At 64.3% G+C, this 55,539-nt stretch carries 56 protein-coding genes (2 of these 56 only partly in view); 27 read left to right on the top strand and 29 right to left on the bottom strand.

Annotated elements, in window-relative coordinates; translation table 11 throughout:
* Positions 1-519, top strand: partial view of an exodeoxyribonuclease III gene (locus NKH97_RS15580; RefSeq protein ID WP_128304241.1) — the 3' portion only. The gene continues 288 nt to the left of window position 1, outside the view; the window shows 519 of its 807 coding nt (coding positions 289-807); its start codon lies beyond the left edge, outside the window; its stop codon occupies positions 517-519.
* A 29-nt stretch (positions 520-548) separates the two neighbouring features.
* On the opposite strand, the gene NKH97_RS15575 is transcribed toward NKH97_RS15580, so the two are convergent.
* From NKH97_RS15575 to NKH97_RS15560, 4 genes are all read right to left on the bottom strand, one after another.
* Positions 549-1,328 carry a DUF8692 domain-containing protein gene (locus NKH97_RS15575; protein ID WP_164892947.1) on the bottom strand — a complete coding sequence of 260 codons (780 nt, stop codon included), beginning with the start codon at positions 1,326-1,328 and terminating at the stop codon, positions 549-551.
* Between the two features lie 122 nt (positions 1,329-1,450).
* Complete coding sequence (locus tag NKH97_RS15570) at positions 1,451-2,533, bottom strand: glycosyltransferase family 9 protein (protein WP_352797754.1); 1,083 nt, start codon at positions 2,531-2,533, stop codon at positions 1,451-1,453.
* Positions 2,534-2,787: 254 nt separating this feature from the next.
* On the bottom strand, positions 2,788-3,243 hold the full coding sequence (locus tag NKH97_RS15565) for a cyclic nucleotide-binding domain-containing protein (RefSeq protein WP_023811239.1): 456 nt from the start codon (positions 3,241-3,243) through the stop codon (positions 2,788-2,790).
* A gap of 120 nt (positions 3,244-3,363) precedes the next feature.
* On the bottom strand, positions 3,364-4,047 hold the full coding sequence (locus NKH97_RS15560) for a response regulator transcription factor (protein ID WP_013528898.1): 684 nt from the start codon (positions 4,045-4,047) through the stop codon (positions 3,364-3,366).
* A 144-nt stretch (positions 4,048-4,191) separates the two neighbouring features.
* Between NKH97_RS15560 and NKH97_RS15555 the strand changes: the two genes are divergently transcribed.
* Positions 4,192-4,728, top strand: a complete 537-nt coding sequence (locus NKH97_RS15555; RefSeq protein WP_206638052.1) for a L,D-transpeptidase family protein — start codon at positions 4,192-4,194, stop codon at positions 4,726-4,728.
* Between the two features lie 80 nt (positions 4,729-4,808).
* On the opposite strand, the gene NKH97_RS15550 is transcribed toward NKH97_RS15555, so the two are convergent.
* The gene (locus NKH97_RS15550) at positions 4,809-5,075 is read right to left on the bottom strand and encodes a hypothetical protein (RefSeq protein ID WP_023811237.1); all 267 of its coding nucleotides are present in this window, start codon (positions 5,073-5,075) and stop codon (positions 4,809-4,811) included.
* Between the two features lie 131 nt (positions 5,076-5,206).
* Here NKH97_RS15550 and gcvA point away from each other — a divergent pair, with 131 nt between their 5' ends.
* Positions 5,207-6,142 carry a transcriptional regulator GcvA gene (gene gcvA / locus NKH97_RS15545; RefSeq protein ID WP_023811236.1) on the top strand — a complete coding sequence of 312 codons (936 nt, stop codon included), beginning with the start codon at positions 5,207-5,209 and terminating at the stop codon, positions 6,140-6,142.
* Between the two features lie 96 nt (positions 6,143-6,238).
* On the opposite strand, the gene NKH97_RS15540 is transcribed toward gcvA, so the two are convergent.
* From NKH97_RS15540 to tsaD, 6 genes are read right to left on the bottom strand one after another with little or no spacing between them, the layout of a single operon-like run.
* Positions 6,239-6,655 carry a DUF1761 domain-containing protein gene (locus NKH97_RS15540; protein WP_352612990.1) on the bottom strand — a complete coding sequence of 139 codons (417 nt, stop codon included), beginning with the start codon at positions 6,653-6,655 and terminating at the stop codon, positions 6,239-6,241.
* A 50-nt stretch (positions 6,656-6,705) separates the two neighbouring features.
* On the bottom strand, positions 6,706-7,404 hold the full coding sequence (locus NKH97_RS15535) for a class I SAM-dependent methyltransferase (RefSeq protein WP_352797747.1): 699 nt from the start codon (positions 7,402-7,404) through the stop codon (positions 6,706-6,708).
* Entirely contained in the window at positions 7,359-7,784 is a 426-nt protein-coding gene (locus NKH97_RS15530) for an EVE domain-containing protein (RefSeq protein ID WP_352797744.1), read from the bottom strand. Before NKH97_RS15530 ends, NKH97_RS15535 begins: the two co-directional genes overlap by 46 nt.
* A gap of 36 nt (positions 7,785-7,820) precedes the next feature.
* A complete protein-coding gene (locus tag NKH97_RS15525) occupies positions 7,821-8,117 on the bottom strand; it encodes a YciI-like protein (RefSeq protein WP_127296565.1) in 297 nt (98 codons plus the stop codon).
* A gap of 36 nt (positions 8,118-8,153) precedes the next feature.
* Complete coding sequence (locus NKH97_RS15520; RefSeq protein WP_352555151.1) at positions 8,154-9,173, bottom strand: NAD(P)H-dependent glycerol-3-phosphate dehydrogenase; 1,020 nt, start codon at positions 9,171-9,173, stop codon at positions 8,154-8,156.
* Entirely contained in the window at positions 9,170-10,255 is a 1,086-nt protein-coding gene (gene tsaD, locus NKH97_RS15515; protein ID WP_196815327.1) for a tRNA (adenosine(37)-N6)-threonylcarbamoyltransferase complex transferase subunit TsaD, read from the bottom strand. Before tsaD ends, NKH97_RS15520 begins: the two co-directional genes overlap by 4 nt.
* A 101-nt stretch (positions 10,256-10,356) precedes the next feature.
* Here tsaD and hemC point away from each other — a divergent pair, with 101 nt between their 5' ends.
* The 6 genes from hemC (at position 10,357) to NKH97_RS15485 (ending at position 16,449) form a co-directional block, all read left to right on the top strand.
* A complete protein-coding gene (gene hemC, locus NKH97_RS15510; RefSeq protein ID WP_352797740.1) occupies positions 10,357-11,283 on the top strand; it encodes a hydroxymethylbilane synthase in 927 nt (308 codons plus the stop codon).
* 1 nt (position 11,284) lies between these two features.
* Positions 11,285-12,001, top strand: a complete 717-nt coding sequence (locus tag NKH97_RS15505; protein WP_352797737.1) for a uroporphyrinogen-III synthase — start codon at positions 11,285-11,287, stop codon at positions 11,999-12,001.
* Between the two features lie 110 nt (positions 12,002-12,111).
* Positions 12,112-13,587, top strand: a complete 1,476-nt coding sequence (locus NKH97_RS15500; protein WP_352797735.1) for a COG4223 family protein — start codon at positions 12,112-12,114, stop codon at positions 13,585-13,587.
* A gap of 10 nt (positions 13,588-13,597) precedes the next feature.
* Complete coding sequence (locus tag NKH97_RS15495; protein ID WP_352442094.1) at positions 13,598-15,202, top strand: heme biosynthesis protein HemY; 1,605 nt, start codon at positions 13,598-13,600, stop codon at positions 15,200-15,202.
* A gap of 36 nt (positions 15,203-15,238) precedes the next feature.
* Complete coding sequence (locus NKH97_RS15490; RefSeq protein WP_127268697.1) at positions 15,239-15,718, top strand: tellurite resistance TerB family protein; 480 nt, start codon at positions 15,239-15,241, stop codon at positions 15,716-15,718.
* Between the two features lie 14 nt (positions 15,719-15,732).
* Positions 15,733-16,449: a glutamine amidotransferase gene (locus tag NKH97_RS15485; RefSeq protein ID WP_128304138.1), complete on the top strand. Its 717-nt coding sequence runs from the start codon at positions 15,733-15,735 to the stop codon at positions 16,447-16,449.
* Between the two features lie 96 nt (positions 16,450-16,545).
* Here NKH97_RS15485 and NKH97_RS15480 read toward each other — a convergent pair whose 3' ends face one another.
* The 8 genes from NKH97_RS15480 to NKH97_RS15445 form a co-directional block, all read right to left on the bottom strand.
* Positions 16,546-16,854 (bottom strand): NIPSNAP family protein, encoded by a 309-nt coding sequence (locus NKH97_RS15480; protein WP_023811223.1) that lies wholly within the window; start codon positions 16,852-16,854, stop codon positions 16,546-16,548.
* A 49-nt stretch (positions 16,855-16,903) separates the two neighbouring features.
* Positions 16,904-18,142, bottom strand: coding sequence for an MFS transporter (locus tag NKH97_RS15475; protein WP_352442095.1), 1,239 nt, complete (start codon positions 18,140-18,142; stop codon positions 16,904-16,906).
* 163 nt (positions 18,143-18,305) lie between these two features.
* Positions 18,306-19,406: an aminotransferase class I/II-fold pyridoxal phosphate-dependent enzyme gene (locus NKH97_RS15470; RefSeq protein ID WP_352442096.1), complete on the bottom strand. Its 1,101-nt coding sequence runs from the start codon at positions 19,404-19,406 to the stop codon at positions 18,306-18,308.
* Positions 19,407-19,586: 180 nt separating this feature from the next.
* Positions 19,587-20,048 carry a Ros/MucR family transcriptional regulator gene (locus NKH97_RS15465; RefSeq protein WP_023811220.1) on the bottom strand — a complete coding sequence of 154 codons (462 nt, stop codon included), beginning with the start codon at positions 20,046-20,048 and terminating at the stop codon, positions 19,587-19,589.
* A gap of 215 nt (positions 20,049-20,263) precedes the next feature.
* Positions 20,264-20,983, bottom strand: coding sequence for an ROK family protein (locus NKH97_RS15460; RefSeq protein WP_352442097.1), 720 nt, complete (start codon positions 20,981-20,983; stop codon positions 20,264-20,266).
* Between the two features lie 12 nt (positions 20,984-20,995).
* Positions 20,996-22,372 (bottom strand): glucose-6-phosphate dehydrogenase, encoded by a 1,377-nt coding sequence (gene zwf, locus NKH97_RS15455; RefSeq protein ID WP_352797726.1) that lies wholly within the window; start codon positions 22,370-22,372, stop codon positions 20,996-20,998.
* 22 nt (positions 22,373-22,394) lie between these two features.
* Entirely contained in the window at positions 22,395-23,408 is a 1,014-nt protein-coding gene (gnd, locus tag NKH97_RS15450; protein ID WP_352442099.1) for a phosphogluconate dehydrogenase (NAD(+)-dependent, decarboxylating), read from the bottom strand.
* A 64-nt stretch (positions 23,409-23,472) separates the two neighbouring features.
* Positions 23,473-25,890, bottom strand: coding sequence for a glucan 1,4-alpha-glucosidase (locus NKH97_RS15445; protein WP_352797723.1), 2,418 nt, complete (start codon positions 25,888-25,890; stop codon positions 23,473-23,475).
* A gap of 401 nt (positions 25,891-26,291) precedes the next feature.
* On the opposite strand from NKH97_RS15445, the gene NKH97_RS15440 reads away from it, so the two are divergent.
* The 9 genes from NKH97_RS15440 (at position 26,292) to NKH97_RS15400 (ending at position 37,421) form a co-directional block, all read left to right on the top strand.
* A complete protein-coding gene (locus tag NKH97_RS15440) occupies positions 26,292-27,572 on the top strand; it encodes a sensor histidine kinase (RefSeq protein ID WP_352797720.1) in 1,281 nt (426 codons plus the stop codon).
* Positions 27,572-28,294 (top strand): response regulator transcription factor, encoded by a 723-nt coding sequence (locus NKH97_RS15435; protein ID WP_127318792.1) that lies wholly within the window; start codon positions 27,572-27,574, stop codon positions 28,292-28,294. Before NKH97_RS15440 ends, NKH97_RS15435 begins: the two co-directional genes overlap by 1 nt.
* Before the next feature lie 114 nt (positions 28,295-28,408).
* Positions 28,409-29,377: a YihY/virulence factor BrkB family protein gene (locus NKH97_RS15430; RefSeq protein WP_352750674.1), complete on the top strand. Its 969-nt coding sequence runs from the start codon at positions 28,409-28,411 to the stop codon at positions 29,375-29,377.
* 194 nt (positions 29,378-29,571) lie between these two features.
* Positions 29,572-30,462: an SMP-30/gluconolactonase/LRE family protein gene (locus NKH97_RS15425; protein ID WP_352461341.1), complete on the top strand. Its 891-nt coding sequence runs from the start codon at positions 29,572-29,574 to the stop codon at positions 30,460-30,462.
* Between the two features lie 90 nt (positions 30,463-30,552).
* Positions 30,553-31,566: an ABC transporter substrate-binding protein gene (locus NKH97_RS15420; RefSeq protein WP_352442103.1), complete on the top strand. Its 1,014-nt coding sequence runs from the start codon at positions 30,553-30,555 to the stop codon at positions 31,564-31,566.
* A 49-nt stretch (positions 31,567-31,615) separates the two neighbouring features.
* Positions 31,616-33,085 carry a sugar ABC transporter ATP-binding protein gene (locus tag NKH97_RS15415; protein ID WP_023811210.1) on the top strand — a complete coding sequence of 490 codons (1,470 nt, stop codon included), beginning with the start codon at positions 31,616-31,618 and terminating at the stop codon, positions 33,083-33,085.
* Position 33,086: 1 nt separating this feature from the next.
* The gene (locus tag NKH97_RS15410; RefSeq protein ID WP_023811209.1) at positions 33,087-34,067 is read left to right on the top strand and encodes an ABC transporter permease; all 981 of its coding nucleotides are present in this window, start codon (positions 33,087-33,089) and stop codon (positions 34,065-34,067) included.
* Between the two features lie 3 nt (positions 34,068-34,070).
* Positions 34,071-35,018 (top strand): ABC transporter permease, encoded by a 948-nt coding sequence (locus tag NKH97_RS15405; protein ID WP_023811208.1) that lies wholly within the window; start codon positions 34,071-34,073, stop codon positions 35,016-35,018.
* A gap of 336 nt (positions 35,019-35,354) precedes the next feature.
* Positions 35,355-37,421 (top strand): 3-hydroxyacyl-CoA dehydrogenase NAD-binding domain-containing protein, encoded by a 2,067-nt coding sequence (locus NKH97_RS15400; protein WP_352722583.1) that lies wholly within the window; start codon positions 35,355-35,357, stop codon positions 37,419-37,421.
* Here the strand turns inward: NKH97_RS15400 and NKH97_RS15395 are convergent.
* Positions 37,418-38,233: a helix-turn-helix transcriptional regulator gene (locus NKH97_RS15395; protein WP_352722582.1), complete on the bottom strand. Its 816-nt coding sequence runs from the start codon at positions 38,231-38,233 to the stop codon at positions 37,418-37,420. The genes NKH97_RS15400 and NKH97_RS15395 overlap by 4 nt on opposite strands.
* 114 nt (positions 38,234-38,347) lie before the next feature.
* Here NKH97_RS15395 and NKH97_RS15390 point away from each other — a divergent pair, with 114 nt between their 5' ends.
* From NKH97_RS15390 to NKH97_RS15365, 6 genes are all read left to right on the top strand, one after another.
* Positions 38,348-39,484, top strand: a complete 1,137-nt coding sequence (locus NKH97_RS15390) for an ABC transporter ATP-binding protein (protein WP_352797713.1) — start codon at positions 38,348-38,350, stop codon at positions 39,482-39,484.
* Positions 39,465-40,628: an ABC transporter substrate-binding protein gene (locus NKH97_RS15385; protein ID WP_128304130.1), complete on the top strand. Its 1,164-nt coding sequence runs from the start codon at positions 39,465-39,467 to the stop codon at positions 40,626-40,628. The genes NKH97_RS15390 and NKH97_RS15385 overlap by 20 nt, the downstream gene beginning before the upstream one ends.
* Positions 40,629-40,701: 73 nt before the next feature.
* The gene (locus NKH97_RS15380; protein ID WP_352797710.1) at positions 40,702-41,565 is read left to right on the top strand and encodes an ABC transporter permease; all 864 of its coding nucleotides are present in this window, start codon (positions 40,702-40,704) and stop codon (positions 41,563-41,565) included.
* A complete protein-coding gene (locus NKH97_RS15375) occupies positions 41,565-42,377 on the top strand; it encodes an ABC transporter permease (protein WP_352555544.1) in 813 nt (270 codons plus the stop codon). The genes NKH97_RS15380 and NKH97_RS15375 overlap by 1 nt, the downstream gene beginning before the upstream one ends.
* A 10-nt stretch (positions 42,378-42,387) precedes the next feature.
* Complete coding sequence (locus tag NKH97_RS15370) at positions 42,388-43,149, top strand: SDR family NAD(P)-dependent oxidoreductase (protein WP_023811202.1); 762 nt, start codon at positions 42,388-42,390, stop codon at positions 43,147-43,149.
* A 302-nt stretch (positions 43,150-43,451) separates the two neighbouring features.
* The gene (locus NKH97_RS15365; protein ID WP_352613391.1) at positions 43,452-44,216 is read left to right on the top strand and encodes a hypothetical protein; all 765 of its coding nucleotides are present in this window, start codon (positions 43,452-43,454) and stop codon (positions 44,214-44,216) included.
* 119 nt (positions 44,217-44,335) lie between these two features.
* On the opposite strand, the gene NKH97_RS15360 is transcribed toward NKH97_RS15365, so the two are convergent.
* From NKH97_RS15360 to NKH97_RS15320, 9 genes are all read right to left on the bottom strand, one after another.
* The gene (locus NKH97_RS15360; RefSeq protein ID WP_352613389.1) at positions 44,336-45,844 is read right to left on the bottom strand and encodes an aldehyde dehydrogenase family protein; all 1,509 of its coding nucleotides are present in this window, start codon (positions 45,842-45,844) and stop codon (positions 44,336-44,338) included.
* 20 nt (positions 45,845-45,864) lie between these two features.
* Positions 45,865-46,209 carry a cupin domain-containing protein gene (locus tag NKH97_RS15355; RefSeq protein ID WP_136618026.1) on the bottom strand — a complete coding sequence of 115 codons (345 nt, stop codon included), beginning with the start codon at positions 46,207-46,209 and terminating at the stop codon, positions 45,865-45,867.
* Between the two features lie 23 nt (positions 46,210-46,232).
* Positions 46,233-46,574: a cupin domain-containing protein gene (locus NKH97_RS15350; RefSeq protein WP_352442114.1), complete on the bottom strand. Its 342-nt coding sequence runs from the start codon at positions 46,572-46,574 to the stop codon at positions 46,233-46,235.
* A gap of 17 nt (positions 46,575-46,591) precedes the next feature.
* Positions 46,592-46,942, bottom strand: coding sequence for a cupin domain-containing protein (locus NKH97_RS15345; protein ID WP_352442115.1), 351 nt, complete (start codon positions 46,940-46,942; stop codon positions 46,592-46,594).
* A 232-nt stretch (positions 46,943-47,174) separates the two neighbouring features.
* Positions 47,175-48,449 (bottom strand): glycosyltransferase, encoded by a 1,275-nt coding sequence (locus NKH97_RS15340; RefSeq protein ID WP_352613387.1) that lies wholly within the window; start codon positions 48,447-48,449, stop codon positions 47,175-47,177.
* 12 nt (positions 48,450-48,461) lie between these two features.
* Complete coding sequence (locus NKH97_RS15335) at positions 48,462-49,535, bottom strand: ABC transporter ATP-binding protein (RefSeq protein ID WP_352613385.1); 1,074 nt, start codon at positions 49,533-49,535, stop codon at positions 48,462-48,464.
* Positions 49,532-50,326 (bottom strand): ABC transporter permease, encoded by a 795-nt coding sequence (locus NKH97_RS15330; RefSeq protein WP_023811194.1) that lies wholly within the window; start codon positions 50,324-50,326, stop codon positions 49,532-49,534. The genes NKH97_RS15335 and NKH97_RS15330 overlap by 4 nt, the downstream gene beginning before the upstream one ends.
* Entirely contained in the window at positions 50,319-51,161 is an 843-nt protein-coding gene (locus NKH97_RS15325) for an ABC transporter permease (RefSeq protein ID WP_352442154.1), read from the bottom strand. The genes NKH97_RS15330 and NKH97_RS15325 overlap by 8 nt, the downstream gene beginning before the upstream one ends.
* 318 nt (positions 51,162-51,479) lie before the next feature.
* Positions 51,480-52,544 (bottom strand): polyamine ABC transporter substrate-binding protein, encoded by a 1,065-nt coding sequence (locus tag NKH97_RS15320; RefSeq protein WP_023811192.1) that lies wholly within the window; start codon positions 52,542-52,544, stop codon positions 51,480-51,482.
* Between the two features lie 239 nt (positions 52,545-52,783).
* On the opposite strand from NKH97_RS15320, the gene NKH97_RS15315 reads away from it, so the two are divergent.
* The 3 genes in view from NKH97_RS15315 to NKH97_RS15305 are tightly spaced (at most 10 nt apart) and all read left to right on the top strand, a layout consistent with a single transcriptional unit that may run on beyond the window.
* On the top strand, positions 52,784-53,722 hold the full coding sequence (locus tag NKH97_RS15315; protein WP_352722579.1) for a GntR family transcriptional regulator: 939 nt from the start codon (positions 52,784-52,786) through the stop codon (positions 53,720-53,722).
* A 10-nt stretch (positions 53,723-53,732) separates the two neighbouring features.
* Positions 53,733-55,016 (top strand): glycosyltransferase, encoded by a 1,284-nt coding sequence (locus tag NKH97_RS15310; RefSeq protein ID WP_352793104.1) that lies wholly within the window; start codon positions 53,733-53,735, stop codon positions 55,014-55,016.
* Between the two features lie 5 nt (positions 55,017-55,021).
* Positions 55,022-55,539, top strand: partial view of a glutamine synthetase family protein gene (locus NKH97_RS15305; RefSeq protein ID WP_352797699.1) — the beginning only. Its footprint extends 862 nt past the window's final position; the window shows 518 of its 1,380 coding nt (coding positions 1-518); it begins with the start codon at positions 55,022-55,024; its stop codon lies beyond the right edge, outside the window.

Genomic DNA, 55,539 nt, shown 5'->3' with positions numbered 1-55,539 from the left:
GTGCGGGCCGGCGGCAAGGCGATCCTGCTCCACAATTTCTACGTTCCGGCGGGCGGCGACGAACCGGATCCCGTCATCAACAGGAAGTTCAAGCACAAGCTCGACTTCGTTGCCGAGATGAATGCCATCCGGGCAGAACATGACGAGGTGTCCGGCTCGGTGCTGGTCGGCGACCTCAACATCGCCCCGCTCGAGCATGACGTCTGGTCGCACAAGCAATTGCTCAACGTGGTCAGCCACACGCCGGTCGAGACAGAAAATTTCGAGGCGATGCGGCGCGCCGGCGACTGGGTCGACCTGATGCGGCTCAACGTGCCGCATGAGCAGAAGCTCTACACCTGGTGGAGCTATCGCGCGCAGGATTGGGAGCTGTCCAACCGCGGCCGCCGTCTCGACCACGTCTGGTCGTCGCCGAACCTGGTGCCCAGCTTTTCCGGCTACGAAATCCTGCGTCCGGCGCGCGGCTGGGAGCGCCCGTCGGACCATGTGCCTGTGATCGCGCGGTTCGATCTGGACTAGCCTGCTTGAAGATGCGGGGCCTGCGGCAGTCAGTCGGTAGAGGTGGAGTCGGCTGGATCCACCCACGGACGGCCCAATCGTGTCACCATCGCCGCGTACCCAACGGCACCTGCCGCCCAAAGGAAGATGCCAAGCTCTTTGACGACGTCTTCGGCGATGGCGGCCGCAGAACCAGGGGTAGGAAACAGCTCTCCGAGCTGGTCAATCGATGCTGACATCGCGAGCAGGAAGCCTGCGGCCACAAAGACGATCGTGCCGTCGAATGTCTTTCGTCGCAGCCGAAAGAACCAGAACAACCCGGCGGCGGCGTAGACAATCATCGGAACGATCTCCGGTATCCCTACAATGGGCAGCACGTCCTCATGGATCAACAACAGGTCATCGAGGCCCAAGAACAGGGTAAGACCGCCGAGAAACGTGCAATCCCATCGATGCGTGAGCAGGCCAGCAAACAGGGTGGCAGCGCCGGTGCCGATCCATAGCGAAGCACCCAGGGACGAAATCCACCCCGTATAGAAGCCGACTTCGGCGGCTGCAGATGGATCTCGATAAAAGATCCAAGCGTCCAGGCCACGAATTTGCGCGATGAACAGCGCGGCTAAGAGCATCGCAACATTAATCGCCGTCGCCGCCAGTACGACCAAGCGCCAGGCTATTATCCATTCGCCGCCATGCTTTGTGTTCAGCGCGTTGTTCTCTGGCATTGCTATTCTCATTGAGGACTGAGAGGAACTCCACTGGAACCAAAGTACGACAGCCGCCAGATTTGCCGCCGAGAACTTCGCCTGCATTGTGCCGGTGGTCACCATGATTGCAGCGCTTCGCCCCACCGAACCCATTATACCATGGCGTCGATGTTCAGGTGAGGCTGGCCTGCAAATGGCCGACCTGAATCTCAACGCGCTTCGAAGCGCGCCAAATGAATTCAAGTTCAAACCGCGCGCTTCAAGTCTTCATGCATGTCGTTATCGCGAAATTGCTGGACTGACAGGCCTGCGAGATCCGGCAGATGGGGATGGTCGCGGCGGCGCGTCGCCAGCATCCGTTGCGCCGCTTCGACGATTGTCGACGCAGGCACATCGGCGACCAGGCCGGTCGGGCTTGCAAGACGGGATTCGATCACGTCCACGCAGTTCGAAAGCGGCCTCCAACGGGCCATGTTGGCGCCGCCACTGAGGATAACCATCGGCGTCATCACGGTTGCCATGAGATGTGCGGTACCGCCTTCGGCGCCGATGTAAAGATCGGCAAACTCGCCGAGCGCCAGCAAGATGTCACCGATATCGACACCCTCGATCGCGGCGGAATCGACAAGCCGCAGCTTCGGTACGCGCTGAGCCAGTTCAGCCATATCGGGACCATCGCCGGGAGTTTTCACATAGAGAAGGTCCGCCCCGTCGGCGATCAGGCTGTCGGCGATCGCGGCAACCTGATCCGCCGACATGCGCTTGCTGGCGCTGCCGTGCGCCGCGATAATGATCAACGGAGCATGCTTGCCGTCCGCAAGGCCCCTGGCCGCCGCTCGCGCGGCCGGGCCAGGCTCCAGCCGATGATCGAAAGGCAGCCGCTTGCCGGCAAGGCGTTCGATGAGGCGGTGGAAGCGCCAGGCATTGTGCCCGGGTCGTGCTTCAGGCCTTTGGCCCAGGCGCCAGGAAAGGGCGAAAGCCGGAAAGTTTGCCTCATAGGCGATGCCGCGGCCGAGCAGTGATGCCGAGGCTTGAAGCAGCCAACGCGCCGAGATGCGGAAATCGACCACGGCCAATCGCCCCTTGCCGTTGCGGTGACCGGCGATCAGGCGCGCCAGGGGCGTCCGCACATTGATCGCATCGACCAAATGGCCGGCATGGCGATTGAGGCTATGTTCAAGGGACGACGACCGGGTGGTTCCGTAGACGATGAAACTATCGGGGAATGCCGTTCTGGCGGCGCGCAAAGCCGGAATCCGGATTAATCCGTCGCCGAACGCGTCATTGCGGGAATACAAGATAATCGTCTCGTACCGCCCTGATGGCATGGCTCGCTCCCCCCAGGAGCCTGGTGGTGATGGCGCCTGCTGTGCCGGCCGCCTTCGAGGTGCTTTAGGATTTCACCTCATGCCTGTCAACGGACCCTTGCCCCTGGATCCGGGCGTCCGGATGAACGAACCTTGGCGATTCCCGCTCCGGCCGCAGTGCGCCACGATCAGGTCATCGCGGCCAATGTCGTTGAAAAGCGCTGCCGCGCTTCCGCCTTTGGCCGCGACACAACAGCTTCGCAGGCGGGCAGCCTTCAGCCAGAGAAGCGCGGCGCCAGTTCCTCGATGCGGCGGATCATCGCCTGAAATTCCTCCGAGATGCGCTGGTGGAGCTTGACCGCGATCTCGGGATATTCCTCCAGGATGCGGCGGAACATCTTGCGGCTGAGCCGCATCACTTCGGAATCGATCTCGGCCGAGGCGCTGGTCAACCGGTTGGTGTCGGCGATCAACGCCAGTTCGCTCAGGATTGTGCCGGGGCCTGCCGTGCCAATTGGGATGCGTTCACCACCCTGCTCCCGGTAGAGCACGATGCGCCCACTGACGACGATATAGGCGGAATCGGCCTCATCGTCCTCGCGATAAAGCTTGTGGTTGGCAATCAGCCTGGTGTTCTCGGCGCCAAAGGCGAGCAGGCGCAATTGTTCCTGCGTGAAGCCCTCGAAGAGCCTCACGGCGGACAGGACGCGGATGTCGTCATCCAGCGCCATCTAGCTATGTCCCCGAACCGACAGTCCGACTCCTCCTCTGCGAGTTCGATCCAAACCACCCTCAAACTGGATCGTACCCGAAAGCGGCCCCGCCCGACCGCTCATTGGATAATGAAATGTTTAAGGAACCAGCTTGTAGCCGCCGCTTTCTGTCACAAGAATTTCCGCATTGGAAGGATCGCGCTCGATCTTCTGGCGCAGCCGGTAGACATGGGTTTCCAGCGTGTGCGTGGTGACACCGGAATTGTAGCCCCACACCTCCTCGAGCAGCACGTCGCGCGTCACCACCTTCTGGTCGGCGCGATAAAGATATTTGATAATCGAGGCTTCCTTCTCCGTCAGCCGCACCTTGCCGCCGCGCGGGTCAAGCAGCAGTTTCTGGCTGGGCTTGAAAGTATAGGGCCCGACCGAGAAGGTGGCGTCCTCGCTCTGCTCATGCTGGCGCAGCTGCGCCCGAATGCGCGCCAGCAGCACGGCAAAGCGGAACGGCTTCGTCACATAGTCGTTGGCGCCGGCCTCGAGACCAAGAATCGTATCCGAATCGGTGTCGTGACCGGTCAGCATGATGATGGGCGCCTTGTAACCGCCCTTGCGCAGGATCTTCACCGCTTCGCGGCCATCCATGTCGGGCAGCCCGACGTCCATGATGAGCAGATCAATGAGGCCGCCGCGCGCTGCGGCGACACCTTTTGCCGCAGTCGATTCCTGCAGCACGTCGAATTCCTCATAAAGGGACAATTGCTCGACCAGTGTGCCGCGCAGGTCATCATCATCGTCGACGATCAGTATGGTGCGTGAAGTCATGGATCAATCCGTTGTTTTGAAAAGAAAATTCAGTTGACCGCTGCCTGTTTATGCGGAAGCTGACCGGCGCAACAGCCGTTCACAGTGATTTGTTCCGTGGCACGATCATACAAGAAAAAACACGATCGCAATGCAGCCGGCGCAATTTTGCGAAAAGGGCTGCGTGTGCTGACCGTGCGGGCCAGGCCTGGGCATTCAAGCCAGGGCCTGCTGCAGGCCGGGAAAACGGTGTTTGCCTGTGCGTTGGGGCGCGGTGGCATCTCGGCCGGCAAGCGCGAAGGCGATGGCGCCACGCCGCTGGCCGCGATGCGGATACTGTCGGGGTATTTCCGGGGAGATCAGTTCTCCAGCGGCCGCAGGACCCGTCTGGCGATGACGCCGATCGGGCCCGATCTGGGCTGGTGCGAAGTGCCTGACGACCGCAACTACAACAGGCCCGTCAAGATACCCTATGGCGCCAGCCACGAACGCATGCGGCGCGACGACCGGCTCTACGACGCCTGTCTTGTGCTCGACTGGAACCTGTCGCCGCGCCGGCGCGGGCGCGGCAGCGCCATCTTCTTCCATCTGGCGCGCCCCGGCTTCACGCCGACGCAAGGCTGTGTGGCTGTCACGGCTCGTACGATGGCGCGACTGCTGCCACTGCTGTCGGATCGGACGGTGGTGAGGGTGGTAAGATAGTAGGGGAGTAGGGGAGTAGGGGAGTAGGGGAGTAGGGGAGTAGGGACAGTCCCGGCGCAGCCTTAATTTTTCCTATTCCCCTATTCCCCTATTCCCCTACGACCAGGTTTCTGCCAACCGATGTCGAGCAGGCCCAGCCGGCCAAGTTCTCTGTCCATTGCGCGAGCGACGTCACGGCGCTCGCCGCCGATATCGCGCAGTTGGCGATCGGAGAGATCCTCGACGTCCTGGTAGGCAATGTCGCGGCGGGCGAGGCGTATCGCGACCCGGGCGTGGCGCAGCCAGTCGAGGGTTTCGGCCAGCCAGGCCGGGCGGGGTGTCGATGAATTCAAAACAATGATGGACATGGTTATGATCCGTTGTCTCCGGATATCAAATCCGGCTTGATGATGTGTCGATGATGGGATCATGCCAGATTGAAATCCCTGCGAGAAACGAGTAGTTTTCTCTGGATCATCAAGTTTTATTTGAGGATAGGATGGCTCGTCTTCTGCCCGGGACTCGTGCCTTGAGGACGCTGGAAGCAGCGGCCCGGCACCTCAATTTCACCCGCGCCGCCGACGAGCTCGGCCTGACACCGGCCGCCGTCAGCCATCAGATCAAGGAAATCGAGGATCAACTCGGGCTGGTGCTGTTCACACGCACCAGCCGCACCATCCGGCTCACCGAGGCGGGGACGGTGCTGTTCGACGCCTCGGCCGACGCGCTCGACCTGCTTGGCCGGGCCGTTTCGCGGGCGCAGAAGCTGGCGCGCGGCACCGCCCTTTTGAAGGTAACGCTCGACGCGCAGTTCGCGTCAAAATGGCTGATGCGACGCGTCGACGATTTTCGCAAGCATCACCCAGATATCGAATTGCGATTCGACATTGCCTATGAAGTGCGGGATTTCGAACTCGATGACATCGATGTCGGCATCCGTTTTGGCGCCGGGAAATATCCGGGTCTTCGCACCCACCGGCTGTTCGACAACATCCTCATTCCGGTGTGCAGCCCGAGCCTTTTGACGTCCGGTCCGCCGCTGCGTGAGCCGCGCGACCTCTTCAATCACACGCTTGCGCATATCGAATGGTCGCGGCAAGGCGTGACATGGCCCAACTGGCGGATGTGGATGGCGGCGGCCGGCATCAATGATTTCGACGACAGCCGGACCGTCGTCTTCGGAAACTCCACGGATGCCGTCCAGGCAGCGCTCGACGGCAATGCCGTTGCGCTCGCCGATTTCGCCATGGTGGCGAACGACCTTTCCCTGGGCAGGCTGGTGCAGCCTTTCGAACTCGGCCTGCGGGTGGCGCCCGAGTTCGCCTACTTCCTGGTCTATCCCGAAAATACCGGCGACGATCCGCGCATCGTCGCCTTTCGCGAATGGATGCTCGAGGAAGTCGCCAAGACGCGGACCACGGACAAAGGGCAGTAGGGCAGTAGGGCAGTAGGGCAGTAGGGCAGTAGGGATTGCAGTCGGTGCCGTTTGCCCCTATTCCCCTACTGCCTTACTGCCCTACTCCCTTCTTGATCAGGTTGCCGCCGCGCCGAACCAGCCGATCACGGCGCCGATGATCAGCAGCACGCCGAGCCAGTGGCCGCCGTCGATGAGGGTCAGGTCCCAGCCGAAATTCTCGTAGCGATGGTTGACCGAGAGCGTCGTGGCGACGAAACCCAGCCAGAGCACGAAGCCGAAGACCAGGCCGGCAATCCATGTCGGCTCGCCGCCGGTCATCGCGCCGACGACCAGCGCCAATATGTACGCCATGACCAGTTCGGCGATGAAGCTGATGACGAAGGGCAGCGGCGATTTCTTCATCGTCGCCGGATCGAGCTTGGCGGCTTTCAGCCACGGCTTGCTCAGGCCCATGTACCAAGCGGCGCCGAACAGCCACGCGGCGATCGCGGCAGCGACTACCGCCAGCCAGTTCACTGCTGAAAAATCCATGAGCTCCCCCTCTGATTTGTATGTGATGGAACGCCTGTTCGGCGATCGCGTCAAGCGAACCGCCAGACCGTCGTGCGCTTGACCAGCGCATCCTCCAGCGCCCGCGTGACGGCCACCTCATAGACCGCAAGCGGCTCCAGCCCTGCCTTCGGCAGATACGACCGTCCGGGATCGCCGACGAGGATCTCGGCGCCGCGGGCCTTCAGCGTTGCGAACCATGGCATCAGCCGGTCCGCGAAAGATTTGTCGTAGAAAACATCACCGGCCAGGACCACGTCCCAACCTGCATCGGTGCCGATGCAATCCGTGCCGAGGAATTCGGTCCCGACACCGTTGATCTCGCTGTTGAGCCGGATCGCGGTGGCACAGAACGGATCGATGTCGGTTGCGATCACCTTGGCGGCACCTGCCTTGGCGGCAGCGATGGCGACGAGGCCGGAGCCGGAAGCGAAGTCGAGCACGCGCTTGCCCCGCACCGTGCCGGGATTGTCCAGGACATAGCGGGCAAGGCCCTGGCCGCCGGCCCAGGCAAAGGCCCAGAAAGGCGGTGGCAGGCCGATCTCGACCAGCTCATCCTCGGTCCGCTGCCACAAATCATGCGCTTCGTCGGCAAGATGAAGCAGGATCTCCGGCACGTGCGGCGGCGCCATCAGCGCCGTGTTGTCGAGAATGAATTGCCTCGCGCTGTTGGGCGTCAGCGCCGTCACGGAGCCGGCGTCAAGCCGCCCATGCGGCAGACTTCCTTCCATTCGGCCGGCGTCACCGGCTGCACGGAAAGCCGGCCGAGCCGCACCAGCGCCATGTCGGCAAGCTTCGGATTGGCCTTGACCTGTTCCAGCGTCGGCGGGTTCGGCACATCCCTTACGGCGCGGATGTCGACGCATTCCCAGCGCGGATCGTCCGAGGTGGTGTCGGGATGGGCAAGCGCGCAGACTTCAGCGATGCCGACGACGTTCAGCCCTTCGTTGGAATGGTAGAAGAAGCCGAGATCTCCGATCCGCATGGCCTTCATGTTGTTGCGCGCGGCGTAGTTGCGCACGCCGTCCCATTGCGTACCGGCCTTGCCCTTGGCCTTCAGCATCTCGAAGGAGAACTTGAATGGCTCGGATTTGAACAGCCAGTAGTTCATGTCTTTCTCCTCCTAGGAGTCGCGCGGCGACCGGGATTAACTAGCCGCCGGCTTGTTGAACGTCCAGTTCCACGGGCGGATTTCGACGCTTTCGAACAGCCCGGCCTTGGCGTAGGGGTCGGCCGCCGACAGAGCCTGCGCACCTGCCAGGTCGGGCGCTTCGACGACCACGAGGCTGCCATTGGGCTTGCCCTCGGCATCAAGGAACGGACCAGCGAAGGCCAGCTTCTTGTCGCCGTTCAACCCTTCGAGAAAGGCGATATGCTCGGGCCGCGTGTCGAGGCGCACCTGCAGGCTTCCGGGCTTGTCCTTGCAAATCACAGCAAACAGCATGGTTCTCTCTCCTGGTCTCGGGTTCAAGGTTGGGGATCAATCGTTGGTTTCGGTCTTCAGCGGCCGGGTCATCAAGGCCGTCACAGCCTGCCGGACGGTGATGGCACCGTCCAGTATGGCGGCGACAGCGGCAATGATCGGCGCGTCGATGTTGCGCTCGGTGGCGATGCGGGCAGCGATCGCCGCCGTCGGCACGCCTTCGGCGAGCGGCAATCCGGCAAGCGGCTTGCCTTGGCCGAGCGCCAGGCCATAGGCGAAATTGCGCGACTGGGTGGACGAGCAGGTCAGCAGCAGGTCGCCAAGGCCGGAAAGCCCCATCAGCGTTTCGGGCCTGGCGCCGAAGGCAGCGCCGATGCGGCGCAGCTCGACAAAGCCGCGCGTCACCATTGCGGCCTGGGCGCTGGCGCCGAGACCCGCGCCAGCGACAGCACCTGCGGCAATGGCGAAGACGTTCTTCAAGGCGCCGCCGATCTCGACGCCGATCAGGTCGTCGTTCGAATAGCAGCGTAGGTTTTCGGCGGAAAAGCGGGCGGCGAGATCGGCGGCCAATGCCTCGTCGCGGGCAGCGACCACAACGGCCGTCGGCAGGCCGCGGGCGACGTCGGTGGCGAAGCTCGGACCCGACAGAGCGGCAACCGGATTTAGCGGCAGGATTTCTTCGACGATCGCCGACAGCAAGGCGCCGGTCTCGCTTTCGATGCCCTTGGCACACAGAACCAGCGGGACACCGGCCGGCATCTGGTCCTTCGCTGCCGCCAGCGTAGTCCGCAGCGACTGGGCCGGCGTCACCGCCAGCACGCAGTCGGCACCGTCGAGCGCGGCCTGGATGTTGCTCGTCGCCACGATGCCGGGCTGGAGCGCAATGCCCGGCAGATAGCGTGGATTTTCGCCGCGGTCGATCGCGGCGACGGTCTCCGGGTCGCGCGCGTAAAGGCGGACGAAATGGCCGGCGCGCAGCATGGCCAAGGCCAAGGCAGTGCCCCAGGCCCCGCCGCCGAGCACGGCAACGCGCCAGCCGGTTGGCGCGGTGTCGTTGCCGCTTGCCAGCTCGTTCATGCCTTGGCTCCGCGCCGGCCGGAGCCGACCATCGGCGCCGAGATGCTGTCCAGCGGCCAGCGCGAGCGCGGCACGAAATCGAAGCCGTTCTCCTGCGCCATGCCGGCGCGCAGCCGCTCGATGCCGGCCCAGGCGATCATCGCCGCATTGTCGGTGCAAAGCTTCAGCGGTGGCGCAATGAAGGTGAAGCCGGTCTCGGCACAGAGCCGCTCCAGCATGATCTTGATCGTGCGGTTGGCGGCGACACCACCGGCAACGACGAGGGCCGGGTTTTTCGTGCCGGGAAATGTCTCGCGAAAGCGCGTCAGCGCGCGGGAGACACGGTCGGCCAGCGCATCGGCCACCGCTGCCTGGAACGAAGCGCAGATGTCGGCGACGTCCTGGTCGCTCAGCGGCGCAATGGCGCTCGCCGCCTGGCGCACGGCGGTCTTGAGGCCGGAGAAGGAGAAGTCGGGCTGGGCCGAGCCCTTCATCGGGCGCGGAAAGGCAAAGCGCGAGGCATTGCCGGCCTGTGCCGCCTTCTCGACATTCGGTCCGCCGGGATAGGCCAGGCCGAGCATCTTGGCCGTCTTGTCGAAGGCTTCGCCGAGCGCGTCGTCGATGGTCGTTGCCCAGCGCTGGTAGTCGCCGACGCCGCGCACGGCGACGATTTGCGTATGGCCGCCGGAGACCAGCAGCAAGAGATAGGGAAAGTCGAGCCCGTCGGTCAGCCTTGCGGTCAGCGCATGGCCTTCGAGGTGGTTGATGGCGATCAGCGGCTTGTTCGCCGCCGCGGCGATTGCCTTGGCGGTCATCAGCCCGACGATCAGCCCGCCGACCAGGCCGGGACCGGCGGTGGCGGCAATCGCGTCGATATCGGCGAGCGCCGTGCCCGAATCGGCAAGCGCTGCCTCGATGATGCCGTCCAGCGCCTCGACATGGGCACGCGCGGCGATTTCCGGCACGACACCGCCGAACGCGGCATGTTCCTCGATCTGGCTGAGCACGATGTTGGACAGGATTTTTGGCGCGGCGTCGCCGTCGATGGCCACCACGCTGGCGGCGGTCTCGTCACAACTCGTCTCTATGCCCAGCACGCGGATCAATTCGTCGCTGTCCCTAAAGATTGTATCATTGGGCTTTCCCCGTTAGGAGAACCCCGGAAAAGCCTCGCTTGCCGGGGGGTTATCACGGACTGCGCGCCATGCAAACAATCTTGAGAATCGGAACACGCGGCAGCCCGCTGGCGCTGGCACAGGCGCATGAAGCACAGGCGCGGCTGATGGCCGCGCATGGCATGCCGGCGGAGGCGTTCGAGGTGGTCGTCATCTCGACCAGCGGCGACCGCATCCAGGACCGGCCGCTGTCGGAAGCCGGCGGCAAGGGCCTGTTCACCAAGGAGATCGAGGAGGCGCTGCTGGCGGGCCGGATCGATATCGCCGTGCATTCGTCGAAGGACATGCCGACGCAACTGCCCGACGGTCTCGAACTCTCGGCCTTCCTGCCGCGCGAGGATGCACGCGACGCCTTTGTCGGCAAGGCGGCGAAGACGATCGCCGAACTGCCGCGCGGGGCGAAAGTCGGCTCGTCGTCGCTGCGGCGGCAAGCGCTGATCCGCCGGATGCGGCCGGATCTCGACGTGGTGATGTTCCGCGGCAATGTGCAGACGCGGCTGCGCAAGCTCGAAGAAGGCGTCGCCGCGGGCACGATCCTGGCCTATGCCGGGCTGAAGCGGCTTGGGCTCGAGCATGTCGTCACCGATCTGATACCGCTCGATGTCTTCCCGCCGGCGCCGGGGCAAGGCGCGATCGGCATCGAAACCCGTATCGGCGACCGCGATGTCGAAAAGATGCTGGCAGCCGTCCATGATGTGCCGACCGGCCAGGCGCTGGCCTGCGAGCGTGCCTTCCTGGCGGCGCTGGATGGCTCCTGCCGCACGCCGATCGCCGGCTATGCGGCGATCGCGGCCGGAAAGCTGTCTTTTGCCGGGCTGATCATCTCGCCCGACGGGACGCAATCGTACACGGTCGAGCTGCAGGGACCGGCGCAAGACGCCGCCAGCATCGGCGGTGAAGCAGCCCGGAGCGTGCGTGCCAAGGCCGGCGAAAAGTTCTTCGACGGCTGGCTCTGAAATGCTTCGCGTCCTGGTGACCAGGCCGGAACCGGGTGCTTCGCGCACTGCGCGTCGGCTTGAGGAGACGGGCTTTCAGCCGGTTCTTTTGCCCCTGACCGAAACAAAGGCGTTGCCTGTCGCCGCCGGACTGACCCTGGACAATGCCGTCGCGGTGGCCGTCACCAGCGCCAATGCCGTGCGCCATGCGCCGGAAGAAATCATCGCGACGCTCGCCGCCTTGCCTTGCCATGCGGTCGGCAAAAGGACGGCGCAAGCGGCGCGTGAAGCGGGGTTTTTGTCGGTCAGTGAAGGCCCGGGCGATGCGGAGGCGCTGGCCGACAGGCTCGCTGCCGATTTTTCTGGAAAGACGATCGTCTATCTCTGCGGGCGCGTGCGTTTTCCGGCGTTCGAACAGAGGCTCGGGACAGCGGGCGTTCGGGTCCACGCCGTCGAGACCTATGACACGCTGACGGTGGGCTATCCGGACGACGTCATCCTCGAACGCCTGTCAGGGCAACCTGCCGACGCGGTATTGCTCTATTCAGCCAAGGCGGCGGCGGCGATGCAGACCTTGGCAAAACGGCCCGCTCTGCGCGGTCTCTTCGAGAAAACATGGGTTTTTGCGCTTTCCACGCGCATCGCCGCAGCCTTCGACGACGCCGCCAGCGAAAAGATCCGCATTGCCGCGCAACCCGACGAGGACGCATTGCTGGCGCTTTTGCAGGCGCCGCGCTGAGCCGCGTCATCACACCGCCCCTTTTCACCGCTTGGTGATGTGCTAGACCCTTTCTGAACCATCATGCGCCGCCAGGCGTTGAGACGAAGCGAATTGTGCGGAGCCCAGGCATGGTCAAGACGCCGAAGATGCGACACTCGAAAAGCCGCCGCGAGCCGGTGACCATCGATCTCGAGCCGGGCGCCGTCTCACGCATCGCCGACGAGGACGCCGCCAGGCAGGAGGCCCGGACAGACGAGGCGAAGGCCGAGGAAGCAGCGAACGCTTCGCAGCCCGAGGTTCCCGAAGAGCCGGTTCATGCCGACCAGACCGATCTTGAGCCCTGGGAGCATGCCGACGCCGCAGCAGGGGCAGCGGAGGCGCAAGCGCCGGCTGATGCCGGAGCCAAAGCCACCGAGCCTGAGCTCCCTTATCCCGGCTCGGATGCGCCGCCCAACCGTGCCAAAACCTTCGACTACAGTTTCGAGGACGCGTCGGCGGCGCAGACCGACGGCAGCAAGGCTAAAACCGAGACACGGGGCGAGAAAATGGCGCCAGCCCCGGAAAAGCGCGGCGGCCTCAACGGCGTCGCCGCCGGCTTCATCGGCGGCGTCATCGCGCTGGTCGGCGCCGGCGGGCTGCAATTTGCCGGCCTGCTCGGCGCGCCGGGTTCCGGTGCCGGCGTCTCGCTCGATAGCGTCAACGGCGACATCGCCTCGCTGAAGACCGAAATCGCCGGTTTGAAGGACGCCGGCGGCAACGGCGATGGAGCGGCCAAGATGGTCGGCCTGTCCTCGGGCCTTGAACAGGTCAAGGCCGATGTGGCGGCGCTGAAATCGGCTGTCGAGAAAGGTGGAGCAGGCGACGCAGCCGGGGTCGCCGCACTGGGCGACAAGGTCGCGCAGATCGAGACGGCGGTCGCCGCCCTCGGCAAGGCCGGCAGCTCGGCGCCGGTCGATCTCGGTCCGCTCAACGAGAAACTGGCAGGCCTCGACGCGCTGGTGAAGTCGGCCGGCGAGGCTACGACGGCGCAGGAGGGCCGGCTGACGGCGCTGGAGCAGTCCGTGTCGCAGCTGTCCGGCAAGGTCGAGGCGGCGGCGGGACAGCCGAAGATCGCGCTTGCCATCGCGGCGTCGGCCTTGAAGGCGGCGCTTGAGCGTGGCGGGCCGTTTTCGGCCGAACTCGAAACCCTCGCTGCGATTTCGCCCGATGCGCCGCAGCTTGCGGCACTGCGCCCCTATGCTGAAAAGGGCGTTCCGACCCGCGCCGAGATCGCATCGCAGGCCGATGCCGCCGCCAATGCTATGGTCACAGCCGCGACGCCCGTCGATGAGAATGCCGGCTTCGTTCAGAGCCTTCTGTCGAGCGCCGAATCGCTGGTCAAGGTCAGGCCGATCGGTGCCGTCGAAGGCGCCGGCGCACCGGAAACCGTCGCGCGCATGGAGGCGGCGGTCAACCAGGGCGACTACGCCAAGGCACTCAGCGAGTATGAAACGCTGCCCGAGGCCGCCAAGGCCGCTGGCGCGGACTTTGCCGGCAAGCTGAAGGCACGCATCGAGGTCGAAACCCAGGTCGATGCGCTGATCTCGGGCGCGATGAAGGCATGAGGGCAACACAATGATCCGCCTGCTCGCCTTCCTCATCGTCGTTTTCGCGCTCGGGCTGGGCTTTGCCTGGCTGGCCGACCGGCCGGGCGACATGGTCGTCACTTTCAACGGCTACCAATACCAGGTCAGCCTGATGGTGGCGGCGGTGGCGGTCGTTGCCGTGGTCGCCGCGGTGATGATCCTGTGGTGGCTGCTCAAGTCGCTGTGGAACAGCCCCTACACCATCTCGCGCTATTTCCGCGTCCGCCGCCGCGACCGTGGCTATCAGGCGCTGTCGACCGGAATGATTGCCGCCGGCGCCGGGGATGGCGCGCTGGCCCGCAAGAAGACCAAGGAAGCCGCCAAGCTGATCCGTTCCGACCAGGAGCCGCTGATCCACCTGCTGGAAGCACAGGCGTCGCTGCTCGAAGGCGATCATGAAGGCGCGCGACAGAAGTTCGAGAGCATGCTCGACGATCCCGAGATGCGGCTGCTGGGCTTGCGCGGGCTTTATCTGGAAGCCGAACGGCTCGGCGACCGCAACGCCGCCAGGCATTATGCCGGCCGTGCCGCGGTGATGGCGCCGCAGCTGGCCTGGGCGGCGGAATCGACGCTGGAAGAGCTGACCGCGCGCGGCGACTGGGACGGCGCCCTGAAACTGGTCGACGCGCAGAAATCGACACGGCAGATCGAGCGCGATGCCGCCAACCGCCGCCGCGCAGTGCTGTTGACCGCCAAGGCGCAGGCGCTTGCCGACAGCGATCCCGCCGCCGCCAGGACGGCGGCGATCGAGGCCAACAAGCTTAGGCCCGACTTCGCGCCTGCCGCCGTTGCCGCCGCGGCCGCATTGTTCAAGCAGAACGATGTGCGCAAGGGCTCGAAGATACTCGAGGCGGCGTGGAAGGCCGAGCCGCATCCGGAGGTCGCCGAGCTCTATACCCATGCAAGGCCGGGCGACGCCGTGCTCGACCGCCTCAACCGGGCGAAGAAGCTGCAGGAAATGAAGAAGAACCACGCCGAGTCCTCGATGACGGTGGCGCGCGCCGCGCTCGACGCGCAGGATTATTCGACCGCCCGCCGCGAGGCCGAGGCGGCGATCCGGATGGACCGCCGCGAGGGCGCCTATCTGCTGCTCGCAGACATCGAGGAGGCCGAGACCGGCGATCAGGGCAAGGTGCGGCAGCTGCTGTCCAGGGCGGTGCGGGCGCCGCGCGATCCGGCCTGGGTCGCAGACGGCGTGGTGTCGGAACGCTGGGCGCCGGTGTCGCCGATCACCGGCCGGCTCGACGCCTTCGAGTGGCGTGCGCCGATGGAGCGTCTTGGCCAGTTGATCGACAGCCATGATGAGATGCCAGCCGGTGCGGCGCCGGTCATCGAAGCATTGGCAAAGCCGACGAGCGAAAAAAGGCCGATCGAGGTGATCGATGATGCCGGTGGCGAGACGTCGGCGGGCAAGCAAGCTGAAAGTCGCGAAGAAGATCATGTCAGGCCGATCACGGCAGCGGCCTTCGCCGCGGTGCCGAGCGATGCCGAGGGTGTCGAGCCGGCTGAGGAGCTTGCGCGGTTGCCGGACGATCCCGGCGTCGATCCGGACGAGGAAGCGCAGAAATCGCCGCGCCGGTTTCGGTTGTTTTGAGTTGGGCCGGCCGTCAGGCCGTTGGGGTATGGATCTATGTTTGAACGCGTTCTGTCGTTTCTCAGGGATTTGCCGGCCGGTGCCGGCACGCGTGCCAGCACAGACGATCCCCGCATCGCCGCCTCGGCGCTGCTCTATCATGTGATGAATGCCGATGGCGTGCGCCAGGATGTCGAGTGGGAGCGGTTCAAAGCGGTGCTGGCGGAGAGCTATTCGATCAGCGGCACGGAACTCGAAGCGCTTGCCGCCGCCGGCGAGCGGGCCGACAACGAGGCGATCGATCTCTATGCCTTCACCAGTGTCCTGAAGCGCCATCTCGATGCCGATGCGCGCAAGGCCTTCATCGGCCTGATGTGGGAAATCGTCTATGCCGATGGCGAGTTGCACGAGCTCGAGGACAACACCGTCTGGCGCGTCGCCGAGCTGATCGGCGTCGAACGCCATGATCGTGTCGAGGCGCGCCGCAAGGCGGCGGCGCACGCGCCCGGCGCCACCGGAACATCGAGCGACGAATAGGATCTTCGCTTCCCATGCCGCGCCAAACGAGTTCGAAGCCAAAGATCCTGATCGTGCTGCATCAGGAGAGTTCGAGCCCGGGACGTGTCGGACACATGTTGCTGGAAGAAGGGTTCGATCTCGATATCCGCCGGCCGCCGCTTGGCGACGCCTTGCCCGAAACACTGGACGACCACGCCGGCACGGTGGTGTTCGGCGGCCCGATGAGCGCCAATGACGAGGACGAGTTCGTTCGCCGCGAGACCAACTGGCTGGAAATACCGCTGAGGGAGAACCGGCCATGTCTCGGCATCTGTCTCGGCGCACAGATGCTGGTCAACTATCTCGGCGGCAAGGTCGAAGGACACGGTGAAGGGCTGGTCGAGGTTGGCTGGTATCCCCTGAAGGCGACCGAAGCCGGCAAGCAACTGATGCACTGGCCGGAGATGGTCTACCAGTTCCACCGCGAGGGTTTTTCGCTGCCCAGGGACGCGACGCTGCTGGCGACCGCCGAAACCTATCCCAACCAGGCCTTCCGTTACGGCGACAATGCCTGGGGCATCCAGTTCCATGGCGAACTGACCAGGGTGATGATGCAGCGCTGGGTGGTGCGCGGCGCGCATCGCTTCGAATTGCCCGGTGCCCAGCCCGGCCGCGACCATCTCGGCGGCCGGCTGATCTGGGACATGCATCTCAAGCGCTGGCTGGACGAGTTTTTGCGGATGATTTTCGGCAAGCCGAGCAATGGCTAAAGCGCGTCGCGTTTGAACGGATTCAGGCGCCGCGCTTTAGGTCTTTGTCTTTATGCATGTAGGTCTCCCAAAACCGGGGCCACTTTGCGACATGCATCAAGGTTCGAGCACCGGCCGCAGGAAGCTGCGCTCGTAGCTGAGAATGCTGCGATTGCGTTTTTCCATTTCAAACACTTCCTGGCATTCCGGGTCGGCAGCCATACGCTTGCGATAGTCCTCGTAGGCGGCGAGGCTCGGGAAGCTGAACATGGCAAAAGCGACATTGTTAGCCCCCTCGCTCGGAAGGAAATAGCCGTGATGGTTTCCGCCGAGGCGGTTGACCAGGCCTATCCAGCGACGGCCATAGTCTTCGAACTCGGCAAGCTTGTAGGGGTCGATGACATATTTCAGGTAGCAAGTGATCATGGGAGCTCCTGTGTATAGGCGAGGCATGTCGGCTGTCAGCCGTAAGAGATCAGTTGCGTCCGTTGAGGTGGCGCACCTTGCGCAGTTGCGGGAACAGCACCATCCACAGGCCCGCGACGGCGATGGCGCCGATGCCGCCGATCACCACGGCCGGCACCGTGCCGATCAGTGCGGCCATCGTGCCGGCGCGGAATTCGCCGACCTCGTTGGAGGCTCCGACAAAGACCTGGTTGACGGCGTTGACGCGGCCGCGCACCTCGTCGGGCGTCCACAGCTGGATCAGGGTCTCCCTGATGTAGACGCTGAACATATCGGTGGCGCCGAGGCCGGCAAGGGCTACGATCGACAGCCAGGTGATGGTCGAAAGGCCGAACAGCACGGTGAAGGCGCCGAACGAGGCGGCGGCGGCCAGCATGATCATGCCCGCGTGGTTGCGGAGCGGATGCCCGGCCAGCCAGATGGCGACGCAAATGGCGCCGATGCTGGGCGCCGATCGCAGCAGGCCGAGACCCCAGGGGCCGAGCTGGAGGATGTCGCGCGCATAGACCGGCAGCAGCGCCGAGGCGCCGGACAGGAGCACGGCGAACAGATCGAGCGAGATGGCGCCGAGCACGATCTTCTCGCTCCAGATGTAGCTGAACCCGCCGAGCAGGTGCTGCATCGTCGGCTTGTCCGACTCGGTGCGCTGCGACGGCTTCGGGATGGTGAAGATCAGCAGCCCGGACACGAGCATCAGGACGGCCGCGGTTCCGTAGGCCGCTTCCGGCGACACGCCGTAGAGCAGGCCGCCGGCTACCGGGCCGACGATGGTCGCCGTCTGCCAGGCCGATGAATTCCAGGCGATGGCGTTGGCGAAATCCTGAGGCGGCACCAGATTGGCGAACAGCGAGGCGGAGGCCGGACCGAAAAAGGCGCGGGCGACGCCGAACATGGCCAGCACGCAGAAGATCGGCAGCGGCCCGCTGATGCCGCGCAGCGTCAGGAACAGCAGCGCCAGCGCGCACATCGCCTCCACCACGACCGCCAGCGCCATGATCAGGCGGCGGCCGAAGCGATCAGCGACGACGCCGGTGACCAGCACCAGAAGCAGCGACGGCAGGAACTGGACGATGCCGACAAGGCCGAGATCGAGCGGGTCGCGGGTCAAATCGTACATCTGCCAGCCGACCGCGACAGACACGATCATGGTGGCGAATGTGGTGAGGAAACGCGCCGCCCAATAGCTCAGGAAGGAGCGATGGCGAAACGCGGCATAGCGCTGGTCCGGCGATATCTGTTCTGCTGTCATGATTTAAGAGGCCCCGTTGCAGTGACGTCAGCTGGCGGGGCACTTCCACGATGGGCGCTGGTCCGGCTGGCGGAACTTTTTAGCTCAGTTCGCAGCGGATATGCGTCAAAATCAGTGCTGGATCAAGGAATTTTCAGCCCGTTTCATCGCCGGCACGCGGTAGTTACTGCCGCAGCGCGGCGGAGATGGCATCAAGGCCGCCGCGCAATTCGGCTTCCGTCGGCCAGCCAAAGCCGACGCGGAAGAAGCGCTTCTCCATCTCGAACCAGTGGCCGGGCCCGACATAGGTGCCATGGTTTTCCAGCAGGTTCACATAGAACCGGTCGAGGTCGAAGCCAGGTTTGACATCGAGGCGCGGGAAGCCGACGACGCCACCTTCGGGCCGCACCCAGTCGACCAGCGGTTCGCGATCGATCCAGGCCTGGACGATGTCGCGGCGCCCCGCCATTTCGGGCAGCAATGTCGCCAGGAAGACGTCCCGGCGTTCGAGCATGCCGCGGGCGATGCCTTCGTCGATGACGCTGCCGCAGATGCCGATCTGCTCCTTGGCGGCGAGGAATTTTTCCTGAAGCTCAGCGTCCCTGGTGATCAGCCAACCGATGCGGATACCGGGAATGCCGAAGGCCTTGGACAATGACGAGACGCTGATCGCCTTCGGGCTCAGCGAGGCAGCAATCGGCAGCCGCCGGCCGTAGGAAAGGTCGCGATAGGTCTCGTCGACCAGCAGACGGCAGTTGCTGCTTTCGGCAAGCGCCACCAGGGCATCGAGTTCAGCTCGGCTCATCATCGTGCCGGTCGGGTTGTGCGGGCAGGTGACGCTGATCAGCTTCGTGTCCGGCCGCATCGCCGCCTTGACGCGCTCGACATCAATGGCGAAGCCTTCCTCGAAGGCCAGGTCGACAAAGCTGATGGCGCAGCCGATCGCCCTTGGGGTTTCGATGTTGGTGGCGTAGTTGGGCCTGATGACGACGAGATGGTCATTGGCCGACAAAAGCGAGGTCGAGATGATGAACAGCGCACCCGCGGCACCGGCGGTGACCAAGACATCATCCGGCGAAATGCCGGCATCCTGCGCCGATATTAGTGCACGCAACTGCTTGTCGCCGCGATGCTCGCCATAGAAAAGCGTGAGATCAGGCAGCGACAGGCCGATGTCGGAGAGCTTCTGGTCGGCGATCGAACTTTCCGAAAGATTGTAGCGGATACGGTCGTAGCCGTATTCTTCCGGCGCTTCTTTCTCGATCACCATCCTGGTGTAGTTCATGGCTCGCTCCCCAAGGCCCCGTCCGTCCATCCAAGCCATAAAAACATCAAGCCTGCCAAGGCGGATTCGCCGGCAGGCTTCTGTTCCAGTCGTCCTAACTGTTGGCTCAGGACTGAACTAGATCTCTGCTTTAGGCAGGTCGTCGTCCCAAAACCGCTGCGCACTTTTGGGCGACATGCCTCAGGCCGAGGCCTTGGCCTTCCTGCCCTTGGCGGGTGCCTTCACGGGGGCCGCCTTGCGGCCGAGGCCGATCGATTTCGCCAGCAGCGAACGCGAGGCCGCATAGTTGGGAGCGACCATCGGATAGTCCGACGGCAAGCCCCATTTGGCGCGATAGGCGTCCGGCGTCAGGCCGAAATGCACGCCCAGGTGACGCTTCAGCGATTTGAACTTCTTGCCGTCTTCGAGGCAGATGATAAAATCGGGCGTCACCGACTTCTTGGGGTTGACCGCCGGGACCAAGGGGGCAGCCACCGGGACCGCAGGCTTGCCGAGCCCGTTTATCGAGGCGCTGACGCTGGCGATGAGGTCGGCCAGGCCGGAGGCGGGCAAGCGGTTCTTCTCGACGTAAGCGGACACGATGTGAGCGGTCAGCTCGAGCAGATCGATGTCTTTACGGGCACTGTTGCTATCGTCGGTCACTCTATTTCTCCGTCTACAGCGAATGACCTGAAAATCGGATTCGACTTCCGGAAAGGATCATGCGCGAAATCAAAATGCTATGGCGTCCTTCGTGCGTCCACGGGACGAATGGCGTTGGTGTAGCGCGGAATTCCTAGTCGGCAAATCTGCGTATTGCAACGACTTGATGGCATATCACACGTTATTTTGAACAACTATATTAAACAATAACAGTATCAGACTATCAGCGCCTTGTCGCGCCACAAACGAAACCCGCCTTCGAAGGCGCGTGTGTTGTCGCCGCGCCTGGAGTCGGCGGGCAATTCATCGAGCTTGTCGACGTTGCCGCCGCCAATCACGACATAGTCCGGCTGCATGGCGGCACGGAGCCGGTCGACGACGTCGAAGACGTGTTTGCGCCATTTCTTCTTGCCGCGCTTTTCCAGGCCGCGCTCGCCGACATAATCCTCGAAACTCCTGCCCTTCTTGTAGGGCAAATGCGCGAGTTCCATCGGTTGGGCGACGTTGTCGGCAATCATCGCCGCACCGAGACCGGTGCCGAGCCCGAGGAACAGCATACGCCCGCCCTCGTAGCTGCCGATGGCCTGCATCAGCGCGTCATTGACCACTTTCACCGGTTTGCCGAACGCACCCGCAAAGTCGAATCCAGCCCAGCCCTTGCCGAGATTGGCGGGGTCGGCGAGCGGCCTGTCGTGGTTGACCGGACCGGGATAGCCCATCGAGACGACGTCGTAGGACAGGTCTTCGGCGAGCTTGTTGACCGTATCGATCATCTGCCGCGGCGTCAGGCCCGGCCCCGAATCGGCGCGGCGCTCCTCGCCGCCGGCGCTGGTGAGGATCTTGACGTGCGAGCCGCCGATGTCGATCGTGAGCACGATTTTTTTAGTGTCCGGCTTCTCGGTGCCCGATGCTGGTTGCTTCACTGCCTTGGCCATCGTGTGATCCTCTCACTTCACCGGATCGATCCAGCCATTGGGCGGTCCGAACCCGGCCATGACGTCCGCGGGTCCCCATGTGAGCGGCTCGTAGAGGTGCGGCGGCGTGGTGTCGCCAAGCACCGGGCCGACGATGCGCCAGGCCAGTTCGCTGGCGTCCTGGCGGGTGAACAGCTGGCCGTTGCCGTTCATGGCATCACCGATCAGCCGCTCGTAGGGCGGCATGTCGCTTTTGCTGTCGTCGAGCGCCGTCAGTTCGACCTGCTCGCCGATCATGTCGTCGCCCGGTGCCTTGCGCTGTGCTCCGATGGCGATCACCACCTGCGGGTCGATGCGGAAGCGGACGTAGTTCTGGTCGGCGGGCTTGATCGGATCGAAGACATCGAGCGGCGGCCGCTTCAGCCGCACCACCACTTCGGTGACGTGCACCGGCATGTTCTTGCCGGCGCGGATGAAAAACGGCACGTCCTGCCAGCGCCAGGTGTCGACGAAGAAACGCACCGCCGCGAAGGTCTCGACCGGCGAGTTCGGCGCCACGCCGGGTTCGGCGAGATAGCCGGTGAACTGGCCACGCACGACATCGTCTTTTGTCAGCGTCCTGATCGCGCGCAGCACTTGCACCTTCTCGTCGATCAGGTCGTCGGCGGAACGGCCGACAGGCGGCTCCATGGCAAGCAGCAACAGGATGTTGAGCAGGTGGTTCTCGATGACGTCCCTGATGCAGCCGACATCGTCACAGAAGCGGCCACGGCCCTCGACGCCGAAATCCTCGGCCATGGTGATCTGCACGCTTTCGACGTAGTTGCGGTTCCAGATCGGCTCGAGCAGCGAATTGGCGAAGCGGAAATAGAGCAGGTTCTGGATCGCTTCCTTGCCCAGATAATGGTCGATACGGAAGATCGACTGTTCGTCGAACACCAGATGCAGGACGCGGTTCAGCCAGCGCGCCGATTGCAGGTCGTGGCCGAAGGGCTTTTCCACCATCAGCCGCGCGCCATGCGCGGTGCCTGATTGCTCCAGTCCCTGGACGACGGTCTCGAACATGGTCGGCGGCACCGCCATGTAGTGCAGCGGCCGCTGCGCGGTGCCGAGGGCGTTTTTCAGTTTCTCGAACGTCGCTCCATCGCGGTAGTCGCCGCTGACGTAGCGCAGCAGCGAGGCGAATTTGGCGAACACCTTTTCGTCGATCTTGCCGAGCGCATTGACGATGCCGTCGCGGGCGCGCGCCTGCAATTGCTTGAGGTCCCAGGCATCGAAGGCGACGCCGATCACCGGTTCGGTGAGCGTGCCCTTGGCGACCATCTGGTAAAGGGCTGGAAATATCTTCTTGTGGGCAAGGTCGCCGGTTGCCCCGAAGAGCACCAGCGTGTCGGATCGTTCCTGGCTCATGCGCGTGTCTCCCCCAGTGTCGTCACTTGCCGGCCTTCGGCTTCTCGACATGGCCGCCAAAGGCATAGCGCATGGCGGAGAGCAGCTTGTCGGCGAATTCGGATTCGCCCTGCGAGGAGAAGCGGTCGAACAGCGCCGAGGACAGCACCGGAGCCGGCACGCCGGTGTCGATAGCCGCCTTCAGCGTCCAGCGGCCTTCGCCGGAATCCGAGACGCGGCCGCCGAAATTCACCAGGCCCGGATCGCTTTTCAATGCGCCGGCCGTCAGGTCGAGCAGCCAGGAGCCGATAACGCTGCCATGCCGCCAGACCTCGGCCACCTGGGGAAGGTCGATGTCGAACTGGTAGTATTGCGGGTTTTCCAGCGGACTGGTCTCGGCGTCCGCCGTCCGTTGCCGCTTGCCGGCATTGGACGACTTCAGGATGTTCATGCCTTCGGCATAGGCGGCCATGACGCCATATTCGATGCCGTTGTGGACCATCTTGACGAAGTGGCCGGCGCCGCTCGGTCCGCAATGCAGATAGCCAAAGGGCGCGGTCCCGGCATCCCCAGGCGGATTGGAGCCGGCATCGGCGCCCGGCGCCAGCGTGGCGAAGATCGAATCGAGGTGCTGCACCGCCACGTCTGGGCCGCCGATCATCAGGCAGTAGCCACGGTCCAGGCCCCAGACGCCGCCGCTGGTGCCGACATCGACAAGATGGATACCCTTGCCGGTCAGTTTCGCGGCCTGGTCGACGGCATCGTGATAATAGGAATTGCCGCCGTCGATGACGATGTCGCCGGGCTCCATCAGGGCCGCCACCTGGTCGATGATCCTGCCGGTGATCGCGGCCGGCAGCATCAGCCACACGCAGCGCGGCTTGGCCAGCTTGCCGACGAATTCTTCCAGCGAGGCCGCCCCTGACGCGCCGTCGGTCACCAGGGCCGCGACGCTGGCCGGGTTGATGTCGTAGACGACGCATTCGTGGCCGTTGCGCATCAGGCGCCGGACCATGTTGGCGCCCATCCGGCCCAGTCCCATCATTCCGATCTGCATGGTTTCGTCCCTATTTTCTAGGAGATTTATGGGGTTTATCGAGGGAAGGTCTACTGGCTATGATCTACTGGCCATCTTGGTCGCCCGATATGACGGAGAAGTCGACATTCTCCCAATCGCCGGTCCCGGGCCAGAAAAAAGTGAAGGTCAGCGTGCTTCCCTCGGGGAGGCTTGCCGCGGGCAGATCGGCAAGATGGATGCCGAAGGCGTTCTCCACCGTCTGGCTGTCATGGGCGGTCGCCCAGTTGTCGGTGCTCCAGTGGACTGTAGCCGGGTCCAACACTTCGACGCGCAACGTCTTGCCCTCCGGCATGGCGCGGATCTTGTTGTTGAACCGCCAGGTTCTGAACGGCGATACGGTCTTGTCCTCGATATAGCGCTTGACGCCTTGCGGCGGCATGTCGAAGACCGCGCCGTCGCGCAGCGAGCGCAGCAGCTTGATATGCTCCGAATGCGCCCAGACCAGCGGCATGGCGCTGCCCGAGGGGCGGCCGTGCAGCAGTTCGCGTTCCGGCAGATCGGCGCCGTCCCAGACCTGCTCCGGCAACAGGCCGCCCGGTCCGGCCGAGCCTTCCAGCGCTGCCAGCAGGCTGGCTGCCTTTTCCTCGTGTCCAGCCGCCAGCTCATAGTGGGCGCGTTCGCCGGCCAGCAGCGGCCAGGGGCGACCCTGGCCGGTGCCATCGAAGGGTGCGCCGTCTTCGTGCTCGCCGTAGCCGTCACCATTGTAGCGATACCAGAGCGGCCCTTGCGGCAGATCGCAGCGCAATTGCGCGTCGATGACCTTGACCGTGTCTGCCATGCGCGGATCGTCGGCTGCCCGCAGACCGAAGCGGACAAGTGCCAGCGCATCCGGGCTGACGATCTCCTTGGCGGGCCGATCCGTGTCGCCGGGCGGCCGGTTCTTGATCGGGACATAGCCGTCCTTCGGCGAACCGGCCTCGGCGCTATCGGGCGACGCCATGCGGACATAGTAACCGTCGACGCCGACTTGACTGCAGGTCGCCGTGCCGGTGACGTATGTCCAGCGCTCGACCTGATCGTTCCAGACGTCTGATGTCTCGCGCAGATAGGTCGCGGCGTCTGTCTTGCCGCAGGCGTCGAGCAGGTCTGCCGCGGCAAGCATTGCGGCGATTTCGACCGCCAGCGTGAACGGGCTGTAGCCGGCATCCTCTTCCCAGCGGTCCTCGGCGGTGACGGGTCCGTTGCGCACGACATAGCCGGCGGCGCGCTCGATCATCGGCAGGAAGGTCATGAGCCTGGCGCGCGGCAAATGGCCGGCGCGGCGCAAAGCATCGGCCAGCAGCAGCGGAAAGGCGCATTCGTCCATCTGGATGCCGGGCCAATAGGCCGATCCGTCGAGCCAGGCGTTCTGCGGCCAATGGCCGTCCGGCTGCTGGATGGAGCTGAGGTAATCGAGGATTTGCAGAGCCGAGGCAGCATCGCCGGCAGCAAGAAAGCCGCCCGCCGTCTCGACCAGATCGCGCGGCCAGACCAGATGGTAGCCGCCGAGGTCGTCGTCACCCTTGTTGAAGCCCCACGGGATCGACAGGCTGGCGACCGCGGCGCCCGGTGTGGCGATCGACCGGTGCGTCGCCAGTACCGCCGTCGAGATGCGATAGAAGTTGATCCCGGGCACCGCGTGCCGGTCCAGCGGCAGCAAGCCCTTTTGCCAGTTGCGCCAGTTCTGGAGGTAGGATTTCGCCGCGGGTTCAAAACCCTGCTTCAGGCTGGCGAAAGCATGTTCCGCGGCCTCGTCTGATGTCGCGCCAAACCCAAGCGCCAGCAAGGCCTTGGTCTCTGTGGCGGAAAAGCCGATCTCGCCCGTCAGCGCGACATTGCCGTCCTCGGCCCGCTGGCAAGCCGGATCGAGTTCTCCGGTGTTGTGGAGTTGCTGCCAGCCGTCGGAAAAGCCGACATAGCCGGCCGAACCGGTTTTCCACGGCAGCGACGAAGCCAGCGCCAGGCAAGAGCCGCGTCCCGAGGCGAACAGCACGGGCTTTCCCTCGTGCTCGCCGAACCATGCGGTGTTGCCCATGCCGGCATTGACCAGATGCGGCGCCAGAAGCGCGTAGACGCGGTAGTCACCGGGCACCCCTTTCAGCGCCGTGAAGGTGATTTCCTGCAGCAGCGCCGGGCGCGCCGGGTCGGCGAGGATGCGCTTCTCGATCCGCCAGGCGCCGTCGCTCGCCGTATTGACCAGCCGGTAGGCGGGCACGCCGTCCTCGAACGGTTCGATCGTATGCACGGCATCGCGTTTCTCTTCCGAAAAATAGCCGCCGGGGCCGGTGACGATCAAGCCGAGGTCGCGGGTGCAGGCGCTGTCGACGCGCGGATAGTAGACTTCGTTGAGGATGCCGTGGCTGATCGTGAACCAGATCCGGCCGGCCGGCGAAAGCGACGTTCCGACGCCACTCTTGGCGCTTGATGTCCAGCGCGCCGGGATTCCCGGGGCGCCCGGAGCAACGTTTTGCGTCACTGGCATTCTGTTTCGGTCTCCTGGCCTCCTCCCTAGACCAGGACGCGAACCCTTTACAATCATTGCACCGCAAGTTGATCGGGCGGGCCAACGGCAGGGCAACGAATTCGGGCTGACGGGTTTCTTCGGAGCCTTCGCCCGCGCATTGACTGACGGAGCATCAAACGAAAAACCCGCCTGTGCGGCGGGTCATAGGCGCAAATCAGCACCATGGACAAAAATGTACCATAGCTGAGGGCACCGAGTCAAGAAAAAATTCCTATTACCGCCACAAGGCTGCCGACACCGCCGAGCTGTCGTCAGCTCTTTGTCAAGCTGAGTGCGGGGCCCTATGGCCAACGGGTCGTCGTTGACAGCGGCGGCGGCATGCGTCCACTATTTCGCGGCACGGGAGGATCGTGAAAACAATGGCGGAAGTGTCCCTGGTCCTGATCGACCGGCTGCTGGCGATATCGCGGGCGCTTGGCGGCCATATCGATCCCGGCACGGCGTTCCGCGCGACAGCCATCGAGATCGGCTCGCTCATTCCGCACGATCACATGGATCTGGCGGTGCTGTCGCATGACGGCCGCCGGCACGCCTGTTACGAAGCCGGCTTCCACACCAGCTGGAGCGAGCTTGCCCAGCATCCGCTGCCGACCGAAGTCAGCCCGATCCGCTCGGTGCTGTGGGGCGAAGTCCCCTATCTGCTCGCCGACGACGCGTTGAGCGACGAGCGGTTCCATTTCGCCACCGCTATCGACGGCCCGATCTTCGCCGCCAGGCTGCGCAGCCGCATCGTCGTGCCGCTCAGGGCGCGCGGCGGCATCATTGGCGCGCTCAACATCAGCCGGCACGAGGTCGACTGCTACACGCTTGCCGATGTCGCGGTCGCCCAGCAATGCGCGGACCTGATCGCGCCCTACATCTTCGCGCTGATCCAGACCGAGGAGGCGCGCCGCGCCATGCTGGCCGAGAGCGAGGCGCGCAACCGTGTCGAACTGCTGCGCGTCGGCGCCTCGCAATTGACCGAAGGCATGGAGCGCGAACGGCGGCGCATGGCCATGGATCTGCACGACCAGACGCTTGCCGATCTCGCCCGCATCGCGCGCCAGCTTTCGGCGCTTCGCGGCCAGGGCGTGGCGCGGGCAGCACAGCTTGCCGATCTCGAAAAGGAGGTCGCCGGCTGCCTGACGGAACTGCGCCACATCGTCGACGACATGCGGCCGAGTGTGCTCGAACTGTTCGGCCTGCGCGACGCGGTCGAGGCGCATCTCAACCGCAGCGTCGCCAGGGCCAAGCCGCCGATCGCCGTGCGCATCGCCGACACCAGCGACGGTGGCGCCGACAGCCTGTCCGAGCCAGTGCGGACCGCGCTCTACCGGATCGTGCAGGAAGCGATCAACAATGCCGTGCGCCATGCCGCGCCGCACCGCATCGACGTGCTGCTGGCGTCGACCGCGAGCGTGCTGCGGGTGATCGTGACGGATGACGGCCAGGGCTGCGGCGCTGTTGATCCGGCCGCGTATGGCGGCATCGGCCATATGCACACGCGGGCAGCCCTTATCGGGGCGCGGCTGCGTATCGGCCAGGCCGGCCGCAAGAACGGCGGCACCCGTGTCGTCGTCGAGATCGACCGCCAGCCGTCGCGAGACCTGGCGGCGGCTGCAGCGGTTCCTGGCGAGCTCGCCGTATCGGAGGCCATGTGATGCTTGTGATGATAGCCGAGAATGACGGGCTGCACCGTAGCTTCGCGCGGCGAACGGTGGAGCAGTTGTGGCCCGGCGACGTCGAGGTCATCGAAGCGAGTGACGGCGAGGACGCCATCAACCTGGCGGCCGAACGCGAGCCACTGCATGTCGTGCTCGATTTGCAGATGCCGAAGGCGACGGGAATCGAAGTTGCCAAGGCGATCTGGAACCGCCGCGCCGGCACGCACATCCTGTTCTGGTCGAATTTCGCCGACGAAGCCTATGTGCGCGGCGTGGCGCGCATCGTGCCGCCCGGCTCGGTCTACGGCTATGTGCTCAAATCGGCGACGGAGGAGGGCATGCGGTCCGCCCTGCGCGGGGTTTTCCGCGAAGGCCACTGCATCATCGACCGCGAGATCCGCGGCATCCAGCACCGCGTGCAGGACAAGTTCGAGGGCATCACCGACGGCGAATATGAGAGCCTTATCGACATCGCGCTCGGCCTGACCGACCGGGCGATCGCGGCGCGGCGCGGCCTGTCGATCCGTGGTGCGCAGAGCCGCATCAAGCACTGCTACGACAAGCTCGGCATCGTGCCGGCGGAGGACGGCGCCGGCGATGCTTCCGTGTTCAACTCGCGGACGCGGGCGATCTATCTCGCCATGGCGCGTGGCCTGATCAACATCGACGCACTGCGCCGCGAACAGGACCGGCTCGATGCCTGGCTGGCGGAGCACTGAAACAGCGGCGGCCACGCCCCGGAACTTCGGAAGGTCCGGCGCATTGCTAGTGAACGCCAACTCGATGCCTGCGGACCCGAAGTGCGACCCTCAATCACAGATTCATGGCACCTGGTGCGTGAAAGCATAGTCGGCTTCATCAACGATAATGCGCTTAGTCATGGTGCGGCGATGGCTTTCTATGCCACCACCTCGCTGGCGCCGATCTTGCTGATCGTGGTTGCGATTGCTGGTCTCGTCTTCGGCCACGATGCCGCACAATTGGCCTTGTCCGCGCAGATATCAGGGCTGATGGGACCGGAAAGCGCCGATCTCCTGAAGACTGCGCTGGAAAGTGCATCCGACAGTCTGTACGGCACCTGGGCCGCGATCATAGGGCTGGTCACCTTGCTGGTGGCCGCGTCTGGTGTCTTCGGCGAAATGCAGCAGTCGTTGAACACAATCTGGAAGATCGAACCGCAAGGCAACTCCCTGTCGCGTCTGGTGCGGGCGCGGGCCGCCAGTCTGGGGTTGGTGGCCGCACTCGGGTTCCTGTTGCTGGTCTCTCTCATCGCAAGCGCCGCGATTTCGGCACTGGGCGCTTTCATCAACGCCTATCTGCCGTTCGGAACGATCATACTCAGCGGGATCAATGGCGTCGTTTCGTTTGCGCTTATCTCCGTGATGTTTGCCGCCATTTACAAAGTTTTGCCGGATCGAACCCTGGAATGGCGCGATGTGGCAATTGGCGCTGTCGGGACCGCGGCCCTGTTCACATTGGGAAAATCGCTTATCGGCTGGTACATCGGCACCAGCGCGATTGCGTCCTCGTATGGCGCCGCCGGCGGCCTGCTCGTCATATTGCTCTGGGTTTACTACTCGTCGGAAATTTTCCTCCTCGGTGCCGAGTTCACGCGGGCCTATTCCGTTCGGCACGGCAGCCGGTCCGATCTGAACACCTTGGTTCACAGCCCTCAACCCACGCAGCAAGACCCATTTCGCGCAGGGCAAAAATCCAACGCTGCCGGCGTGGTCGTGCTTGTGGCCGTAGCTTGCGCGAGCGCAACCCTGACCGCGCTTTTGCGGCGTGTTCGCCGGCCCTGATCTGGCGTCGCCCTATTCTATGCTCGATAGGCAGGGCCGACTGTGCAAACGCACAGTCAGCCCTGCGCTTTGACCCGTATCGGCTCGTCGGGACCGCGCCTACGCTCTGCTCCAACAAGAAGACTGTATCGGGAAGCGCTCATGCCATTCGTCACCATGCGGAGTAGCACGGCTGTTCGCGCCGGGAGCCGATGATGTCGGTGTCGGCGCGTGCGCGCCATTCCGGCTTCGACGATGTCGTCGGCGATGCGACCATTGAGACGCTGGCGAGCGGCTTCGGCTTCCTCGAAGGGCCGGTCTGGCACCCCTACGAAAAATGGCTGGTCTTCTCCGACATTCCGGAAAGCCGGATGTATCGCCGCAATGCCGAGGGCGAGATCGAGCTGTTCCGCGCGCCGAGCCACAAGGCCAATGGCAACACGCTGGACCGCCAGGGGCGGCTGGTCACCTGCGAGCATGCGACGAGCCGGGTGACCCGCGCCGAGCCCAACGGCAGCGCGACGGTGCTTGCCACGCACCATCAGGGCAAGCAGCTCAACAGCCCGAACGACATCGTCGTCGCCACCGGCGGATCTATCTACTTCACCGATCCGGGCTATGGCCGGAAGGAATTCTATGGCGTGCCACGCCCGCAGGACCTGCCGTTCCAGGGCGTCTACCGCATCGATGGCGACGGCGCCCGGCTGACATTGCTGGCCGACGATTTCGGGCAGCCGAACGGGCTGTGCTTTTCGCTGGACGAGTCGCGGCTGTTCATCAACGACACCGAACGCGGGCACATCAGGGTGTTCGGCGTGGAAGCCAATGGCGACCTCAATGGCGGCGCGGTGTGGGCAGTAACCGAGGGCGAGGGGCCGGGAGCGCCCGACGGCATGAAGATCGACAGCCGCGGCAATCTCTACTGCACCGGCCCGGGCGGCATCCACATTTTCGACGCGTCGGGCGCCATTCTTGGCGTCATCCGGGCGCCTGAAGATTGCGCGAATTTCACCTTCGGTGACGACGATTTGCAAAGCCTCTACATTACCGCGTCGACGTCGCTGTACCGGCTCAGGGTGCGCGTGCCGGGATTGAGACTGTTTTGAGCTCGCGACAATCCGTGCTCAAATCAGAGTTGAGGCCGGGGTCAAAGCCGGTGGGAATGCAGCAGTCAACACATCTGGGAGGATAACGACATGAAGAAACTGTTCGTTCTGGGCGCTCTGGCCGCAATGCTCGCCTCGGGCACGGCGCTGGCCGACACCAGTGGCAAGAAGATCGCTTTTTCCAACAATTATGCCGGCAATTCCTGGCGGCAGGCGATGCTCGACAGCTATGGCATCGTCACCAAGAAGGCGGTCGCCGACAAGATCGTCGGCGCGGCCGACATCTTCACCACCGCCGACAAGGAGGTGCCGACGCAGGCAGCACAGGTGCAGAACCTGATCCTGCAGGGCTATGACGCGATCGTCATCAACGCCGCCTCGCCGGATGCGCTCAACGGCGCCATCAAACAGGCTTGCGATGCCGGCATCGTCGTCGTCTCCTTCGACGGCACGGTGACCGAGCCTTGCGCCTACCGCGTCGTCGTCGACTTCAAGGACATGGGCAAGCAGGAAGTCGAGCAGATGGCCAAATTCCAGCCCAAGGGCGGCAATCTTCTGGAAATCCGTGGGCTTGCCGGGACCTCGATCGACGATGCCATCCATGCCGGCATCCTCGAAGGCGTCGCCGCCCATCCCGAGTTCAAGATCGTCGGTTCGGTAACCGGCGACTGGGACCAGACGACGGCGCAAAAGGCGGTGGCGACCATCCTGCCGTCGCTGCCCGACATCGTCGGCGTCGTCGACCAGGGCGGTGACGGTTACGGTGCGGCCCAGGCCTTCGCCGCCGCCGGCAAGCCGCGTCCGACCATCATCATGGGCAACCGCCAGGACGAGCTGCAGTGGTGGAAGGAACAGAAGGACAAGGACGGCTACCAGACCTGGTCGGCCTCGATCGCGCCCGGCGTCTCGTCGCTCGCCTTCTGGGTGGCGCAGCAGGTGCTCGACGGCCGCACCGACATTCCGCACGATCTGCTGGTGCCGTACCTGGCCTTCACACAGGACGATTTCGAGGCCGAGCTGCCGAAGATCCCCAAGGGCGGCGTCGCCAGCCACGAATACACGCAGGAAGACGCGATCGCGGCCATTAAAGCCAACATCAAGTGAGCATAACGGCAGCGTTGCCGTCCGTATCGCCGAGCGGATATCGTTGAGCATGCCTGAAGGGAACGCTGACATCATCAGACTGAACGGCGCCGAAAAGCATTTCGGCGCCGTTCGCGCACTGGGCGGCGTCGATTTTCACGTCAGCCCCGGCGAGTGCGTCGGTCTCGTCGGCCATAATGGCGCCGGCAAATCGACGCTGATGCACATGGTGGCGGGCACGCTGGTGCCCGACAGCGGGCAGATCGGCGTGCATGGCGACACCGAGGACAACTACTCGGTGTCGCGCGCGCAGCAGCTCGGCATACGCTGCGTGTTCCAGGAACTGTCGCTGTGCCCCAATCTCAGCGTCGCCGAGAACACGCGCATCAACCACGCTTCGCTGCGCGGATTTGGCTGGCGGCGCAAGGCGGCCGAGTTGATCGCCGCCAAGCTCGACGAGATCTTTCCGGGCCACAGCATTTCGGCGGCGGACATCGTCGGCGACCTGTCGATCGGCCGGCGCCAGATGGTCGAGGTGGCGCGCGCCTTCACCGCCACTCAGGACCGGCTCGACCTCGTCATCCTCGACGAGCCGACCTCGTCGCTCGACGCGCATACGGCGGGCCAATTGCTGGCCTTCGTGCGCCGCTTCGTTGCCGGCGGTAAAAGCTGCATCCTGATCTCGCATGTGCTGGGCGAGGTGCTGCGCAACGCCGACCGCATCGTGGTGATGCGCGACGGCAAGGTGGTTGTCGCCGACGCCGCCAGCGCCTTCGACCGCGACCGGCTGGTGACGGCGATGGGCGGCGCGGAAGCGCGCCAGAAGATTGCGGCGCAAATCGCGGCTGCCAAGCCCGCCGCCAGTCCGCTGCGGGTTCGGGCGCGGCCCGCTGCGCAGAAGGACGGCACCGACCTTGTCGCCTGTGCCGGGGAGATCATCGGCCTTGCCGGGCTGGCTGGCCACGGCCAGACTGACCTGCTGCTGGCGATCTTCGCTGCGGCGTCGCGGGCCCGAACCGGCATCGAGGTGACGGCACCTGTGGCGCTGGTCGCCGGCGACCGTCAGTCGGACGGCATTTTCCCGCAATGGTCGATTGCTGAGAATATCGGCATCCGCTCGCTGGCGCGGCTGCGCAGCGGGCTGTTGATCTCGCCGCAGCGCGAGGCGGAGCTTGCTGCATTCTGGCAAAAGAAGATCGGCATCCGCACGCCGGATATGAACAACAACATCTTTTCACTGTCGGGCGGCAACCAGCAGAAGGCGCTGTTTGCGCGTGCGCTCGGCTCGGACGCGCAGATCGTGCTGATGGACGACCCGATGCGCGGCGTCGACATCGGCACCAAGCTGGAGGTCTACGACCTCGTGCGCGAAGAGGCCGCCCGAGGCCGCACCTTCCTCTGGTACACCACGGAAACCGAAGAGCTCGACAATTGCGACCACATCTATGTCTTCAAGAACGGCCGCATCGTCGCCAATCTGCGCCGCGACGAGTTGACCGAAGAGAAGATCATCCAGTCCTCCTTCGGCGATGCGGCCTGAGATGACGGCCGCCAGCCTCGACACCGCCGCCAGGACATCCGCCGAACGTGGCGCGCTTGCCCGCGCGCGCCTGCTGCGCGGGCTGCTGCCCGCGCTGTCGCTGGCGCTGGTGCTGCTCGCCATCGCCTGGCTCAACCCGCGCGCCATCAGCTATTTCGGCTTCAGCCTGATGCTGAACCTGGCAATCCCGATCGCCCTGGCGACGATCGCGCAGATGTTCGTCATTGCCGGCAACGAGCTCGACCTGTCGATCGGCACCTTCGTCGGCTTCGTCGGCTGCGTCACGGCGACCTGGCTGAAGGACGCGCCGCTCATCGGTGCCGCCATCCTGCTCGGATCGATCGGTGTCTATGCGCTGCTCGGCGCGCTGATCCATCTGCGCAATTTGCCTTCCATCGTGGTGACGCTCGGCATGAGCTTCGTCTGGCAGGGCCTCGCCATTCTCGTTTTGCCCAAACCCGGCGGCAAGGCGCCGGACTGGCTGCTCGGGCTGATGGCGTTCAAGCCGCCTTTCGTGCCGTTCCCGATCATCGCCGCGCTGCTGATCGGCCTCATCGTTCATTTTGGCCTGATGCGCACCTCCTACGGCGTGATCCTGCGCGGGTCCGGCGGCAATCCGGCGGCACTCGGGCGCGCCGGCTGGTCGCTGCTCAAGACCAAGATCGTGCTGTTTGCGCTCGCGGGTCTGTTCGGCGTGCTGTCCGGCATGGCGCTGATCGGCATCACCACCTCGGCCGATGCCAATATCGGCAATGGCTACACGCTGCTGGCGATCGCCGGCGTCATCCTCGGCGGCGGCGAATTCGTCGGCGGCCGGGTATCGCCGATAGGTGCTGTGATCGGCGCGCTGACGCTGGCGCTGGCCGCATCGCCATTGCTCACCTTCATGCACATCCCGCCCGACTGGCAGGTGGCCGCCAACGGCGCCATCCTGATCATCGTGCTGGCGGCGCGGGTGCTGATCAGCCGCAAGGAGAGGTGAGCGATGACATCGGTGAAATCGCTGCTCACCAAACCCTGGATCTGGTCGTTCATTGGCGCGCTTCTGGTGTGGCTGGCGACGATCGCCTTCACCGGCGGTTATGGCGCCGGCGGCATGGTCACTGCGGCCCTGTCGCTTGCGGTGTTCACCGTCATTGTCGGCGTCGGCCAGATGTTCGTCATCACGCTGGGGCCGGGCAATGTCGACCTGTCGCTGCCGGCCAATATCGGCCTTGCCAGCGCCGTCGCGATGAAAGTGATGGACGGCAACGATTCCATGATCGCGGTCGGGCTGCTGGCGGCGCTTGCCTGCGGGGCGGCGATCGGCGCCGCCAACTATCTGCTGATCTGGGCGCTGCGCATCCCGCCGATCATCGCCACTTTGTCGGCCAGCTTCATCATCCAGTCGATCGACATCAGCTACGGACGCGGCTTGCAGATCAAGCCGCCGCCGGGCTTCGCCGATTTCGCCAACCGGCAGGTGCTGGGCATTCCGGTGCTGGCGATCCTCACCGTGCTGTTCACCATCGGTGCGGCCGTCGCCCTGCAGCGTATGATCTATGGCCGCTCGGTGCTGGCGATCGGCCAGAACATTCGGGCGGCGTGGCTCGCCGGCGTCAATGTCGGCCGCATCCGCTTCCTCACCTACACGCTGTCGGGCGCGCTCGGCGGCATCGACGGTGCGCTGCTCGCCGGTTATTTCCGCGGCGCCAATGTCGACATCGGCAATGAATATCTGCTGGCCTCGATCGCCGTCGTCGTCATCGGCGGCACGTCGGTAGCCGGCGGCAAGGCCAATGTGCCTGGCGTGTGGGGCGCGGCGCTGTTCCTGGTGCTGCTTTTGACCATGCTCAACACGTTTGGGGTGAGTGCCGGGGTGCGATTGCTGCTCACGGGGCTGATCATTGTCGGGGTGATCACGGCGGCGGGCGGGCAGAAAGCGCCGCGGTAGCGGGAGCAGGACGCCGACGCTGGCGGGACAGCACCCCCCTCTGGCCTGCCGGCCATCTCCCCCGCAAGGAGGGAGATCGGCAGCTTCGCCGTTTCGTCCGCCTTTCAACGTTGAAAATTGGGAAGGCCGTCGTGACGTCCGATCTCCCCCCTTGCGGGGGAGATGCCCGGCAGGGCAGAGGGGGGTGTGAAGGATCTCTACTTCGGCGATGATGGCAGCCGGGCACCTCGAGCCGCTAATCATTGTGCCAGGCCTCCCTCTGGTTTCCATCCACGTCATAGCGCTGTAAATCCAATCGCGCGGCTGCAGGCCGTTCACCATTGTCCGGAGGTTTGCTTGTCCGATTTTGTGAAGGTCAGCCGAGACGGCGACGTCGCCATCGTCACCATCGACAACCCGCCGGTCAACGCGCTGAGCTTTCATGTCCGCGAACCGCTGATGCAGGCGCTGGTCGAGTTGCGGGATGATCCGTCGGTTGCCGCCATCGTCATTGCATGCGCGGGCCGGACCTTTGTCGCCGGCGCCGACATCACCGAATTCGGCAAGCCGATGGAACAGCCCGAGCTACGCGCCATTGTGGCTGTGCTGGAGACCATCGCCAAGCCGACGGTCGCCGCCATCCATGGCACCGCGCTCGGCGGCGGGCTGGAGCTGGCGCTGGGCTGCCATTTCCGCGTCGCCGATGCCGGCGCCAAGCTCGGCCTGCCGGAGGTGAAGCTCGGCCTGTTGCCGGGGGGCGGCGGCACGGTGCGGCTGCCGCGCCTGGTCGGCGCGGTGAAGGCGCTCAGGATGGTCGTCTCCGGTACGCCGGTCGGTGCGACCGAGGCGCATGCCGCCGGTCTGGTCGATGCCGTCTTCGAAGGCGGTCTGACCACGCATGCCGTGAACTTCGCCAGGGAAATAGCCCGCAAGGGTGGTCCCTTTACGCCGGTGCGTGATCGCAATGAGGGGCTCAAGGAGACCGACCTCGCGGCTTTCGACGCCGAGGCTGCGGATCTTGCCAGGAAAGCGCGCGGGCTCGAGGCGCCGATCGCCTGTGCGCTGTCGGTGCGCAATGCCGTCATGCTGCCCTTCGATGCGGCGCTGGCGGCGGAGCGTGCGCTGTTCGTCAAGCTGGTCGCCAGCGACCAGTCGCGGGCGCAGCGCCATGTGTTCTTCGCCGAACGTGAGGCGGCAAAGCTTCCCGGAAAAGACATCGTCAAGCGCAGGATCGCCCGCGTCGGCGTCATCGGCGCCGGTACGATGGGCGGCGGCATCGCCATGGCCTTCGCCAATGGCGGCTACCCGGTCACCATGCTGGAAACCAGCCATGAGGCGCTGCAGCGCGGGCTGGCGACCATCGACAAGAACTACTCGGTGTCCGTCACGCGCGGCTCGCTGACGGCAGATGCCAAGCGCGAGCGCCTCGCCCTGTTCAAGGGCTCCACCGACTATGCCGATCTCGCCGATTGCGACCTGATCGTCGAGGCGGTGTTCGAGGACATGGCGGTCAAGAAGGAGGTTTTCGGCAAGCTGGAAGCCGTGGCCAAGCCAGGCGCGATCCTCGCCACCAATACCTCCTATCTCGACATCAACGAAATCGCCGCCTCGACCTCGCGGCCGCAGGATGTGCTCGGCCTGCATTTCTTCTCGCCGGCCAATGTCATGAAGCTCTTGGAGATCGTGCGCGCCGACAAGACCTCGCCCGATGCGCTGGCGACCGTCGTCGACTTGGCGCGGCGGATCGGCAAGGTGGCGGTCGTCGTCGGCGTCTGCCACGGCTTCGTCGGCAACCGCATGCTGGCCGCGCGTGGCTCGGAATCGGAAGCGCTTCTTCTGGAGGGTGCGACGCCCAGCCAGATCGACCAGGCCTTTACCGATTTCGGCTGGCCGATGGGGCCTTTCCAGATGGGCGATCTCGCCGGTCTCGACATTGGCTGGCGCAACCGCAAGGCACGCGGCCTGTCGGCCGTGATCGCCGATACGCTGTGCGAACAAGGGCGTTTCGGCCAGAAGACCGGCTGGGGGTTCTATCTCTACGAGAACGGTTCGCGTACCCCGGCCCCGGATCCGGAGGTCGAGGTGCTGATCCGCGACAAGGCCGCCGAGAGGGGCATCGCGCCGCGCGCGATCAGTGCGGAAGAAATCATCGAGCGCACGCTTTACCCCCTGATCAATGAGGGCGCCAAGATCCTGGAGGAAGGCATAGCGGCCCGCGCGTCCGACATCGATGTCGTCTGGGTCAATGGCTACGGCTTTCCCGTGGGCAAGGGCGGACCGCTGTTCTGGGCTGGCCTTGAAGGCCCGGCCAGGCTCATCGAGCGGCTCGAGTACTGGCATCAGCGGACGGGCAAGGACGTGTTCAAGCCCGCGCCGCTGCTGAAGCGGATGGCCGAGACCGGATCGTGGGAAGCCGGCGGTTAGGGGTCCTGCCGGATCCGCGCGTCGATGATCTCGACGAAACGTGCGAACAGGCCAGCCTGCGACTTGATCTTGAGCTTGCGATAGATGTTGCGTCGATGGACCTTCACGGTGCCCGGCACGATGCGCATGGCCCTGGCGATCGATTCCGTCGAATGCCCCTGCAGCACCAGGTCAACGACATGTTTTTCGCGCGGCGTCAGCGACAGGCTTTGCCAGATATGGGCGCGGTCGAACTCGTTGACTGGAGCGGTCGTCTCGTCCTGCTGCGCCTCTGCCGGTTCGTCGGCCGGAAGGGCGGGCCAGCGCAGCCTGGCGAAGCTGATCACCGCCGGCGCCATGTCGCGCAGCAACCTGGCATCGGCGGTGCCGAACGGGCCTGAAGCGCGCAGCCGCATCAGCGACAACACCAGCGCATCCTTGCCCGGCAGCGGCACGAAGAAGCCGACCTCCTCGGCCAGCCTGGTCTGGCTGTAGTAGGAGCGGAAATACTCGCTGGCATAGAAGCGGTCCGGCGCCAGTTCGCGCATGCGCCAGAACCCTTCCTTGCGCTCGACCGCAGCGTGGTGGAACGGGTCGAGCAGATACGGCCCCTCCTGATAGAGCGCGACGAAGACGTGGCTTTCGGCCGGCGAGAAGGTTTCGAACAGCAGCGGCGGGCGCGCCGCGCCGCGATAGCCGAACACCACGCAGTGGTCGAAGCTGACATGGAGCCGCAGCCAATCGACCAGCGCATTGCCGAACAGGTCGCCGCTGGTCTCCCGCGTCCCCGCGACGAGCGTGGCGAGCTGGCTGTATTCGTCGCTGCGGGACAATCCATACCCCCTTAAACGAGAAAATAGATCAGATATACCACCTGAGAGGTATATACTAGCCGCCATTGGCTCTGGTAGCGTCCCGATATTGCCCTGTTGCTGGAGCCATCAGCCTTGACCGCAGTGCCCGACATCGAGTTTCGCGGCGTCACCAAGCGCTATGGCGCGGTGACCGCGGTCAGCGGCATCGATCTCGCTGTCCCGCCCTCCGCCTTTGTCGCCTTGCTTGGACCATCCGGCTGCGGCAAGACGACCTGCCTGCGCATGATCGGCGGTTTCGAACAGCCGAGCGAAGGCCAGGTGTTCATTCGCGGCCAGGACATGGCCGGCACGCCGCCCTACCGGCGGCCGGTCAACATGGTGTTCCAGCAATACGCGCTGTTTCCGCATCTCGATGTCGAGGACAACGTCGCCTACGGGCTGCGTCAGGCGCGGCCAAGGCTGTCGTCGCGCGAGATCGCCTCAAGAGCGGGGGAAGCGCTGGAAATGGTGCGGCTCGCCGGCTATGGCCGCCGCAAGATCCACGAACTGTCGGGCGGCCAGCAGCAGCGTGTGGCGCTTGCCCGCGCCCTGGTCAACAAACCGGCGGTGCTCTTGCTCGACGAGCCGCTGGCGGCGCTCGACAAGAAGCTTCGCACCGACATGCAGATCGAGCTGCAGAACCTGCAGCGCGAGATCGGCATCACCTTCGTGCTGGTCACGCACGACCAGGAGGAAGCGCTGTCGATGAGCGATTTCGTCTGCGTCATGAATGGCGGCCGCATCGTCCAGCTCGGACAGCCAAGCGAGATCTATGACGAACCGGCCGATTTGTTCGTCGCCGATTTCGTCGGCAAGACCAATCTCTTGAGCGGTACCGTCGCCGGACATTCGGGCGATCTGGTGGAGGTGGCGCTTGCAGACGGCACCGTCATTGCAGCGCGCAAACGAACCGCCCTGCAGCAAGGCGAGGCCGTTTCGGTCAGCCTGCGTCCTGAATCGCTCAGTCTCGGCGCTCAGACAGGCGGCCCATTCAAAGGCGTCGTCCGCAACCGGATCTTCCTGGGCTCGACGGCGGAATACGCGATCGAGGTCCAGGGCATCGGAACGCTGCTGGCCAAGGCCGATCACCTGATCGGCCACGGCAATCTCTTCAAGCCGGGTGAACCCGTCGCCATCGGCTTTGCCTCCGGAACGCCGCTGGCGTTTGCGGAGACCAAGAACAACGGGGCCAACCAGAGGGTAGATAAACATGTCGAAATCATATCGTGACGGACTGCCGATAAGCCCCAAGAATTTTGTCGATCAGCTGATGCGTTTGAAGCGCGGCTCGATCGGCCGACGCGACTTTCTTGGCCTCACCGGCCTTGGCATTGCCACGGCGGTGATGGCGCGCGAGATCGGCATCATGCCGACACCGGCCTTTGCCGCCGAAAGCCTTGGCGACCGCATGTCGATCGCCACCTGGCCGAACTACCATGACCCGGCGACGTTCGAGAATTTCAAGAAGGACACCGGCGTCGCCGTCGAGGTCAATGTCTTCGGCTCCAACGAGGAGATGCTGGCCAAATTGCAGGCCGGCGCCTCGGGCTGGAGCCTGTTCGTGCCGACCAACTACACGATCTCGACTTACAAGAAACTCGGCATCATCGAGCCGCTGGAGATGGCGAAGCTGCCGAATTTCGATGGCTCGCAGGAGGATCCGCGCTTCACCGGGGAAGGCACGATCGAAGGGGTGACCTATGCGGTGCCGAAGAACTGGGGCACCACCGGCTTTGCCGTCAACACCAAGAAGCTGACCAAGCCGATGACGAGCTGGAAGGAGTTCTGGGACACCGCCATGGCCGAAGGCGACAGCCGCACCATGGTGCATGACTACCAGCTGACCACGATCGGCAATGCGCTGAAATATTACGGCTACTCGTTCAACTCGCTCAAGCAGGACGAACTGGCCAAGGCGGAGGAACTGCTGCTGAAGGTCAAGCCGCATCTGTTCGCGGTCTCCTCCGACTACCAGCCGGGCATGCGCGCCGGCGACGCCTGGATGACGATGTGCTGGACGAATGACGGCGCGCAGCTGCATCGCGACATTCCCGAGATCGCCTATGTGCTGGGCAAGGAAGGCGGCGAGATCTGGACCGACTTCTACGCCATTCCGAAGGATGCGCCGAACAAGCCGGCCGGCTATGCCCTGCTCAACTATCTGATGAATCCGCAGGTGGCGGTGAAGGAGCACCTGGCCAATGGTGCGCCGTCGACCGATGCGCGGGTCAACAAGCTGCTGCCCAAGGAAGTGCTCGACAATCCGATCCTCTATCCGGCGGCCGACCTGTTGACGCCGCTGGAATTCGGCGCGGCGGCAACGCTGACGGATCCCGGCCGCGCCGAATTGATGGCGCGCTTCAAGTCGGCCTGAGCGACGGCCTCAAATTCTTTTCGGATAAGTTGACCGGCGGGTTCATACCCGCCGGCACGGGGCAAATCTCTCCATGCACGGCAGCCGTCTTCGCAGGAATTTTCTGACCGCCATGCTGCTCGGTCCGGCGACCGCGTGGCTGGTGGTGTTTCTGGTGCTGCCATTCATCGCCATCGCGGTGTTCAGCGTCGGTGAGCGGGCGCCGGAAGGCGGCTATCAGGCGGCTTTCACGTTCGCGCAATATGCCAACCTTCCGGCGCGGGCGACCGCCTTCTGGAACACGATGGTGCTGGCGCCGGTGGGAGCGCTCGCCTGCCTGCTCGTCGCATACCCGGTTGCCTACTACCTCGCTCTGCGCGCACCGCAGCGCTGGCGGCTGATCCTGCTGGCGCTGGTCGTCATCCCGTTCTGGACTAGCCTCCTGATGCGGACCTATGCCTGGATGTATGTGCTGGGCGGGCGCGGCATCCCGGCTCTGCTGTCCTATATCGGTTTCGAGGATATCAGGCTGATCAACACGCCGGGCGCGGTGCTGCTCGGCATCGTCTATGGCTACTTGCCGCTGATGATCCTGCCGATCTATGTCAGCCTTGAGCGGCTCGACCGCAGGCTGCTGGAAGCCTCCGCCGATCTCGGCGCGACGCCGCTCTCGACCTTCCTCAGCGTGACCCTGAAACTGTCGCTGCCGGGCGTGATGACCGGCTTCTCGCTGGTCATGATCCTGCTGCTCGGCGAATATCTGATCCCGACGCTGCTTGGCGGCGGCAAGGTGTTCTTCATCGGCAACGCACTGGTCGACCTATTCCTGCAATCGCGCAACTGGCCGTTCGGATCGGCCATCGCGATCACGCTGGTGCTGGTCTCGGTGGTGGTGCTGATTGCCGCCAACCGCATTTCGACCCGGGTTTCGGGCGCTCGCCGGGTGGATTTGATCTGATGCGCACCTTCGTCATTGCCGTCTTCGCTTTCCTCTATCTGCCGATCGCCCTGGTCGTGCTGTTCTCCTTCAATGCCGGCCGCCATGCCAGCGAGTTCACCGGCTTTTCGGTTCAGTGGTACGGTACGGCGCTGGCGAACCCGTTCCTGGTCGAAGCGCTGAAGAACAGCCTGTTCATCGCTACCACTAGCGCCTTGCTGGCGGCGTTCTGCGGCACGGCGGCGGCACTCGGCCTGGCGCGTGTCGGCATCAGAACACGCGCGGTATTCGATGCGCTTCTGGGCGCCGCGATCGTCGTTCCGGGCGTCGTCATCGGCATTTCGACGCTGGTCGCGCTCGTCCAGCTGTTCACGGTCGTCAATCCGTTCCTCGCCTCGATCTGGCCCGACGACCAGCCGCCGCGCCTGGCGCTCGGTTACGGCTCGATCATCGCAGCGCACGGCCTGTTCTCCATGGCGCTGGTGACGATGATCGTCGGCACGCGGCTCGGCAGCCTCGACCGCAATCTGGTCGAGGCGTCGAGCGATCTCTACGCCACGCCGTTGACGACGTTCCGCTCGATCGTGCTGCCGCAGATCATGCCGGCCATCGTTGCCGGCTTCCTGCTCGCTTTCACCTTTTCCTTCGACGATTTCATCATCGCCTTCTTCGTCGCCGGGGCGCAGACGACGCTGCCGATCTATGTCTTCGCGTCGATCCGGCGCGGCGTGACGCCGGAGATCAATGCTATCGCGACGATCGTGCTCGTCGCCTCCGTGCTGCTCGTGGTGCTTGCCCAATGGCAATTGCGCCGGCGCAAGCCGTCGAACTGAAAGTCGCATCATGATCCTCAAAGACCGCATCGCCGTGGTGACAGGCGCCGGCTCCGGCATCGGGCGCGCCGGCGCCATGATCATGGGCAGGGAAGGCGCGGTGGTCGTCATCGCCGACAGGGATCAGGCCGCTGGCGAAGCAACGGCTTCGGAGATGCGGGCAATGGGCGGGCAGGCCGAGGCGATCGCGACCGATGTCGCGGACGATGGGGCGCTGGAAAAGCTCATTGCCGGCACGATCGAGAGGCACGGGCGCATCGACATCCTGCACAATCACGCCGGCATCCAGGTCGGGGGAACGCTGACCGAGGTCGAGGTCGGCGGCATGGACGCGTCATGGCGGGTCAATGTGCGGGCGCAGTTCCTGGCGGCCAGGATGGTCATGCCGTCGATGATCGCACGAGGCAACGGCGTCATCCTGAACACCGCCTCCAATTCGGGTGTGTTCTACGACCGCGAGATGATCGCCTACGCCACCTCCAAACACGCGGTGGTGGCAATGACGCGGCAGATGTCGCTCGACTATGCCCGGCACAATGTCCGCGTCAACGCGCTCTGTCCGGGCTGGGTCGACACGCCGTTCAACGAACCGTTCATCGCCCAGATGGGCGGACGCCAGGCGATCGAAACCTATGTCCGCACCAAGATTCCGATGGGGCGCTGGGCCAGCGCCGATGAGATCGCCGAAGCGATCCTGTTCCTCGTCTCCGACCGCTCATCCTTCATGACCGGCCAGGCGCTGGTGATCGATGGCGGCGAAAGCATCGGCTGAGACCTATGCTTTCGTCATCAACCTCCTTTATTTCAGCGCCTTTCCAATACACTGCTCTACGACCTTCCTGGTGCCGCTGGTCGGCAGATAGGACTATGGTCCGGCCGGCATGGGACTTCAGTGCCATGGCCGATCAAGAGCGTTGATTTGTGTTAAATATCAATTAGTTATGGTGCCGGCGGGTTGTCAGATCGCGTATTGAGACAACATTTGTCTAAAGTTTACTCTGTACAATTAGTAATTCCTCATACGACGGTCGCCTAGCGGTGGGCGAAGGGCGGCGATTCCCCGAGGAGATTACCATGACAAACCGAAAAACTCTGTTCGCGGCGCTTGCCGCATTGGCGCTTCTGGCATCTCCGGCGCTCGCCGGAGCCGGCGGCAATGGCCACGGCGGCGGCAATGGCGGTGGCAACGGCAACGGCGGGGGAAATGCCGGCGGTAACGGCGGCAATAGCAATGGCAAGAGCGGCGCTTCGCACGGCAAGTCTTCCTCGGCTCGGGGGCAGGTGGCAAAGGCCAAAACGGATGACACCACGGTCGACAAAACCACAAAGGTCTCGTCGGTTCCCAAGGAGAAGAACATCCACGCCAAGCTCGGCCGGCTGAACTCGCTTCAGCGCAACATCAACGCCTATATGAACTCGAAGAGCAAGAAGTTCGCCGCCATCCAGGCTTTCGTGACGCAGTCCGCGAAAGCCAAGGTCGCCGAGGCCGCCGCTGAGGCGGCCCAGGAGAAGCTGGATGCGCTGAATTCTCAGTTGACCGCGCTGACGTCGCTGACGCCCGAGCAGATTGCCGCCATGACGCCCGAGGATCAGGCGGCCTTGCCTGGGAAGATAACGGATCTGCAGGCCGAAATCACTGCCCAGGAGGCAGAGGTCACCGCCGCCAATGAGGCGGCTGCCGCGGCAGAGGTCGGCACCGATGATGCATCGCTCGACGCGGCGCTGACGGACATGGCCAACAAGCCGGTCGACGACGACGTCACGGCCTGGGCCCAAGGGGTCCTTGCCGGCAAGATCGACCAGACGGCTGCCGCGATGGAAGCAGAAACGACGCCGTAACGACTTGCCGTTGAACGGCAGTAGCCAATCGAAGAAAGATGCCGCCGGACTTCGCCCGGCGGCATCTTTCTTTTTCCCGGCCATGGACTGGCATCCGGAGCTGGCGAGGTTCGAAACACTCAGACGTGCTTGCGGCCGCCGGTCGCGCGGAACCAGCTGTCGGGATAGGGATACCACCATTCCTGGATTGTCGGTTTGTGGTCGATGATCACCATTTTGGAGCGGCGGAAGGCATCCAGCCCCTGGCGGCCAAGCTCGCGGCCGAGGCCCGAGGCCTTCCAGCCGCCGAAGGGCAGGGCATCATTGTCGATCAGCGGGTTGTTGACCCAGACCATTCCGGCTTCGAGCCGTTCAGCCGCCTCGTGGGCTTCGGCCAGATCGGTGGTGAAGACAGAGGCGCCGAGCCCGAACGGGCTGTCATTGGCAAGCCGGATCGCCTCATCGAAATCCCTGACCCGGCAGATGGCGGCGACCGGTCCAAAGCATTCCTCGCGCACGATGGCCATGTCCGGGGTGACGCCGGTCAGGATCGTCGGCTCGTAGAACCAGCCGGTGTTGTGCGCAGGCGGGATGCGTCCGCCGGTGATCGCCTCGGCGCCGTGGGCAATGGCATCGTCGACAAGACGCATAACCTTGGCCCGCGCGGCTTCGCTGACCATCGGGCCGATCTCGGTCTTGTCCATGCCATTGCCGACACGCAGGGCACGCGTCTTTTCGGCGAACAGCGCGACGAAACGATCATGAACGGCATCGACCACGAAGAAGCGCTCGGCCGAGGTGCAGACCTGGCCGGTAAGGTGGAAGGCGGCGGTGACGCTGCCGGCCGCCGCGATCTCCAGTGGCGCGTATTGGCTGACGATCAGCGGATCGCTGCCGCCGGCCTCGATGACGCACGGTTTCATGCGCTCGGCGCAGGCCACCGCCACCGCCTTGCCGGCGGCGACCGAGCCGGTGAAGGCAACCGCATGGGTGCGGTCGGAGGCGATCAGCGCCTGTGCCGTGGCAGCGCCGCCGGGCAGGCAGGAGACCAGCCCCTCCGGCAGCGAGCGGAACACGGTCATGTAGTCCAGCGTCGACAGCGTCGTCGCCTCGGCCGGCTTGATGATGCAGGCATTGCCGGCGGCGAGCGAGGCGGCGACCGTCCAGCACATCAGCAGGATCGGGAAGTTGTAGGGCATGATGTGGACGGATACGCCATAGGGCTCGTAGCGCGCATACTGGAACGAACCGGCCTGTGTCGTGCCGGCGATCTTGCCGGCATCGTCGCGCGCCATCTCGGCGTAGTAGCGGAAGATCGGCGCGCAGTTGGCGATCTCGCCGATCGCTTCGGGGTAGGGCTTGCCCATCTCGCGCACCATCAGTTCGGCGCAGCGGGTGAAGTCCGCCGCCTCGATGGCGTTGGCGACGGCATGCAGGTGCTTGGCGCGGCTCTTGGCGTCGAACTTTTTCCAGGCGGCCTGCGCCCTGGTCGCCGCCGTGAGCGCGGCATCGATCTCGCCGTCGGTGGCCGCAGCGATCGCCCCGACGGTTTCCAGCGTCGCCGGATCGATCACCGGTTTGCTCGCGCCGGCCATCGGCTGGTAATCCGGATTGACGAAGAAGGTCGGCCGGTCAGGGGAGAAATCCATGGACATCCTCTCGGATCCGCTCAGCGGATCATGTAGACCTTCTTGATCGTCTCATGGACGGTGCAGACGCCCTTCCAGTCCTGCGGGAAGAAGGCCGCCGTGTCCGGTTCGATCTCGATGACTTCGCCGGATTCATGCACATAGGTGCAGCGCCCTTCGAGGAAGTGGCAGAACTCGTCGCGGGTGACATGGCAATGCCATTTGCCTGGTGTGCAGACCCAAAGCCCGCATTCGGAGCGGCCCTCCGGCCCCTTGTGCAGCAGCTTGCCCGATGTGTGGGACTGGCCCTCGATCATGGTCGGGATGACACCCCAGTCGACGAGGTCGGTAATAGTGAGCGGGGATTTCATGATGGGTGTGGTCATATCGATTTCCTTGAAAAGGGGGCTCACCGGCACATGAAGGCCTTGGTCAGCGTTTGCGTGATGATGGAGATGCCGGTCCAGCCGGCGGGAAAGAACACAAGCGTGCCGGCCTCGACCGGGATCTCTTCGCCGTCGTCATGGATATAGCTGCCACGGCCTGAGAGGAAATGGCAGAACTCGTCGGCGCCAAACGTGACCTTGCGCGTGCCCGGCGTACACGACCACAGGCCGCATTCGCTCGATCCGTCCGGGTTCTGGGACAGGATCCTGCCCGAGGCGCGCGGCGAACCGGAGAGCGTGTTGCTGCCCGCGCCCCAGTCCTCCAGTTCCACGCTCGAGGCCTTCGGCCAGTGCGGTGTCGGCATGTCGTTAAGCTCCGTGGTCAGGCCAGCATGTAGACGTTGCGCATGGTCTCATGCACGGTGCATTCGCCTGTCCAGCCAGCCGGGAACATGACCACAGTCCCGGCGGAGATTTCTATCAGCTCACCGACATCTGACCGGTAGGTCGCGCGGCCGGTGACGAAATGGCACAATTCGTCGCGCGGGATATTGAGGCGCCAGCGCCCCGGCGTGCACACCCAAATGCCGGATTCCGGCTGGTTGTTCGGGCCCTTGTGCACGAGCCTGCCGGTCGAGTGCGAAGTGCCTGACAATGCGTCGGGTTGGGCGCCCCAGTCGACGAGATCGGTTCGGGTGGAGGCGTGGTGGAGGTGTGGTGCGGAGGAGGTCATGCGGAGGCTTCTGCGCGATGGTTGCTATTCATATGCTGCGCCAGGGCACCCCCCTCTGGCCTGCCGGCCATCTCCCCCGCAGGGGTGGAGATCGGATGTCGTCTCGACTTTCGCCAATCACCGGGATTGCAGAGTGAGACCCTGTGGCGAAGCTGCCAATCTCCCCCCTTGCGGGGGAGATGGCCGGCAGGCCAGAGGGGGGTGCTCAGGCTCGGCGTATCAACGACTTCAATCACAGCAGCGCCTCCAACAAACCCGCCGCCTTTTCCGGCCCATTCTGCCCCTGCATCTGTGCCGATGTCTTGGCCAGCTTTGCCTTCATCTTCGGGTCGGTCAGACAGGCCTCGATCATGGCAACCAGCTCGGCATCGGTCCAGTCGTAGCGCGGCATGCCGAAGCCGTGGCCGGTCTCCTCGACGCGGGTGGCGTTATCGTGACCGTCCCAGACATAGGGCATGATGATCGCCGACTTGCCGAAATAGAGGCACTCTGTGAACGAGTTGTTGCCGCCGTGGTGAATAACAGCGTCGACCTGCGGGATGACCGAAGGCTGCGGGAACCAGCTCTCGACGATGACATTGCCGGGCACGTCCGTGTACTGGTCTTTGTAGCCGCCGACATTGACCAGCGCCCGGTAGCGCGTCATGCCCAGCGTCGCGATGATGCGCTTCAGCAGCTCGACATCGCCGGCGCCGAGACTGCCGAAGGAGACATAGAGCAGCGGCCCGTCGTTATTTTCAGCGAAGGTCGGCACCGTGTAAGGCTTCTCCTGCCGCACGCAGCCTTCCAGGTACTGAAACTTGGCCGGGTCGAGTGGATGGCGGCGCTTGAACTTTGCCGCTTCGGGATAGAGCAGCAGGTTCAGATGGGGCGAGGCCTCAAAGAACTGGCCGATCGGATAGGACGCCTCGTTGTTGGCAGTCAGGAAGGCGTTGAAGTCCTCATGGATCGGCTCGATCACCGCGTTGAAATGGTCGCGGTAGCGCTGGTGACCGGCATGGTCGTTCTCGCCGCAGCCGGAGAGATGCGGCGGGATGTCTTCGTCCTCGATCTCGTTTTCCGAGCAGGAGATGACACGCACCCACGGCTTGCCGTACTGCTTTATCGCCGGGAACAGGATGACGTTGTCGACGCAAATGACATCCGGCTTGATAGCTGAGAGAACGCGCGGCAGATCCTTCTGCGCCCATTTGGCGCTGTCGACGATCGCCGTCCAGCAATCCTTGACGTAATTGTCGACCTGGTCGTAAGGCGATTTGCGGAAGTTGGGGATGTGGCCGTTGATGAAATCCTCCCAGAATTTCGCCATCTGTTCGGGCGGCATCGGCTCGGACAAGTTCACCGGATGCGCCTCGAAGCCGTAGCCCTTGTAGACATCGACAAAGCCGGGGTCGGACAGGAAAACGGCCTTGTGGCCGCGCGCCTCGACCGCCTGGGCGATGCCGACGGAATTGAGCGCCGGGCCGTAGGCCGCTTCTGGAAAAAACGCGATCGTCTTCTGCGCCATCAGGCTTCTCCTTTATTCTGCGAAAACTCTGACATCGGCGGCGTCCCAGCCGAGTTCGACCTGGTCACCCGAGGCGACCGGCCGGCGGTCGGCGGCATCAGCGGTGACGCGCACCAGGAACGGCTTTGGCGACAGGCCCGTGCGGACATGCAGTTGCAGGTCGAGCCCCTGATAGGCCAGCGCCTCGACCGTGCCGGTGGTGCGGTTGGCGGTCTGAGCTTCTGGGAACAGCCGGATGCGCTCCGGCCGCACCGAAGCGACAGCGGATGCGCCGGGCGAGAGCGTTGCTGGAACCTTGCCGGATATTGGCGCGCCATTCGCGGCGACAACCCCATCGGTGGCGGCCTTGCCCGGCACAAAATTCATCACGCCGATGAAGTCGGCGACGAAACGGTCGGCCGGATGCTCATAGATCGCGTGCGGCGTGTCGCATTGCAGCAGCCTGCCGTCCTTGAGCACCGCCATGCGGTCGGCCATCACAAGCGATTCTTCCTGGTCGTGGGTGACGATGACGAAGGTGATGCCGACCTCATGCTGCAGGCGCTTCAATTCCAGCTGCATGGCGCCGCGCAGTTTCTTGTCGAGCGCGCCAAGCGGCTCGTCGAGCAGCAGCAGCCGCGGCCGCTTGACCAGCGCGCGGGCCAGCGCGACGCGCTGCTTCTGGCCACCCGACAATTGCTCCGGCTTGCGGTCGGCGAAGGGGACCAGCTCGGTTGTCGCCAGGATGGCGTCGACGCGGGAGTGGATTTCTGGCGCCGGCAAGCGCTCCATCTCCAGGCCGTAGGAGACATTGGCGCGGACGCTCATATGCGGAAACAGCGCGTAAGACTGGAACATCAGATTGACCGGCCGCTTGTTGGGCGGGGTTTTCGCAATGTCGTGACCGTCGAGCAGGATGCGCCCGCCACTAGGCGTCTCGAAGCCGGCCAGCATGCGCAGCAGCGTGGTCTTGCCGCAGCCCGACGGGCCGAGCAGTGCGAAGAACTCATTCTCGCGGATGTCGAGCGAGATGCCGTCTACAGCCGTCACCCGGCCGAAATTCTTCGACACCTTGTCGATGGCCAGCAGCGTGCGCGGTTCGCTCATTGGCCTATGATCCCACGGTTGAGCCGCTGCGACAGGGTCAGCGCGGTGATCGAGACCGCCATGACGATGGTCGCCAGTGCGTTGATCTCCGGCGTGATGCCGAAGCGGATCATCGCGTAGATCTGCATCGGCAGCGTCGTCGAGGAGCGGCCGGCGCCGGCGGTGAAGAAAGCGATGATGAACTCGTCGACCGAGAGCGTGAAGGCGAGCAGCGCGCCTGCGATCACCGCCGGCGCGATGACCGGCAATGTCACCCGCCTGAAGGTGGTGAGCGCGGAGGCGCCGAGATCGGCGGAAGCCTCGACGATCGACCAATCAAAACTCTTCAGCCTGGCGCGCACCACCGAGCAGACAAAGGCAAGGTTGAAGACGACATGGGCGAGGATGATGGTGTGCAGGCCCATGGTCAGGTTGAGCATGGAGAAGAACGAAAGCAGCGCGATCGCCAGGACGATGTCGGGAATGATCATCGGTGCGAAGATCAGCGCTTCGAGTCCCCTGCCATATTGCCGGCGCATCTCGATGCCGATCGCCAGCAGCGTGCCGAGCAGAGTGGCGATCGCGGTCGAGACCAGCGCCACGATCAGCGTGTTGAGCGCAGCGGAGAGGATCGCCGAATTGCCGGCCAGCGAGGCATACCATTTCAGCGAAAAGCCCGACCATGCCGTCGGCAGCCCGCCTTCGTTGAAGGACAGCGCCACCAGCACGGCGATCGGGATGTAGAGGAAAGCGAAGACGAGGCTGAGCACGAGCCAGAGCGTGCGCCGCGTGGCGGGAGAGCGCTCAGCCATCGGTGTCTCCGCCGGCTTGCGCGGCGTGGCCCGAGGCGCGATTGGCGGCGAGCGCCTGCGCCATCAGCACCAGAAGCATGATGGCGATCAGCGCCATCGCGAGCGCGGCGCCGAACGGCCAGTCGTTGGCGGTCAGGAACTGGTCGTAGACGAGGTTGCCGATCATCTGGAAGCGGCCGCCGCCGAGCAGCGCGGGCGTGACGAAATTGCCGATCGACAGCACGAAGACGAACACCGCGCCGGCAGCAATGCCGGGCACGGTCAGCGGCAGGATGACACGGCGGAATGTGGTCATGGCGGAGGCGCCGAGGTCGCGCGAGGCCTCGGCGAGTTCCGGGTTGAGGCGAGACAGTGGCGCGTAGCAGGCGAGGATGACAAAGGGCAAATAGTTGTAGATCAGGCCGGCGATAACGGCGCCTTCGGTGTAGAGCATCGACGGTGGCTCGCCGGTGTAGCCGAACCAGCGCAGCAACTGGGTGATCAATCCTTCGCGGTTGAGCAGCACGATCCAGGCATAGGTGCGGATCAGGTAGTTGGACCAGAAGGGCAACACGGCGAAGAACAGGAACACCGGCTGCAGCCGGCGGGGTGCCGCTGATATCGCATAGGCGGCGGCGTAGCCGATCACCACCGCGATCAGCGTCGCGGTGCCGGCGATGCGCGCCGAGTTGAGGAAGATGCCGGCATAGAGCGGGTCGAAGACCAGCCCGAAATTCTCCAGCGTAAAGGTGTATTCGATGCCGCCATAGATACCGCGCCGGAAGAAGGCGAGCGCCAGCACCAGCGCGCACGGCACCACCATCAGTGCGGTCAGCCAGACCAGCGCCGGGGCCATCAGCAAGGAGGAGCGAGAGGGTAGGTGCTTCACGAAGTGCCCCCCTCTGCCCTGCCGGACCCGGCCTTTCGCTTTCGCTTCGGGCGTTCGTCGTTCGGAAAGCCAAGAATTTGGCTTTCCGTCCGTTGCGCGGACCACTTCTCACCCCCTTCAAGGGAGGAGATCGGCAGTTCCAACCTTTCGCTTACTTTGAAAAATCGAAGATTGGCGAAAGCAATGCCACAGCCAATCTCCCCCCTTGAGGGGGAGATGGCCGGCAGGCCAGAGGGGGGCGACACGGAACGCAAGCTTGATTCCAAGATGCTGCTGGAACAGTCCCTACTGCGCCGCCTTGATCTCGCTGACGATCTTCGAATAGTCGCGCTGGGCGTCGCCGACGTCACGCAATTGCTCGAACTTGACGAGGTCGGCCACCGGCATCGCCATGTTGGGGAATTTGGCCAGGAAATCGGCAGGCAGGCTTTCCATGGCCGGCTTGTTCGGCACCTTGTAGTCGATGTTCTGCGCTGCCCAGGCGTGGTTCTTGGCGTCGAGCATGAAGTTGATGAACTGGAAGGCGGCGTCCTTGTTGGCGGAGGCCTTCATCACCACCATCGTGTCGACCCAGAGGTCCGAACCTTCCTTGGGAATGACGTATTTGATCTCGGGTTTTTCGGCGATGCCGTAATTGCACCAGCCGTCCCAGGCCTGCACCATCAGCGCCTCGCCGGACACCAGCTTGGAATAGAAGGTGGTGTCGTCATAGGCGAGCAGGGTCTTCTTGGCCGAGATCAGCAGATCCTTGACCTCAGCCATCTTGGCCGGGTCGGTTTCGTTGACCGAATAGCCCTTGTCGAGCTGGCCGGCGGCCAGCAGCCAACGGTCGGTCGCCAGCATGGTGGTCTTGCCCTTCAATTCGTCGGAGGGCGCGAGCAGGTCGCTCCAACTGGTTGGTGCGACCTTCATCAGGTCCGAGCGATAGCAGAGGCCGGTGGTGCCCCAGGTGTAGGGCACCGAGAATGCATTGCCGGCATCGTGAGGCAGCTTGGTTGCTTCCGGATAGAGGTTGGCGAGGTTCGGTATCTTGGTGTGGTCGATCGGTTCGGTCAGGCCGAGCTTGTTCAGCACCTCGGCGAAGGGCGAGGAGACAAAGACCACGTCATAGCCCTTGCCGCCGGCGGCGATCAGCTTGCCCATGATCTCTTCATTGGTGGCGTGCACCACCACTTCACCCGAAACGCCGGTCGCGGTCTTGAAGGCGGCCATCGCGTCGGGCGCCATGTAGCCATCCCAGTTGGAAATGACGAGATCAGCAGCCATCGCCGGCGCGGACAGCGCCAAGGCCAGGCCAAGTGCGAGCGAAGATGTTTTCAGCGCACGGCGCCGCAGGCTGGTAGCGGTCATGACAGACTCCCATTCCGGTTGATCGTCGAATTTCATTCGCCGGACCAACGCCTGCGACCTTGCCGCTGCCTCGATCCTGTTCCCTCGGTCTTTTTCTCGCCGATTGTCCTGACAGTACTATTGCAGAAAAAAGTACGTCAATCCATAATTTGTCAAGCGATCGAGGAATCTGGCCGATTGCGTCCGTGCGGGCGATCGGTCAAATCAATGCGGTCATGTCGTTTTCCACTGGACCAGTCATGCAAGCCGTAGCCAGACGACCTCGCACCAACCATCTCGATCTGGCGCAGCGCATCCTGGATGTGGCGCGGCAGCGCGGCTTTGGGCCCGGCGCACGCTTGCCGGAGCAGCAGATCGCCTCGCTGTGCAATGTTTCCCGCACACCGGTGCGGGCAGCGCTCGGCCTGCTTGCGGAGCGAGGCGTCGTACGCTGGGAGGCGGATTCCGGGTATCATCTGGCCATCGACCTCACCGCGCAGGCTTCGGTCGCCACGGAATTGCCCGCTGCCGAGGAGGACGAGCTGGCCGAGGCGATCCTGCGCGACCGGTCGGCGCGGCGGCTGGACCAGACAGTGACCGTTGCGGGGTTGATGCGGCGCTACAGTGCCGAGCGCAAGACGGTACTAAAAGCGCTCAACAAACTGACCGAAGAGAATCTGCTGGACCGTGCGCCCGGCCAGTCCTGGCTGTTTCGACGCACGCCAGACGATCCGGAGGCGCAAGGCGACAGTTATGAATTCCGTCTGCTGCTGGAGCCCGCGGCCATCCTGACGCCGGGTTTCCGGCTGGATGGCGCGCGGGCGGCGACGTTGCGCCAGGGCATGGAAGCGCTGGTGGCGCTGCCGGACGCCGCCTTCGACACACGCGAGTTCCAGCGGCTGGACATCGATTTTCATGGCATGCTCGCCGAAGGCTGCGCCAACCGCTTCGTGGCCGACGCACTCGCCGATCACCTCAGGCTGCGCCGGCTGCCGGGCATCTATGCCGGCGTCAACGTCTTCCGCCTGCGGCAATCGCTGCGCGAACACCTTGTTATACTCGACCATCTTGAAAGCCTGCAGTATGAGGTGGCTGCCGATCTGCTGCGCATCCACCTGCGGCTCTCCCGCAACCAGCGACCGCAAGCGGCCAGTCGCGGGGCGCCTGCCCTGTTCGGCATGATCAGCCGGCCGGATTGACGAGGATTAATTGACGCGTAAAGCCAGCCCGACCATCGCGCTGTTCCCCGAAGCAAGCTTCGGCGCGGCGTTGAATTGCGTCGGCATCGCGCAGGCGCTGCGCGCGAGAGGCGCCCGGCCCGTCTTCATCTGCCATGCCGGCTTTTCCGGCGTCTTTGCCGACTATGGTTTCCAGGAATACCAGCTGCCGACCGACGAGCCGCTGAGCGACAGCGAACGCCAGAGCTACTGGCAGGCCTTCGTGCGCAGGCACCTGCCGCATTTCAGGCTGAGCCCGATCGACCAGCTGGAAACCTATGTCGCGCCGACCTGGCAGGCCATCGTCGACACCGCGGTCAATGCCGAGGCGCCGCTGCGCCAGTTGCTGGCGCGGCTGAAGCCGGACGCGGTGGTTCTCGACAATGTCATCATGTTCCCGGCGATCGCCGCCGCCGGCTGTCCCTGGGTGCGTGTCGTCTCCTGCGCCGAGACCGAGCTGCCGGATGCACAGGTACCGCCCTATCTGTCGGGGCTTGGCGTCGACGACCCGCAACGCGCCGCGTTCGAGGCCAGGTATCTGGCGGCTTGCACGCCCGCACATGATCGCTTCAACCGCTTCCGGATGGATGCCGGCCTGGCGCCGCTGCCGAAGGGCCTGTTCCTGGAGACGTCGCCCGACCTCAATTTGCTGCTGACGCCTTCGATCGTGCGCCGCGAGCGCGCCGAGCCGCTCGACCCGGAGCGCTTCGTCTATCTCGAAGGCTGCGTGCGTTCGGAAGGGCCATTCGAGGTGCCGGTATTTCCGCGCAATGGCGGGCCGCTGGTCTATGTCAGCTTCGGTAGCCTCGGCGCCATGGATGTCGGGCTGATCGAGCGCATGCTGGCGGTGTTCGACAGGCTGCCGGCCCGCTTCATCGTCAATGCCGGCGGCCTGCGCGACGCCTATCGCGCAGTGCCCGACAATGTCTATCTCGACGCCTGGTTTCCGCAGCCCTCGGTCGTGGCGAAGTCGGATCTGTTCATTCATCATGGCGGCAACAACAGCTTTTGTGAGGCGCTGCGCTTCGGCGTGCCGTCACTGATCATGCCCTATTGCTGGGACGGACACGACAATGCGCGCCGCGCCGGAGAAGCCGGCGTCGGTGACCATATCGGCCGCGACGCCTGGACCGAAGGAGTGTTGGAGAGAGCCATTCTCGGCCTGCTGGCCGACGATGCCATGCGCACCCGCCTCAAGGACAATGCAGCCCAAATGGCGCTGAAACCTGGAACGGATGTGGCCGCGCAAACCATACTCTCTCTGATACGGACGTGAACGAAATGCCTGACAACAACACGAACATCTCGCTCTCCAGCGGTACCGATGCCAAAGCCTGGCTGGTCCGGCACGGCATCAACGAAGTCGAGTGCCTGGTGCCCGACATGAATGGCGTCCTGCGCGGCAAAGCGCTGCCTACGGCCAAATTCCTCCAGGCGCTTGAAGACCGCGCGCTCTATCTGCCGAGCAGCGCTTTCCTGGTCAGCATCGACGGCCGCTACTCCGGCTCGATCGACGAGGGTTTTGCCTATTCGGATCCGGACATGCGCATGGTGCCTGATGTATCGACGCTCTGCCTGGCGCCGGGTGCCGCTCCCGGCAAGGCCTATGTCTTTGCCGATGCCTTCCATATGGACGACCGGCCTTGGATGGCCTCGCCGCGCCATGTGCTGCGCGCCGTGCTCGATCTCTACGCCAAGCGTGGCTGGCGGGCGGTGGTGGCGCCCGAGCTGGAATTCTATCTCACCGCGCCCAATCCCGATCCGGACCGTCCGCTGACCGCGCCAGTCGGTGGCAAAGG

Origin of the sequence: Mesorhizobium sp. M0870, from assembly GCF_040319775.1 — a bacterium.
Taxonomy (GTDB): Bacteria; Pseudomonadota; Alphaproteobacteria; order Rhizobiales; family Rhizobiaceae; genus Mesorhizobium.
The sequence above is the reverse complement of the archived record's forward strand: the minus strand, read 5'-3'. Positions and strand labels throughout refer to the sequence as shown.

Excerpts from the sequence above, each read along its gene's own strand:
- NKH97_RS15410 (WP_023811209.1), top strand. The coding sequence starts at position 33,087 with ATGACGGCCGCCAGCCTCGACACCGCCGCCAGGACATCCGCCGAACGT.
- NKH97_RS15490 (WP_127268697.1), top strand. The coding sequence starts at position 15,239 with ATGTTTGAACGCGTTCTGTCGTTTCTCAGGGATTTGCCGGCCGGTGCC.
- NKH97_RS15525 (WP_127296565.1), bottom strand. The coding sequence starts at position 8,117 with ATGCTGTTTGCTGTGATTTGCAAGGACAAGCCCGGAAGCCTGCAGGTG.
- NKH97_RS15565 (WP_023811239.1), bottom strand. The coding sequence starts at position 3,243 with ATGGCGCTGGATGACGACATCCGCGTCCTGTCCGCCGTGAGGCTCTTC.
- NKH97_RS15535 (WP_352797747.1), bottom strand. The coding sequence starts at position 7,404 with ATGGAAGGAAGTCTGCCGCATGGGCGGCTTGACGCCGGCTCCGTGACG.
- NKH97_RS15575 (WP_164892947.1), bottom strand. The coding sequence starts at position 1,328 with ATGGTGACCACCGGCACAATGCAGGCGAAGTTCTCGGCGGCAAATCTG.
- NKH97_RS15360 (WP_352613389.1), bottom strand. The coding sequence starts at position 45,844 with ATGGATTTCTCCCCTGACCGGCCGACCTTCTTCGTCAATCCGGATTAC.
- NKH97_RS15345 (WP_352442115.1), bottom strand. The coding sequence starts at position 46,942 with ATGACCTCCTCCGCACCACACCTCCACCACGCCTCCACCCGAACCGAT.
- gnd (WP_352442099.1), bottom strand. The coding sequence starts at position 23,408 with ATGCAGATCGGAATGATGGGACTGGGCCGGATGGGCGCCAACATGGTC.
- NKH97_RS15340 (WP_352613387.1), bottom strand. The coding sequence starts at position 48,449 with ATGGCGCAGAAGACGATCGCGTTTTTTCCAGAAGCGGCCTACGGCCCG.
- NKH97_RS15350 (WP_352442114.1), bottom strand. The coding sequence starts at position 46,574 with ATGCCGACACCGCACTGGCCGAAGGCCTCGAGCGTGGAACTGGAGGAC.
- NKH97_RS15550 (WP_023811237.1), bottom strand. The coding sequence starts at position 5,075 with ATGTCCATCATTGTTTTGAATTCATCGACACCCCGCCCGGCCTGGCTG.
- zwf (WP_352797726.1), bottom strand. The coding sequence starts at position 22,372 with ATGAGCCAGGAACGATCCGACACGCTGGTGCTCTTCGGGGCAACCGGC.
- NKH97_RS15320 (WP_023811192.1), bottom strand. The coding sequence starts at position 52,544 with ATGACCGCTACCAGCCTGCGGCGCCGTGCGCTGAAAACATCTTCGCTC.
- NKH97_RS15385 (WP_128304130.1), top strand. The coding sequence starts at position 39,465 with ATGTCGAAATCATATCGTGACGGACTGCCGATAAGCCCCAAGAATTTT.
- NKH97_RS15415 (WP_023811210.1), top strand. The coding sequence starts at position 31,616 with ATGCCTGAAGGGAACGCTGACATCATCAGACTGAACGGCGCCGAAAAG.
- gcvA (WP_023811236.1), top strand. The coding sequence starts at position 5,207 with ATGGCTCGTCTTCTGCCCGGGACTCGTGCCTTGAGGACGCTGGAAGCA.
- NKH97_RS15435 (WP_127318792.1), top strand. The coding sequence starts at position 27,572 with ATGCTTGTGATGATAGCCGAGAATGACGGGCTGCACCGTAGCTTCGCG.
- NKH97_RS15480 (WP_023811223.1), bottom strand. The coding sequence starts at position 16,854 with ATGATCACTTGCTACCTGAAATATGTCATCGACCCCTACAAGCTTGCC.
- NKH97_RS15380 (WP_352797710.1), top strand. The coding sequence starts at position 40,702 with ATGCACGGCAGCCGTCTTCGCAGGAATTTTCTGACCGCCATGCTGCTC.
- NKH97_RS15470 (WP_352442096.1), bottom strand. The coding sequence starts at position 19,406 with ATGAACTACACCAGGATGGTGATCGAGAAAGAAGCGCCGGAAGAATAC.
- NKH97_RS15445 (WP_352797723.1), bottom strand. The coding sequence starts at position 25,890 with ATGCCAGTGACGCAAAACGTTGCTCCGGGCGCCCCGGGAATCCCGGCG.
- NKH97_RS15335 (WP_352613385.1), bottom strand. The coding sequence starts at position 49,535 with ATGAGCGAACCGCGCACGCTGCTGGCCATCGACAAGGTGTCGAAGAAT.
- NKH97_RS15405 (WP_023811208.1), top strand. The coding sequence starts at position 34,071 with ATGACATCGGTGAAATCGCTGCTCACCAAACCCTGGATCTGGTCGTTC.
- NKH97_RS15315 (WP_352722579.1), top strand. The coding sequence starts at position 52,784 with ATGCAAGCCGTAGCCAGACGACCTCGCACCAACCATCTCGATCTGGCG.
- NKH97_RS15375 (WP_352555544.1), top strand. The coding sequence starts at position 41,565 with ATGCGCACCTTCGTCATTGCCGTCTTCGCTTTCCTCTATCTGCCGATC.
- NKH97_RS15500 (WP_352797735.1), top strand. The coding sequence starts at position 12,112 with ATGGTCAAGACGCCGAAGATGCGACACTCGAAAAGCCGCCGCGAGCCG.
- NKH97_RS15355 (WP_136618026.1), bottom strand. The coding sequence starts at position 46,209 with ATGACCACACCCATCATGAAATCCCCGCTCACTATTACCGACCTCGTC.
- NKH97_RS15475 (WP_352442095.1), bottom strand. The coding sequence starts at position 18,142 with ATGACAGCAGAACAGATATCGCCGGACCAGCGCTATGCCGCGTTTCGC.
- NKH97_RS15365 (WP_352613391.1), top strand. The coding sequence starts at position 43,452 with ATGACAAACCGAAAAACTCTGTTCGCGGCGCTTGCCGCATTGGCGCTT.
- NKH97_RS15560 (WP_013528898.1), bottom strand. The coding sequence starts at position 4,047 with ATGACTTCACGCACCATACTGATCGTCGACGATGATGATGACCTGCGC.
- hemC (WP_352797740.1), top strand. The coding sequence starts at position 10,357 with ATGCAAACAATCTTGAGAATCGGAACACGCGGCAGCCCGCTGGCGCTG.
- NKH97_RS15420 (WP_352442103.1), top strand. The coding sequence starts at position 30,553 with ATGAAGAAACTGTTCGTTCTGGGCGCTCTGGCCGCAATGCTCGCCTCG.
- NKH97_RS15570 (WP_352797754.1), bottom strand. The coding sequence starts at position 2,533 with ATGCCATCAGGGCGGTACGAGACGATTATCTTGTATTCCCGCAATGAC.
- NKH97_RS15530 (WP_352797744.1), bottom strand. The coding sequence starts at position 7,784 with ATGAACTACTGGCTGTTCAAATCCGAGCCATTCAAGTTCTCCTTCGAG.
- NKH97_RS15540 (WP_352612990.1), bottom strand. The coding sequence starts at position 6,655 with ATGGATTTTTCAGCAGTGAACTGGCTGGCGGTAGTCGCTGCCGCGATC.
- NKH97_RS15505 (WP_352797737.1), top strand. The coding sequence starts at position 11,285 with ATGCTTCGCGTCCTGGTGACCAGGCCGGAACCGGGTGCTTCGCGCACT.
- NKH97_RS15520 (WP_352555151.1), bottom strand. The coding sequence starts at position 9,173 with ATGAACGAGCTGGCAAGCGGCAACGACACCGCGCCAACCGGCTGGCGC.
- NKH97_RS15425 (WP_352461341.1), top strand. The coding sequence starts at position 29,572 with ATGTCGGTGTCGGCGCGTGCGCGCCATTCCGGCTTCGACGATGTCGTC.
- NKH97_RS15325 (WP_352442154.1), bottom strand. The coding sequence starts at position 51,161 with ATGGCCCCGGCGCTGGTCTGGCTGACCGCACTGATGGTGGTGCCGTGC.
- NKH97_RS15370 (WP_023811202.1), top strand. The coding sequence starts at position 42,388 with ATGATCCTCAAAGACCGCATCGCCGTGGTGACAGGCGCCGGCTCCGGC.
- NKH97_RS15495 (WP_352442094.1), top strand. The coding sequence starts at position 13,598 with ATGATCCGCCTGCTCGCCTTCCTCATCGTCGTTTTCGCGCTCGGGCTG.
- NKH97_RS15440 (WP_352797720.1), top strand. The coding sequence starts at position 26,292 with ATGGCGGAAGTGTCCCTGGTCCTGATCGACCGGCTGCTGGCGATATCG.
- NKH97_RS15330 (WP_023811194.1), bottom strand. The coding sequence starts at position 50,326 with ATGGCTGAGCGCTCTCCCGCCACGCGGCGCACGCTCTGGCTCGTGCTC.
- NKH97_RS15460 (WP_352442097.1), bottom strand. The coding sequence starts at position 20,983 with ATGGCCAAGGCAGTGAAGCAACCAGCATCGGGCACCGAGAAGCCGGAC.
- NKH97_RS15485 (WP_128304138.1), top strand. The coding sequence starts at position 15,733 with ATGCCGCGCCAAACGAGTTCGAAGCCAAAGATCCTGATCGTGCTGCAT.